This is a genomic window from Plantactinospora sp. A48 (assembly GCF_055793945.1).
Genome location: NZ_JBTIXF010000037.1, coordinates 1 through 57,671, shown reverse-complemented (window position 1 = coordinate 57,671; position 57,671 = coordinate 1). Strand labels below are relative to the sequence as shown.

Below are 57,671 nucleotides of genomic sequence, written 5' to 3'. Positions count from 1 at the left end.
AGCATCACGTAGCAGTGTCCGCCGGCCACCGCCCCGGTCGGCTTGACGTAGCCGGCCGCGTCCGGGTGGAACATGTCGTTCGTCCAGTTGGTGCCGACCACCACGGATCCCTGGGCGTTGATCCAGTCGTCGATCTCGGTCACCGAGGTGGCGAACGCGAACGCGGCCAGCCGCCCCCGGTCGCGCAACGCCAGGGCCCCGGAACGGACCGTCGACCCGTTCTCCGCGCGCGGCTCCCCGTCGATCACCTTGCACTCGTAGTACAGGGCGTGCGCGTCGGCGTTCTGGTACGTCCCGGGCACCGGCGTGGCGTCCACCCAACCCGACCAGCCGAAGCCCACGCAGTGGCCGGTGTCCCCCTGGTCGAGTTGCACCGGCAGCGCCCAGGCGGGGGCCTTGTCGCCCGCCGGCGGACCGGGCGGCGCCGGCGGGGTCGGCCCCGACTGCTTCTTCAGCCAACGCCAGAAGACCAGGTACGAACGCCAGTCGGTGAAGTAGGTGGTGTCGGTCAGCACCTGCTCGATCGTCCGCTGGCGGATCGAGTCGGGCGGCTCGGCGATGGCCAGCAGCCGCTCCAGACTCCAGTCCCGCGGATCCGGCCGGTAGATCCGGCCCAACAGCCGGGGCCCGGCCGTCTCGCTCGCGCTGCGGTCCGGCGGGTCCATCGCCAACCGCCTGTCGTTCTCCATGGTGCCTCCTTCGACCGGTGGCTGACCCGCACCGCGATGACGGCGCCGATGCCAGCCGACACCAGCCGATACCAACGGTGCGCCGCCGCCGGACCGGACGCAGTCCAATTGCCGACTTCGCCGGTCCCCCAACCCGGTGAAATCGCTGGTGGCGCGGTCACCGCGGCCGGTAGCCTCCGTCCCGTGGATCTTGCCGGAGGAAACCCCGGACCAGGCCGGACCCGGCCGGCCGGCGACCTGACGACGCTGCCCAAGGCGCACCTGCACGTCCACCTGGAGAGCGCCGTCCGCTGGGACACCCTCCGCGACCTGGCCGACGCCAACGGCGTCCCGCTGCCCGCGCACCTCGCCGGTGGACGGTACGCCTTCAGCGACTTCGCCGACTTCTTCGCCCAGAACGACCTGGTCCGCTCCTGCCTGCGTACCGGTGAGGATTTCCGGCGGGTCGCCCGGGAGTTCTGCGCCGACCAGGCCGCCGACGGGGTCCGTTACGTCGAGGTGTCGGTCACGGCGGCGGCGCACGGCGAGCGGCTGGGCGACCTGGACCTGCCGCTCAGGGGTGTCCTCGCCGGCCTCGCCGAGGGCGGGGCCACGCACGGCGTCGAGTGGCGGGTCATTCTCGACCACTCCCGGCGCCGCTCGGTGGCCCGCGCCTGGCACACGCTCGACCTGGCCACCCGGTACGCCGACGCGGGCGTCGTGGGGATCGGGCTGGCCGGCGACGAGGCGTACCCGGTCGACCCGTTCGTCGAGGTGTTCGCGGCGGCCCGACGGCGCGGCCTGCGGGTGGTTCACCACGCCGGGGAGGCAGCCGGGCCGGCGAGCATCCGGCGGGCGCTGCACCCCGGTGGTGCGGAACGGATCGGCCACGGCATCCGGGCGGTGGACGACCCCGAGCTGCTGGCCGAGCTGGCGCGGCGGCAGATCCCGCTGGAGGTCTGTCCGTCCTCGAACGTGGCGCTCGGCTTCGCCTCCTCGCTCGCCGACCATCCGCTGCCCCGGCTCAGCGCCGCCGGTGTGATGGTCACGCTGAGCACCGACATCCCCGCCATGATCGGCACCACGCTGACCGCCGAGTACGCGCGGCTGCGTGATGTCCACGGCCATTCCGACGCCGATCTGGTGGCCGTCGCCCGGGCCGGCGTGGCGGCGTCGTTCGCCCCGGCCGACGTGCGGGACCGGATCAACGCCGAACTCGACCGCTGGCCGCACGGGGTCTGAGCGGACCGGGCAGGACATCGCCGGTTGGCGGACCGCCGGGCCACCACCAGGCCGCCGGACGCCAACCAGGCGCCCGACGCCGACCAGGCGCCGGACGCCAACCACCGCAAACCACCGACTAATTGGGATTTGCCGCTTTTTCTGAAAAACGCACACCCCGGCTTTTCATACCTGGCCCAACGGAGACCCGAGGAGGCCAGTTGACCATGTACGGTCGACCGACCGGTCGGGCCCGCCGGACGACGGTCAGGGTCGGTAACCCGACGGACCGGTGTCGGCGGGCTTGCCTGTGCCCGCCATGTCTACGTACTGTGCTCGGGCCGCTTCCGACCAGCCGTTATGGACGGACGGCCCTCGTGAATGGCGGTGCTGCGGCCGTCGTTCAGGCCGGAACCGTGGCCCGAAAACCCGATTCCGGTCCAATCCCGTCGCGCGCACGCTACGCCAATCCCTTTTCGGCTGGAGGTACTACGTGAGCTTCTCCCGGCAGGTCCGGCGCACACGGTGGAAGCGGGCCGCCGTGATCGTGCCCTCGATTTCGACGTTCGCGGTGCTGCTCGGCGCACCCGCGAGCGCCGTGGTGGTCCCGCCTCCGGAAGTTGGCACACTGGCCTCGGCCAACCCGTCCAACACCACGGCACACGCCAAGGACGGCGAAGGTCGCGCGTTCGCGCAGATCGGCGACATCGTGTACGTCGGTGGCAGTTTCACCCAGGTCCGCAGCGCCTCGGTGGCGACCTGGGTGACGCAGCGCTACCTGTTCGCGTACGACCGTCGCACCGGCGATCTGGTCAGCGGCTTCTCCCCGGACCTCGACGGTGCGGTGAACGCCCTGGTCGTCAGCCCGGACGGCCGGCTGATCGTGGGCGGCGCGTTCAAGACGGTCAACGGCGTCAGCCGGAAGAACCTGGTGGAACTCGACCCGGCCACCGGGGCCACGATCGGGTCCTGGGACGCGCACTCCGACGGCGGTGTGATCCGCACCATGAAGTTGCGCGGCAACAACCTGTACCTGGGCGGTGCCTTCAACTGGCTCAACGGGGTCGAGCGACACGGCATGGCCCGGATCAACGCCACCACCGGCGCCCTGGACCCCAACTTCGTGCTGGACATCGCCGAGAGTCGGACCACGGTCGCGCCGTACGTCTGGACCCTGGACGTCACCCCAGACGGCCAGACGCTGGTGATGGGCGGCAACTTCAAGAAGGTCAACGGCCTGGACCGCAACCAGATCGCCCTGGTGGACCTCGCCAACGGCACCGCGACGGTGGCGAACTGGAGCACCCAGCGGTACGTTCCGCCGTGCGCCAACCCGACGCTGTTCGACCACTACGTCCAGGAGGTGGACTTCTCCGACGACGGCAGCTACTTCATCGTGGGTAGCAACGGCGGCGGCGGCTGGCCCACCGCGTACTGCGACGCGCTGGTCCGGTTCGAGACGGCGACCCGGGGCAGCAGCCTCGACGCCACCTGGATGGACTTCACCGGCAACGACACCGTCACCTCGGTCGAGGTGACCGACAACGTCATCTACCTCGGTGGTCACTTCCGCTGGCTGAACAACCCGAACGCCGTCGACAAGGACGGCCCGGGGGCGGTGGACCGGCTCGGCATCGCGGCGGCGGACCCGAGCAACGGCATGCCGTTGAACTGGAACCCCCGGCGCAGCGGGGCGCCCACCGGCACCACCGCCTGGGGTTCGGCCGTCCCGGTCCTGTGGCGCGGTACCGACGGTATCTACTTCGGACAGAACTCCGACGGGATGGGCGACGAGTACCACGGGCGGATCGGGATGTTCCCGCTCGCCAGCGGCCGTAGCGTGCCGGCGCTGGACGCGCCCCGCGACAGCCCCGGGTACCTGTACCTGGGGACCGCCCCCAACACGCTGACCAAGGTGCCGTTCGCCGCGGGCGTGCTGGGCGCTCCCTCGGCCACGACCCAGCCGAACCTCACCTCGGCCGGAGTCACGATGCGGGTCGGCGACAAGCTCTACTGGTCCAGCGGTACCCAGCTGGGCTTCTCGCAGTTCACCGGCACCACCGTGGGCGCGCCCTGGTACGTCGGCTACAACGACTGGTACAACCCGTCCACCCTGACCGGCGCCTTCTTCCTGAGCGGCCGGATGTACTACACCAAGCCCAACAACAACTCGCTGTTCTACCGGTACCTGGAACCCGACGGCTACACCGTGGGCGGCACCGAGTTCACGCTGCCCACCACGGGCGTGAGCTGGTCGCTGGCGCGCGGGTTGGCGTACGCCGACGGATCGGTCGTCTGGGGCGCCACCAACGGCTCGCTGCACTCGGCACCGTTCGACCCGGCCGCCACCCCGGCGGTCAACGGAGCCACGGCCACCACGATCGACACCACGGCGACCGGGCTGAGTTTCACCAGCCCCACGCTGTTCTTCTCGAACCAGTGACGCCGGACCAACCGACGCACGACGGGCCGGCCGCGGGGTTTCCGCGGCCGGCCGCACCGCCGCGCGGAGGCGTCGCCGGTGCCGCCGTACGGCTGGTGTTCGCGGCCAAGCGGCGCTGGTACCGGTTGCGCTATCCCCGGCTGCGACTCGGCCGGGACGTGCAGATCCGGGGCCGGTTGCGGCTGCGGAGGGGTGTCCGGGTGACCATCGGCGACCGTACCCGGATCAACAAGCTGGTCCGGTTCGCCGGGCCCGGCGAGGTGGTGGTGGGCCGGGACTGCCTGCTCAACGCGACCTGGGTCGGTTGCTGGTCGCAGGTGACGATCGGCGACCACTGCCTGTTGTCGGACTGCCAGGTGGTGGACAACACGTTCCACAATCTCGATCCGGTACGCCGCCATGATGCACCAGGAGCGGGCACCCGATCACCCATCGTGATGGAGGACAATGTCTGGGTTGGCGCCGGCGCGCTGGTGATGAAGGGGGTCCGGATCGGCCGGGACAGTGTTGTCGGGGCGGCCACGGTCGTCCGGTCCGATGTCCCGGCCCGGGTGGTGGTGATTGGAAACCCGCAACAGATAGTCAAGAGGTTCGATGGCTGACACGACCGACCTGACCACCGCCGGCCGGCGCGCGGTGACCCTCACCGACCTGGCCCGGATCCCGATCCGACGATGGCCGGTTGTCGCGCTCGCCGCCCTGCTCGGTCTGGTGGGCACCGCTGGATACCTCTGGCTGATCCCGGCCACCTATGAGGCCACGGCCGTGGTCGCCGTCCGGCCGGTGGTGGCCGACCCGTTCAGTTATCCCGGCCCCGGCGCCGACCGCACGGTCAACATGAACGTCGAGAACGGGCTGGCCACCGGCACCCAGGTCATCGACGCGGTGGCCGCCGCCACCAACCGACCCGCCGGTCAGGTGCGCGCCGCGCTCCAGGTCGAACTGCCGGTCGGCACCCAGGTGCTGCGCTTCGTGTACGCCGACCGGACCGCCACCGCCGCGGTCACCGGGGCCAACACCGCCGCGCAGACGTACCTCGACGCGCGCCACGGGCTGTACGACCGGCAGCGCTCGACCGTGCTCGCCTCGTACGACGAGGCGATCAGGAACGTCACCGCGCAACGGACCGCCGCCCGCAAGTCACTGCCGAACGGCGGTGGCACGAACGGCAACGCCGCGCCCGGCGTGACGGCCACCGTCGACCAGTTGCGCGCCCTCAACGAACAGCTCGCCCAGCTGACCGAGGACCGGGCCCGGGCCGCCGCGGTCGACGTCACCCCGGGGACCCTGACCCGGACCGCCGCCCCACCCGTGCCGTCCAGCCACGACTCGGCACCGGTCCTCCTGCTGGCCGGCCTGCTCGGGGGCGCCCTGCTCGGTGCCGTGGCCTCCTTCGGGCAGGAGTCCCTGAACCGCCGGATCCGGTCGTTGGCCGACGCCGAGGAACTCCTCGGTGGCCCGGCGCTGGCGCAGGTCCACCTGCCCCGCCGACCCGCCGCCGAACCCGGCGCCGACCTCCGGTACGCAGCACTGGTGCTCGCCCAGCAGCTCGCCCCCGGGGAGCACCGCGCCGTACTGCTGGTCTGCCGTCCCGACGAGCACCGGAACCTGCTGGTCACCGGCCTGCGTACCGCGCTGGCCGAGCAGGACGTCACGGTGCGGGTCGAGGAAGCCACGGCACCGTCCGGCGGCGACGCACCGACCCCGGACGACGCCCCGGACGACCAGCTGGCGACCACGCCGACGACGCCGTGGGCGACGCCACCGCGCCGGCCCCACGGAGTCCCGCCGAGCCCGGTCCCGCGCCGGCCGGACCAGTACTCCCCGACCATGGCCCCCGGCGCGCCGATCAGCCGGCTGCTGCTCGACGAGGCCGGCCCGGAATCACCCCTGACGGCCGAACCGGAACCGTCGACGGAACCATCCCGGCCCCGGGCGGCGGCCATCGGCACCGCCCGGGTCCCGGCGCCGGCCCCGCCGGCCCCACCGCCTCCGCCGCCGACCGGCACCACCATCGTGCTGGTGACCGCGCCCCCCGCCGAGAGCGACGAGGCCGGGGTCCGGGCCGCCCGCTCCGGGGTGGCCGTGCTGCTCGTCAGCCGGGACCGCACCCGGGTCCGCGACCTGCGTCGACTCGCCGAACGGCTCGACCTGACCGGCGCGCAGACCCTCGGCTTCCTCTATCTCACCGGGCATGGCTGAGGTCGCGGCCCGACCCGCTCCGGCGGTCACGGGCCCGACCGGGACGCGGTACCGGACCGCCCCACCCACCCTGCCGACCTGGCCGCTGACGGCCCTGTTCGGGCTCGTCCCGCTGTGGTGGGTCATGGGCGCGTTCTTCCTGGTGTGGCCGATGTTCGGCGCCCTGCTGCTGGCGTTGCTCATCCGCCGTGGCCGGGTGCCGCTGCCGGCGGGCACCACCTGGTGGCTGATGTTCCTCTGCCTGGCCCTGCTCAGCACCACCCGGCTGGACCGCGGCACCGCCTATCTCAGCACCGGCCTGCGCTTCGCCTTCTACGTCACGGCCGTGGTGGTCGGGGTGTACGTCTACACCGCCGCCCGGGAACTGGCCCCCTGGCACCGGCTGCTGCGCCCACTGTGCCTGTTCTGGCTCACCCTGATCGCGCTCGGCTGGGTGGGCGTGCTGCTGCCCCGGCTGTCCCTGGTCACCCCGACCGAGATCCTGCTGCCGGCCGGCATCGCGAAGGCACCGTTCATCGCCGACATGGTGCACCTGCACGCCTCCGAGTTCAGTCCCCGGGCGCTGGTCCCGACGTACCGGCCGGCGGCACCGTTCCCGTACACCAACAACTGGGGCAGCACGTACGCGCTGCTCGTGCCCTGCGTCCTGGCGTACCTGCTGTCGGTGCCCACCGGCCCGCTGCGCGTTCTGCTGATGGTCTCGCTGCCGCTGTCCATCCCACCGGCCTTCTTCACCCTCAACCGCGGCATGTTCATCAGCCTCGGCGCCGGGCTGCTGGTGCTGGCCGTCCGGGCGGTCCGCCGGGGCAACGTCCGGGTGGCCGGCTCGGTCGTGCTGCTGGCTGTCCTCGGCTGGCTGGCCACCCTGATCATCCCGGTGGGCGATCTCATCCAGCAGCGCACCAGCACCAGCGACACCACCGTGGACCGGGCCAGCCTCTACCTCGAGGTGATCAACTCGATCGCGGAATCACCGCTGCTCGGTTACGGCGGCCCGGTCACCGTCGACACCACCTCGGCCGACGCCCCGGTCGGCACCCAGGGCCAGTTCTGGCTGGTGCTGTTCAGCCACGGCATCCCGGCGACCCTGTGCTTCCTCGCCTGGTTCGTCGCCGTGGCCGTGCCGATGAGCCGGGCCCGGTCCTCGGCCGGCCAGTGGCTGTCGGTGGTGCCGCTGATCGCCCTGGTGCAGCTCCCGTTCTACGGACTCACCTTCCAGAACCTCACCGTCGCCTTCCTCGCCGTCGGGCTGGCGCTCGCCGCCGTCGACGGCCCGGTCAACCGGAAGCCAGCGATCGGCACCGGGCCCGCGCGCCGTGCCCGCCGCGCCGACCCGGCCGGGGCGGCCCCGGACCGGCCCGCCGGCCGGCGGGACCGGGTCGGCCGGGTGGACCCAGCCGGCCGGGTGGACGCGGTACGCCGAATCGGGGCGGTCCGTTGAGCGTCCCCGGCACCGCCACCACCACCGGCGCCGCCACCGAGCGGACCGAGCTGCGCCGCAGCGCCCGCAGCGGGCTCATCGGGCTGGCCGGCGCGGCCGTCAGCGGGGTGTTCGGCTTCCTGCTCGCCATCGTGATCACCCGTGGTTACGGCGCGGTCGGCGCCGGCGGCCTCTTCGCGGCCATCGGAGTGCTGACCGTGGCCACCGCGGTCTGCTGCCTCGGCGCCGACACCGGGCTGATCTGGGCACTGGCCCGCCGCCGGCTCGGCCCCGGTGGCGACGGCGCCCGGCTGCTGCCGGTGGCGCTGCTGCCGCCGCTCACCGTCGCCCTGCTGACGGCGGTCGCGGGCGTCCTGGCGGCACCGCTCATCGGTCCCGCGCTGCTCGACGACGCCGGCCGGGAAGGCACCCGGCTGATCGCCCTGACCTTCGCCGCCGTCCCGCTGACCGTGGCGATGACCATCCTGCTGTCCGCCGTCCGCGCCAGCCGGCCCATCGGGGCGTACGTGGGCATCCAGTTCCTGCTGCTGCCGGTGAGCCGCCCGGCGCTGATGGCCGCCGTACCGCTGCTCGGCGGTGGTCTGGTGGCCGGGCTGCTGGCCTGGTGGGCGCCGGTCGTCGCGGCGGTGTTCGGCTGTGTGCTGCTCGCCTGGCGCCCGCTCGGCGTGGGCGCCACCGGGTTGCGCCCGGTCGGCGCGGACTGGCGGTCGTTCTGGGGCTTCGCCCTCCCCCGGGCGCTGTCGGCGGCCATCGACAGCGGCAGCATGTGGATCGGGGTGCTGCTCACCGCCGCCCTGGCCGGGCAGCGCGACGCCGGGGTGTTCGGCGGGGTCGGTCGGTACGTGCTCGCCGGCCAGCTCGCCATGCAGGGGCTGCGGGTGGCCGTCGCGCCGCAGTTGTCCCGGCTGCTCGGCGCCGACCGCCGCGCGGACGCGCTGGCCGTACACCGGCAGACCACCGTCTGGGTGGTGCTGCTGTCCTGGCCGGTCTATCTGCTGCTGGCCGCGTTCGCCCCGGCCTTCCTGGCCCTGTTCGGCCAGGGGTTCACCGACGGCACCACCGCGCTGACCGTGCTGGCCGGCGCGATGCTGGTCAACGTCGGGCTGGGCAACGTGCAGACCCTGCTGCTGATGAGCGGGCGCAGCGGTCGGCACCTGTTCGCCGCGACGCTGGGCCTGGCGACCACCGTGCTGCTCGGGCTGCTGCTCATCCCGGCGTACGGGGTGACCGGCACCGCCTTCGGCTGGGCCGCCGGGATCGTGGTGGAGAACGTCACGGCCGCGGTGGCCGCGTCCGCGATGCTCGGCCACAGCGTCCTCGGCCGGTCGGTGCTGGTGACGGCGACGACGACGCTGGCCGCCGTGGCGGTGACGGCCGGCGCCGGGATCGTGGCCACCGGTGGGCGCGGTCCGGCGGGTCTGGCCGTGGCCGTGGGCCTGCTCTGTTGCGGTGTGGGCCTCGCGGCGACCCGGCGCCCGGTGCGGCGCCGGTTGATCGAGGCGGTCCGGACCGTGCGCGGCCGGACCTGACGGTACGGCGGTACGGCGGCGCGGCGCCGACCAGCGACCACGGCCAGGAGAGAGGGAGGGAAGCATGACAACGCTGCGGGACCGGTTCAACCAGGCCGCACCGACCGGCCTGCGGGACCGGCTCAAGGACGGGCTCGTCCGGTACGGCGAACACACCAGCGACCAGCGCCGGTTGCCGGATTTCCTGATCATCGGCACCAAGCGCGGCGGCACCACGTCACTGTGGAACTACCTGATCCGCCACCCCCTGGTGCCCCGGCTGTATCCGGCCTGGAACACCAAGACCTCGCACTACTTCGAGGAGAACTGGTACCGGGGCGAGCGCTGGTACCGGTCGCACTTCCCCACCGACCGGCGGCGGGCGGCGCTGCGCCGGCGGCACGGCGCCGAGCCCCGGGTCGGTGAGGCGGCGCCGCTGTACATGTTCCACCCGCTGGCCGCCGGCCGGGTGCACGACCTGATGCCCGAGGCACGGTTGATCGTGCTGTTGCGGGATCCGGTGGAGCGGGCGTACTCGCACTGGAAGGAACGCCGGACCGAGGGCACCGAGCCGCTCGGCTTCGCCGAGGCCCTCGCGGCCGAGCCGGAGCGGACGGCCGGGGAGCGGGACCGGTTGATCGCCGAGCCGGCGTACCACAGCAACGCCTACGACTGGTACAGCTACCGGGCCCGGGGGCGTTACCTGGAACACCTGGCGCCCTGGCTCGACCTGTTCGACCGGCGGCAGTTGCACATCCTGCCCAGCGAGACGCTCTACCGGGATCCGGCCGGCACCTACGCCGGGGTGCTGGCCTTCCTCGGCCTGCCGCCGCACGACCTGGGCCGGTACGACGTGTTCAACGACCGGCGGTCGTCCCCGATGGACCCGGCGGTCCGCGCGGAGTTGACCGAGTACTACCGTCCGCACAACGCGGCGCTGCGCGACCGGCTCGGCATGACGTTCGACTGGCCGTCGTGACCCCGACCACCAACGACCCCCGGGACCGCTCCGACGGTCTGGGCTGGGTGACCCGGGCGGTCTTCGCCGACCCCCGGCTGCGGGTGACGGTCGCGGCCCACGCCGATCCGACCGCCGCGCTGCGGTACGCGGTGGTGCCGTCGGTCGAGCGGGCCCGGTTCCTGCTGCCGCTGGCCGGGCCCCGGGTGGCCGCCGCCGCCGTGCTCGCCTACAACGCGCTGCGGCCGGCCCGGGTCCGGCTCGCCCGCACCGCGGTCGGGGCCGCGGCCCGGGTCGGCGCCGCCCGGCTGGCCCGGTTCCCGGTACTCAACGTCACCGTCCCGGCCGGGGTGGACCCGACCGAGGTGCTGCTGGTCCGGCGGCTCGCCCACGAGATCGGGGCCGGCCCGTTGCACGCGGCGATCGGCGTCCGGCCGCCGGACCCGAACCGCAAGCCCACGTTGCAGTTGTTCGACGACGCCGGCCAACCCCGTGGATACGCGAAGCTCGGCTGGAACGCCGCCACCCAGGCAATGGTCCGGGCCGAGAGCAGGGTGTTGACCGAACTGGACAGCCGACCGACGGACCCGGCGTTCCCGCTGGTGCCGGCGCTGCTCACGGCCGTCGAGTGGGCCGACCGGTCGGTGGCCGTGATCGCCCCGCTGCCCCGGGCCGTGCGCCGGCTGGCCGACCCGGACGCCGTCCGGCTGCCGGCCATCCGCGCGGTGGCCCGCAACGGCGGGCCGGCGACGGCGCCCCGACCGCTGGCCGGTTCCGCGCTGCACACCCGGTTCACCACCGAGGCGGCCGCCGTGGCCGGGACCGGTGAGACACGTTTCCGCACCGCGCTGGACGCCCTCGTCGACAGGTACGGCCGGGTGCCGCTGGAGTTCGGCCGGTGGCACGGCGACTGGGTGCCGTGGAACCTGGGCCAGGTCGGTGACCGGCTCGTCGCCTGGGACTGGGAGCACTCCGGTGCCGGCGTGCCGTTGGGCTTCGACCTGGCGCACCAGGCGTTCCAGCACGAACTGGTGGTGGCCGGCCGGCCGGTGGGCGAGGCCGCGGACGCGGTCGCGGTGGCCGTCCGGCGGCACGGCGTCGAGTTGGGACTGGACGCCGACGGTTGCGTCGCGGTGACCGAGGCGTACCTGCTGGAGATGTGGCTGCGGACCTGGCGGTTGGCCCGGGGCGGCGCCGGCTGGAACCCGGCGCTCCATCCCGGGCTGCTGACCGTGCTGGCCGAACGGCAGGGACGTTGACCGCCGTGGAATGATCTTTTTTTGCGAGATGCGAAAACGTCTCGAAAAATTGTCGGATCGGAGTACCCCGTGCGGCACATGGCGTCGGACATCCTGCATAGATGGCTCGGCGGGCAGCCAACCCGCCCGTCCGACACCTGCGGAGGATGAGTGGCACAGCTCGTTGACACGTCGTCGGACGGCGAACTCCTGCTCGTCGCCTCCAGCGGCGGGCACCTCGCCCAACTGCTCGCCCTACGGTCCTGGTACCACACCTGGCGGCGGTGCTGGGTCACCTTCGACACCCCGGACGCCTGCTCCCTGCTCGGCTCCGAGCAGGTCGTCTGGGCGCACCACCCGACGACCCGGAATCTGCGCAACCTGCTGCGCAACGCCGTCCTGGCGGCCCGGACCCTGCGCCGGCGCCGGATCGCCGCGGTGATCACCACCGGTGCCGGCGTCGCCCTGCCGTTCGTCGCCCTGGCCCGGCTCCGGGGCATCCCCACCATCTACATCGAGGTGTCCGACCGGGTGGACACCCGCACCATGACCGCCCGGCTGTGCCGACCGTTCCTGTCGGCGATGCTCGTGCAGCTGGAGGAGCAGCGCCGGCTCTACCCGGGCGCCACAGTGGTGGGAGAGCTGCTGTGAGCGGCGCGGCGGCCGGTGAGCCGACCGTCCGGTCGGCCACCGGCGGAGACACCGGCACGGCCGTCCTGGTCGTCGTCGGCACCGACAAGCACCCGTTCGACCGGCTGATGGACTGGCTCGAACGCTGGTACGCCAATCGCGACGACCGGCCAACCATCACCGTCCAGTACGGCAGCAGCCGCCAACCCCGGTTGCCGGGCGCGACGAGCTTCCTCGGTCACGACGAGCTGGGCACCGCGATGGCCGGGGCGAGGCTGGTGGTCAGCCACGGCGGCCCCGCCACCATCGCCGAGGCCCGGGCGGCCGGCCGGTTGCCCATCGTCGTGCCCCGGGACCCGACGTACGGCGAGCACGTCGACGCGCACCAGGTGCGTTACAGCGCCCGCCTGGCAGCCGCCGGTGACATCCGGCTGTGCGGGTCGGCGGCGGAGCTGGGCCGGGCCCTCGACGAAGGGCTGGCCGAGCCCGAGGCGTACCGGATCGATCCGGCGACCGACGCACACCGGGCCGCCGCGCGGGACCGGGCGGCCGCCCGGGTGGGGCGGATCGTCGAGGACCTGGTACGCGCGGCCCGGACCCGGCGGCGGTTCCGGTGAGCGTCGTCGAGCCGGCCGGTGCGCCGGCGGACCCGGTCGCCGAACCGGCGGGACCGATCACCGTCGACGCCGCCGAACCGGCGGCCCTGGCCGACCCGGTCACCGAACCGGCTGCCGGCGGTGCGCCGTCGGTGACCGCCGTGGTGCCCACCCGGGATCGGCCGGAGCTGCTGGCAGCCGCCCTGCGCGGCATCCTGGACCAGGACTACCCGGGTCGGATCGAGGTGCTGGTGGTCTACGACCAGTCCACCCCGGACCTCGGGCTGGCCAGGACCGATCCGCACCGGTCGGTGCGGGTGCTGCGCAACGGGCGGAGCCCCGGACTCGCCGGCGCGCGCAACACCGGCATCGAGGCGGCCACCGGTGACCTGGTGGCGTTCTGTGACGACGACGACGAGTGGCTGCCGGGCAAGCTCGCCGCCCAGGTGGCGATGCTGGCGGCCAGCGACGCCGAGGTGGTCTGCTGCGGCATCCGGGTCCGGTACGACGACCGGGAGGTGGATCGGACCCTGGACGCGGAGCGGATCGACCTGGCCGCGCTGCTGCGCGACCGGCTCACCGAACTGCACCCGTCGACCTTCCTGATCCGCCGCGCGGCGCTGCTGGACGGCATCGGGCCGGTGGACGAGGAGATTCCGGGCAGCTACGCGGAGGACTACGAGTTCCTGCTGCGGGCCGCCCGGCGCCGCCCGCTGGCCAACGTCCGCCAGCCCTACACGCTGGTCCGCTGGCACCGTCGCTCCTACTTCTCCCAACGCTGGACGATGATCTCGGACGCGCTGCAATGGTTGCTGGAGCGGTATCCGGAGTTCAGCACCGAACCGGCCGGCGCGGCGCGGATCGCCGGACAGATCGCGTTCGCCCAGGCCGCCTCCGGTGACGCCCGTGGCGCCCTGCGGTGGGCTCGCCGCACCCTCGGGCACAACCCCCGGGAGCCGCGCGCCTACCTGGCGCTGGCGGTGGCCAGCCGCACCGTCCGGGCCGACCAGGTGGTACGGGCGCTGCACCGGCACGGCCGGGGCATCTGAACCACCCCGGACACCGACCACGAGGTGGCCGGAACGGCGCCGGACACGATGTGGGCCGGAACGGCGCCGGACACGATGTGGGCCGGAACGGCGCCGGACACGACCTGGGCCGGAACGGCCCGCCGGGACCCTCTCCGGCGGGCCGTTCCCACGGGCCGCAGAGCCCGCCCGCCGGGTCCGCGACGCCGGACCCGGACGCGATCTCCGGGTCAGCGCCGCCAGACCCGGACGTAGTCGACCTGGAAGTCGGACGGGAACCGGGTGGCCGCGTCCGGATCACCCAACCAGCCGCCGACCTGGATGTTCAGCCGTAGGTGGAACGGCCGGCTGAACGCCTTGTCGAACCACGACGTGGTGCTCCGGTCGCGCCGGTAGACCTCCTTGCCATCGATGTACCAGCGCATCACCCCCGGCTCCCATTCCGTGGTGTACGTGTGGAAGCCGTCGGCCGGGACACCGTCCGGCAGGGCCGACCGGTTGTCCTGCTTGATCGGCGTGTAGTCGTAGAAGATGGCCTGCGTCGCCAGCTTGTAGTAGTTGGCGCCGCCGGGAAGCTCGACCACGTCGATCTCGCCCACCCCACCGTCGTCGGGACGTAGCCAGAACGCCGGCCAGATGCCGGTGGAACCGGTGGCCGTGGTCGGCGACTTGGCCCGCACCTCGAAGCGGCCGTAGGTGAACGACGCCTTGCCACGGGTGTCCAGATAGGCCGATGTGTACGCCCGGCGCTCCGAGCCGCAGCTGAACGACTCCCGGTTCGCCCGCAGGGTCAGTGTGCCGTTGCCGACGAACACGTTGTTCGGACGGTTCGTGATGCACGCCTTGTCGTAGTCCAGCAGGGTGGGCCCCTGAGCGTTCCACTTGGTGGTGTCCAGCGAGGTGCCGTTGAACTCGTCCGACCAGGACAGTCGCCAGCCGGCCGGGGCCGCACCGCTGGCCGGCGCCGTCGGGCCCCGGCTCGCCGCCGCGGCCGACTGCTTCGGGGTGGCCGACGGCCGGCTGGGCGACGGGCTGGCGCTGGCGCTGGCGGACGCGCTGGGTACGGCTGCCGACGGCACGGCGGTGTCGGACGGAACGGGCGCCGGACCGGTGCTGTCGTACGTGATCGTCAGCTCGGGTCGGATCTCGGCCCGCTTGTTCTCCCGGGACGCCCAGTAGATCCGGGTGTTGTGGTTCTCCTGCCGCAGGGTGAACGTGTAGGTGCCGTTGCCGCGTACCGCGGTCGAGACGTCCCAGGTGTTGTACCCGTTCACCACCGTGTCGTTGGCGGCCACCAGGTTCGTCAGCGACAGTTCGGGACGGCGGGTCAGCAGACCCGGCCCGGTGGCGGACCCGGCGCCGTACGCGACCACCCGGGCCGGGGCGGCGCTCCAGGCGTGCAGTCGCAGGTGTGCTCGGATATGGCCGGCGTCGGCCGGCAGGCCGCTGACCGCGAACTCCAGCACGGCGTCCCGCCATCCGCGGGGGTTGCCGTCGCAGAGCTGTGGGCAGGTGGCCAATGTGGTCTTTATCCCGTTGTCGCCGTCCTGCGCGACGGCGGTGGCGGTGGTGTCCGCCACCGCCACCACGGTGCTGCTGCCGGAATCGTCGGCCAGCAGCGGCAACGTGGTGCCGAGCAGGGCGGCGACGGCGGCGGCACCGACGACGACGTACAGGGTTCGCTTGCTGCCCATCTGGTCACTCCTCAGGCTGATGCCCGGCGACGCTACCTGGCGGAGCAACTTGATCACGTCCCGTACACCCCGATCTAACGTGTGTTTAAGCTGAACTTAAAGGCCGGTCCGGGCCCGGGACAGCCATCGTGGAAGCATGAGCCGATGCGGGCACGAAGCATGCACGATCGGACGGAACTACTGGCCATTCTGGGTCGTGACCGCATCCTGCACGCCTATCACCTGGGCGATCTGGACGACTTCTGCTGGCCGTACACCACCTGGTACGCCTGGCAGGACGCGGTGGCGCTGCTCTACCACGCCACCGAACCGGCCACCCTGCTGCTGTTCGGTCCCGCCGACGGCCCGGCCGGATCGCTGCTCACCGACATCCGGGACCTGTTGCCGGCCCGGCTGCACGCACACCTCTCCCCCGGGCTGGCACGCCTGCTCACCGGGTCGGGCCGGCGGATCACCTCGGCCGAGCCACACCTGCGGATGGCGTTCACCGACGGCCGGTGCCTCGACCGGGCCGTGCCCACCGCGCCCACCCGGCTCGTCGCGTCCGCCGGGGTCACCGCGCCCGCCGAGAGCCCGGCCGGACCGCTCGGACCAGCCGGACCGGTCGAGCCCGTCGAGCTGGTCGAGCCGGTCGGCCCCGACGATCTGCGCGAGGTGACCGACCTCTACGCGAGTGCCTACCCCGGGAACTGGTTCGACCCGCGCATGCTGGAGACCGGTCAGTACGTGGGCATCCGCCGCGCCGGACGGCTGGTGGCGATCGCCGGGGTGCACGTCTGGTCACCCACCTACCGGGTCGCCGTGCTGGGCAACGTCACCACCCATCCGGACGTACGCGGCCAGGGGCTGGCCACCGCGGCCGTCGCCGCCCTGGTCCGCCGGCTGCGGCCGGTGGTGGACCACATCGCGCTGAACGTCCACGCGGACAACGCCGCCGCCGTCACCGTGTACCGCCGCCTCGGCTTCACCATGGCGGCCCGGTTCGGCGAGTACACCCTGGAGCCGTGATCGGAGCGCGTACCCACCGGCCAGGGCCGCGCGGACCGAGCCGGACGCGCGGACCGAGCCGGCGGGTCAAGCCGGACGCGCGGACCGAGCCGGGGGGTCAAGCCGGGCCCGGCCTCGCTGGTGGCGGGGTGGCGGCGGTACGTCCGGTCACGACGCCCGAAGGTGCGCGACCACGCGACGCAGGATGAACTCCTGTCCGGCGGGGGTGGGATGCACCCCGTCTGATTCGAGCAGGCCGGCAAGGCCGTTGGCCCCCATGGCGGTGTGTATGTCCACGCTGTCCGGGACCACCTTGCGGACGACGGCGGCGACCTCGGCCACCGTCGTCGCGTCCCAGCGCAGCGGGAAGTCGGCGAAGAAGCTGGTGATCCGGTCCTGGTCGGCGGCCGGTGGCGTGATGACGGTGACCTGGGCGCCCAGATCCCGGGTGACGAGATCGAGCAGCGCCCGCAGGTTGCGTTCGGTCTCGGGTGCGGTGACCATCCGGTGGCTGCTGGTCCGGCCGTGTTCCCGGGCGTCGTTCGTGCCGAGCATCAACAGCACCCGGCTGGGCCGGGCGGCCTCCAACAGGTCGAACCGCTCCAGCACGTCGGCGGTGGTGTTGCCGCTGACGCCCAGGTTGTGCAGGGTGACGGCGGGGGCGCGGAGGAGCCTGACCGACGCGGTGAGCAGTTCGAACCAACCGAGCCGGTCCGCGGTGACCGAGTCGCCCACCGCGACGATCCGGTCGCCGGGTTGGAACGGCAGCCCGGCGATCCCGGCCCGGTAGCGGTCGTCGGCCAGCAGCCGCGCGGCGGTGGTCCGGGCCCGTTCGCCGAGGGCGTCGACGAGGGTCCGGACGTGCCCGGGTGGGCACCCCAGCATCTGTCCGAGCAGGTCGGCGTGCGTGCCGTCGGGGATCGGGAACCGGCGCAGCATCGGCCAGCCCCGGGTACGGGTGTAACGCAGCAGGTGCTGTCGTTCCTCGTCGGTGACGACCATGTCATCAGCCCTTGATCGAGCCCTGCAGCAGCGCGGCGACGAACCGGCGCTGGAAGACCAGGAAGACGGCCAGGGTGGGGGTCAGGATGAGCAACGACCCCGCGCACAGCAGCGGGATGTCGGTGCCCCATCGTCCCTGGAAGGCGCCGAGGGCACCGGCCATCGTCCGCTTGGCCGGATCGTCGACGAGGACGATGGCCAGGAGGAACTGGTTCCACGTCCACAGGAACAGCAGGATCGCCAGGGACGCGACGGCGGGGCGGGCCAGCGGCAGATGGACCCGCCAGAACAACTGCCACACCCCGGCGCCGTCGATCCGGGCCGCCTCGGACAGGTCGTCGGGCATGTTGACGAAGTGGGCCCGCATCCACAGCACGGAGAACGGCATGAACAGGCCGATGAGCGGCAGGATGATGGCCCACCGGGTGTTGAGCAGTCCCATGTCGCGGATCTGGTAGTACAGCGGGGTGACGATCCCCTCGAACGGGAGCGTGAGGCCGAGGACGAAGATCAGGAAGCCGGCCCGGTGACCGGGCATCCGCAGGTGCCCGAAGGCGAACCCGGCCATCGTCCCGAACAGCAGCGCCGCCGGGACCACCCCGAGCACGATGAGGCCGCTGGACAGCAGCAGCCTGCCCATGTTGGCCGCGCGGAACGCGTCCAGGAAGTTGCCCCAGTGCGGGTGGTCCGGCCAGGACAGACCCGAGGGGTACGTCCCGGACGGGTGCACCGCGGTGACGAACAGGCTGAGGAACGGCAGCACGGTCAGCGCCATGAGCAGGACGAGCAGGACCCGCCCGGTGAGGGTTTCGCGTCGAGCGACGATCATCGCGATCCGTCTCTGGTGAGCCGTTGGATGGGGAGGACGCAGGCGAGGACGAGCACCACCAGCGCGACCGCGAGCGCCGAGGCCATGCCGACGCGCCGTTCCGAGAACGCCAGGTAGTAGATCTCCAGTCCGGGCACCATCGTGGAGTTCCCGGGGCCGCCCTGGGTGGCGACGTAGACGATGTCGAAGCTGGCCAGGGCGGCGATCACGGTCACCGTGACGCACACCCCGATCTCCTGGCGCAGGCTCGGCAGCGTGATCGAGAAGAACTCCCGGACCGGGCCGGCACCGTCCAGCCGGGCCGCCTCGTACAGCGCCGGATCGATCTTGGTCATGCCGGCGAGCAGCAGCAACGTACACAGGCCGACCAGGACCCAGGCGCCGATCACGCCGACCGCCGGCAGCGCAGCGCCGAAGTCACCGAGCCAGGCCCGGGTCACGCGGCCGAGGCCGACCGCCGCCATCAACTCGTTGACCAGGCCGGTCGAGGACAGCAGCCAACTCCACATGATGCCCGCCGCGACGAGCGGGATGACCTGCGGCAGGAACAGCACGGTCCGCGCCACCACCGCGAGACGGCTCTGCGCGATGCCCCGGATGGTGGCCGCGACCAGCAGCCCGAGCAGCACCGGGAGCGCGCTGAAGAACAGGATCAACTCGAGGGCGTGCAGGATCGAGTCGAACATCTCCCGGTCGGTCAGCAGGCTGCGGTAGTTGTCCAGGCCGACCCACCTCGACCGGCCGATGCCGTTCCAGTCGTAGAGCGAGTACTGCACGGTGAGCAGGAGCGGTCGCAGGACGAAGGTCGCGTACATCACGATGGCGGGCGCCGCGAACAGCCAGCCGAGCCAGGCCGCGCCCCGGCGGCGCGCTCGACGAACGCGCCGCCGGGGAGTCACCGCGCGGGGCGGTGTGGGCTGGGCCGGGGTACGAACCGCCGGTGTGGTTTCTGGCCGGGCCATCTTCCGATCAGCTCCGGGTCTGGCTCTCGTAGTCCTTCTGGACCGACTTGAGCAGGCCGTCCGGGTTCTGCTGCCCGGCCACCAGCTTCTGTAGCTGCGGAGTCCAGCTCTTGGCGTAGATGGCGCCGGTCGCGTTGGCGATGAAGTCCATCGCGCCGTTGTCCTTGCCGATGGTCGCTCCGGCGGTGAGGGTACCGGCGGTGACGGTGCCCTCCTTGACCGACGGCAGGTAGGCGTCCGCGGGGCCCATCGGGTGCGAGCCGCCGACCTTGACGGCGATGTCGCGGGCCTGCTGGTTGGTGGTCACCCAGTCGAGGAAGAAGGCGGCGCAGTCGGCGTGCGGCGCCTTGGCGCTGATCCCGTACGTCAGCGGGGCGGACATCGCGGCCCGCCGGCCGCCGGCCTGCTGGGGCGGCATCAGGAAGAACCCGGCGTTGTCCGCCAGCTGCTTGTCGAGGTTGCCCGACTCCCAGTCACCGTTGAACATGAACAGGTTCTTGCCGTCGATGAAGCGGCTCATCATCTTCGCGTAGTCCAGCGAGTTGATGTCGGAGTCGAAGTAGCCTGCCTGGATCCACCGCTGGAGGTGCTGAACGGCCTGCAGGTTGCTGGGCGTGTCGATGGTCGCGCCGGACTTCTGGAAGATCCAGTCGTTGATCGGCTTGGGGTCGCCGTACGCGGCCATGAGGTCCTGCAACGGGAACGCGAGCCCGCCGGTGGCGCCGCCGTTGAACTGGCCGAACGGCGAGATGCCGGCCGCCTTGGCCCGCTGGAGCACGGCGTCGAACTCGGCGAGCGTGGCCGGCGGGTTCGACATGCCGATCCGGGTGGCGAGTTTCTTGTTGTAGAAGACGCCGGTCATGCTGAAGTTGAGGCCCATGGCGTAGAGCGGCCCCTCACCACGCTGGCCGTTGTCGCCCACCCGCAGCTGCTCGAGCTGCGAGGCCGGCCAGGTGTTCCACCCGAACGCCTGGGCGTAGCCGTCCAGGTTCTTCAGCAGGCTGTTCTTGGCCAGTTCGGACATCTGCGGCAGCCGCATCAGGTCCGGCGGGTCGTCCGCCAGGACCCGGGGCGCGTTCTGGGTGATGACCGCGAACTGGTCCTCGCGGATGTCCCACTTCACGTTCGGGAACTGCTTGGAGAACTCGTCGGCCAGGTCCTTCGGCAGCGGGAACCCGGTCTCGAAGTACCCCTTGAGGGTGACCGGCTCGGAGCCGCAGGTGGGTTTCGTCGTCGTGGCCGCGCTGCTGTCGGTGGTCGTCCCGGAGTCACTGCCGGGTGCGCTGCAGGCCGTGCCGGCCAGCATCCCGGCGAGTAGCAGCGTGGCGAGGATCGGTCGGGTCCGGCCGGCACGCGGCCGACCGTTCGGCGAGGGGAACATCATCGGGGCCTTCCTGCTGGTTCTGGCGGGAGACCGGCGTGGGTGCAACCGCCGGCGGACGAGAACAAACGGGGTGTGGACGGTGGGCAGGGACAGGTGAGGGCGGGTCGACGGGGCAGGGCGGCGGTGGGGACGGTCAGGGCGGCGTCGGACGCCGGTCGTCCGCGTGTGCTTCCCGCAGCGCGTGTACGACGTCCTGCTGCCACCTGCGGGCGGGACGCCAGGCACCGGTCAGCGCCAGGGAGCCATGGACCGCGCCGAGGTAGGCGCTGTACGACACCGGCACGCCCGCCGCGGACAACCGGTCCGCGTACGCCTCACCGTCGTCCCGCAACGGGTCGAACTGCGCGGTCATGATCCGTGCGGGCGGTAGCCCGGTGAGGTCCGTCGCGCACAGCGGTGACGCCAGTTCGTGCCGGGCGTCCCCCGGTGAACGCAGGTAGAGGTCGGCGCAGAGTTCCAACTCGGCCACGGCGATGCCGTAGCCGTCGCCGATCGGGGAGGAACGCATCCGCCGCAGCGTCAGGTCGAGGGCGGGCACCTCCAGGACCTGTAGCCGCAGCCGGGGACCCCGTCGGGCCCGGGCCAGCAGTGCCACGGCAGCGGCCAGGGTGGCGCCCGCGGACACGCCGCCGATCGAGACGTTGTCCGGGTCGCCGCCGATCTCGGCCGCATGGTCGACGGCCCACACCAGGCCGGCGTAGCAGTCCTCGACCGGTACCGGGAAGGGGTGCTCCGGAGCCAGCCGGTAGTCGACCGCCACCACGACGCATCCGGCACCCCGGCACCGGTCCCGGCACAGCGCCCCGTTGACCCGCTCGTCGATGGAGCCCAGCCAGAACCCGCCGCCGTGCAGGAAGACGTGGACCGGCAGGCCGGTCGCGTCGCTCGGGCGGTAGACCCGGACGCGCACGGTCCCGCCGGGGTGCGCCACGGCGACGTCCCGTTCGGAGTGTGCTGGAGCGGCGGGCCGGCCGAACGTCTCGAACAGGGTGTCGGACGCCGCGTGGATGAGCCTTCGGCGCTGGTCGACCGGCTGTTCGGGGCGGCCGGAGTCCGGCTTGGTGGTCAGGAACCTCCGCACCGCCTCGTCCAGCACCAGCTCCGCCTCCATGCCCACCTCCACCCGGCCCACGGCAACTTGCAACATCCACGAAACATCGTTCAACCCGACCTGTCAAGAGTTTCTATCGAAGCACTTTTACGGACAACGGCCCAGGTCATCGGCCGATGCGGCCAGGCTCAGGTGGTGGAACGCTCGACCAGTTGGACGTCGAGCAACGTGGTCGAGCGCAGCTGCGTCCCGCCGATGTGCCCGAGCAGGACGCTCAGCGCGATGCTGCCGGACTCCTCGAAGGGCTGCCGCACGGTGGTCAGGTCGGCCGCCGCCGCCGTCTCCCCGTCGTCGAAGCCCATCACCGCCAGGTCCTCCGGCACCCGCAGTCGCCGGTCACGGGCCGCGAGCAGGACGCCGACGGCCAGCACGTCGTGGTGGGCCATGATGGCGGTCGGCCGGTCGGCGGCGTCCAGCAGGCCGCCCGCGGCCGACCTCGCCGCGTCGATCGAGTTGTCGCACCCCGCAACCGTCACCCTGCCGTCACCGGCCTCGATGACCGAACGGAACCCGGCCAGCCGCCGGATCGCCTGGGACTCGTAGTCGGTGACCTGCCGCTCGAGCAGGTAGCCGACCCGGCGGTGCCCCCTGGCCCGCAGGTGCCGCCCCGCCAGCCCACCCCCCGCCGTGTCGTCGATCGCCACCCGGCTGAACAGGTCGCTGTCGGCGTCGACCGCCACGGTGGGCAGGCTCCGCTCCCGCAGCCGGTCCGCGATGCCGTCCTCGATCCGCAGCCCCATCACGATCAGACCGTCGAGCCGCCCGTGAATGGGCATGCTGGCCAACGCCGGCGACGAGGCCAGCGCGGCCGACTCGTGGTCGAAGACGACCACATCGATCTCCACCTCGGTCGCCGCGGCCAGAATCCCGGACAGCCGGCGCAGGTACGAGCCGTAGGAGGTGAACGGGGCCATCACCCCGACCCGGCCCGTTCCGCGCCGGGCCAGGCTCACCGCCTGGACCTTCGGAACGAATCCCAGGGCATCGGCGGCGGCCAGGACCCGCGCCCGGGTCTCCGGACTCACCCGCTCGGGCTTGTTCAGCACGTTGGACACGGTCGATATGCTCACCCGCGCACGGTCGGCGACCTCGTAGATCGTCACCCGGTGACCCGCCACCAACGCCGCCTCGCCTCGATCCAGGTGCACACGCCCGCCGGCCGATCGGCGCCGACGCCGTCAAAGCGCTTTACCAAGAGCAGTCTACCGGGCCGGACCAGCTGGACCGCGCCAGCCGGATCTCCCCCGGACGCCAGCCGGATCCCACCCGGACGCCGGCCGGGTGGTGTCCGGGTCAGTCCCCCGGCTGGATCAGCCCGGTCTCGTACGCCACCACCACCGCCTGGGCCCGGTCCCGCAACGCCAGCTTGGCGAAGATCCGGGCCACGTGGGTCTTGACGGTCGCCTCGCTGAGGGTCAACCGCCCGGCGATCTCCGCGTTGGAGAGCCCGCGAGCCACGTGCCGCAGCACCTCCAGCTCACGCGGGGTGAGCGCCGACAGGTCAGCGGACACCGGCGCCGCCACCCCGTCGGTACGGGCACACCGCTCGACCAACCGGCGGGTGATCGACGGGGCCAGCAGCGCGTCGCCGGTGTTCACCAGCCGCACCGCGGCGGTCAGGTGTTCCGGCGTCACGTCCTTGAGGAGGAACCCGCTCGCTCCGGCCGCCAACGCGCCGTAGACGTACTTGTCCAGGTCGAAGGTGGTCAGCATGATGACCCGGGTCCCCGGCAGGTCGGCCAGGATCCGCCGGGTCGCCTCCAGGCCGTCCAGCCGGGGCATCCGGATGTCCATCAGGATCACGTCCGGCCGCAGCGAGCGCGCCAACCGCACCGCCGCCAGGCCGTCCTCGGCCTGCCCCACGACGTCGATCCCGCCCGCGCCCAGGATCATCGCGAAGCCGGTCCGCACCAGGGCCTGGTCGTCGGCGATCAGGACCCGGGTCACAGCGGGATCCGCACGCGCACCCGGAACCCGCCGCCGAGCCGCCGCCGCGCGTCGAGATGTCCGCCGAAGGCTGCGACCCGCTCGCGCAACCCGAGCAGGCCGCGTCCCGCCACCGTCACCGGCGGCGGTGCCGGCGGCTGCCGAGCCGGCCCGGTCAGCACGCTGGGTCCGGTGTTGACGATCTCCAGCCGCAGGTGCCGGTCGGTGTACCGGACCTGCACCTGCGCCCGCGCTCCCGGCGCGTGCTTGAGCGCGTTGGTCAGGGCCTCCTGGATCACCCGGTACGCCGTGAGATCCACCCCCGGTGACAGTGGCCGGGCCGTGCCGTCGACGTGCAGCTCGACCGGCAGCCCCGAGAAGGCGACCCGGTCCACGAGTTCACCGAGTCGGCCCATTCCGGGCTGCGGGGTGAGGTCGTCCCCGCCCGATCCGTCCGGTGAGAGCACCCCGAGCAGCCTCCGCAACTCGGTCATCGCCTCCCGCCCCCCGGACTCGACCGCCAGCAGCGCCTCGGTGGCGTCCCGTGGGGCGCCCGTGACGACCTGCCGGGCCGCACCCGCCTGGATGATCATCAGGCTGACGTTGTGGCTGACGATGTCGTGCAGCTCCCGGGCGATCCGATCCCGCTCGGCCGAGACCGCGGCCGTGACAGCCGCCTCGCCCGCCTCGTCCAGCAGCCGGGCCCGCTCCCGCAGGGACCGTTCGTACCGCCGCCGGGTGCTCCAGGCGTACCCGCCGATCCCGAGCAGGAGCGCCGCGAGCGGCGCGACGCCCCAGCCGGGCAGCGTGACCCGCAGGTCGCGGCCGGCCCAACCACCCACCGCGGTGACGGCGACCGCCAGCAGCCCCGTGCCGATCCTTGACCACGGCGTGTCGACGAAGCTCACACCCCATTCTGGCAACGACGTTCCGACCGGCGCATCAGCCTGGCGAACCGGACGGGTACCACCGTGGGATGGGCTGGATACCACCGTGGGATGACCCGGCGGCCCGGTTGCATCCGCGGTGGGACGCGGCGGTGCCCACCGCCTGCCTATCGTCGCCGACATGACGCAAGCAGAGGCACTGGTGCGGCTGACCGCGGTGCACAAACGGTACGGCGAGGCGGTGGCGCTCGACGGGGTGGACCTGGTCATCCAGCAGGGTGAGTCGGTGGCCGTGATGGGACCGTCGGGCAGCGGCAAGTCCACGCTGCTCAACATCGTCGCCGGGCTCGACCGCCCCACCTCCGGCACCGTCCGGGTACACGGCGAGGAGCTGACCGCGCTGGGTGAGGGGGCGCTGGCGCGCTACCGCCGCCGCCGGATCGGCATGGTGTTCCAGTTCTTCCACCTGCTGGACGACCTGCCCGTGCTGGACAACGTCATGCTGTCGGCGCGGTTGGTCGGCACCCCGTACCGGCAGGCCCGGACCCGGGCCATGGGGCTGCTGGACGAGTTGGGCATCGCCGGTCGTCGGGACGCCTATCCGGCCCAGCTCTCCGGCGGAGAGCGCCAGCGCGTCGGGGTGGCGCGGGCGTTGATGAACCGGCCCGCCCTGCTGCTGGCCGACGAGCCGACCGGCGCGCTGGACAGCCGCAACGGCGAGCAGGTGATGGACCTGCTGCTCGACCTCAACCAGATCGGGCAGACGCTGCTGATCGTCACCCACGATCCACGGCTGGCCGAGCGCTGCGCCGGGCGGGTGGTCCACTTCGAGGACGGCCGGGTGGCCGAGCTGGACTTCGCGGACGGCCGGGCCGCCGCGACGGAACCGGCCGGGCCGCAGCCGAAGACCGGGGCCCGGTGATGGGCGCGACCTGGACCGTGGCGCGGGCCGGCGTCAGTCGGCGGCGGACCCAGACCGTGCTCATCGGCGTCATCGTCACACTCTGCACGGCGACCCTGCTCGTGGGTGTCGCCCTGCTCGCCGCGGTCAGCGGCCCGTTCGACCGTACCTTCACCCAGCTCAACGGCGCGCACGCCACGGTGCTGTTCGACGGTACGAAGGTCGACGCCGACCGGGTCGCCGCGACCGCCCGGACCGAGGGCGTCACGGAAAGCGACGGCCCGTTCCCGGTGGCGCTCACCACGCTGGGCGCCGGCGAGCGGCCCATGGCGGACGGGCCGATGCGGATCGTGGGCCGGGCCGACCCGGACGGCCCGGTCGACGAGTTGAAGGTGACCTACGGCCGGTGGGCGACCGGTCCGGGTGAGATCGTGCTCGGCACCCACCTGCGGTCGGGTCCCCGTCCGGACCGGCTCATCGGCCAGACCTTCACCGTCCCGGGAGTCGGCACCGTCACCGTCGTGGGCCTGGCCTTCTCGGTGACACAGAGCGCCGACGCCTGGGCCCGGCCCGACGACGTACGCCGGATCGGCGCGACCGGCAGCGAGATGCTCTACCGGTTCCCGCCCGGATCGGTGCGGACCGCCGAACAGCTGAAACAGCGGCTGACCGCGGTGACCGCCGGGCTGCCGGCGGACGCCGTCTCCGGCACCGGCACCTACCTCACGGTCCGGGAACGGGCCGGGCAGGACAGCCGGACGCTCAGCGCGTTCCTCACGGTCTTCGCCGGCCTCTCACTGCTGATCGCCGTGCTGGTCATCGCCAACGTCGTCAGCGGCGCGGTCATCGCCGGGTTCCGCAGCATCGGCGTCCTCAAGGCGGTCGGCTTCACCCCCGGCCAGGTGACAGCCGTCTACCTGCTGATGATGACCGGACCGGCCCTGGCCGGCGGGGTGCTCGGCGCCGTCCTGGGCAACCTGGGCGCCGCCTGGCTGCTCCGCCAGTTCAGCGTCAACGACTACGTGCTGGGCCTGGACCCGACGCCCGCGCCGATCCTGACCGTCGCGGTGCTGATCGCGATCCCGGCGTTGGTGGCGCTCACCGCGCTGGTCCCGGCGCTGCGCGCCGGCCGGCAGTCGGCCACCGTCGCGCTGGGCGGCGTCGTGTCCCGGGATGGTCGGGGTCGTAGCCTGCAGCGGGCCCTGTCCCGCTCGCGCCTGCCCCGCGCGGTCAGCCTCGGACTGTCCCTGCCCGTGGTCCGGCCGGCCCGCACCCTGCTGACCCTGCTCGCGATCGTGCTCGGCAGCACCACCATCGTCTTCTCCACCGGGCTGGTCACCTCCGCACAGCGGTGGGACGACGCGCTGCGACGCTCGGACCACGTCCAGGTCGAGGTCCTCAGCCCGCCGCCGGGCGGGCCGGCCGCGATGGCGGACGGGGAGGCCGGCCGTCGCCAACCGCAGGGTGTGATCATGACCGGTCCGCAGGTCGAGGCGTACCTGCGCGGGTTACCCGGCACCCGGTACGTCACGAGCGCCCGGTCGGCCCAGGTCGCCATCGTCGGGCTGACCGAGAACGCCGGGCTGTCCGCGTACCGTGGCGACTCGGCGCAGCTGGGCTACCGGATGCTCGCGGGCCGCTGGTTCACCGGCCCCGGAGAGGCGGTCGTCGGGACGGAACTGCTGCGGCTGACCGGCAGGTCGGTGGGCGACACGTTGACGCTGTCCGTCGCCGACCGGACGATCCCGGTGCGGATCGTCGGCGAGGCGTTCGGCATGCACAGCGAGGTCCATCTCGACCTGACCACCGTGCCGTTCCTGGAGTCCGGGACCGGACCGGAGTCCGGGGCCGGACCGGGCGGTGGTCCGGAGCGGTACCTCGTCGGTCTCGCGCCCAACGTGTCGGTCGCCGAGTTCGTCAACCGGGTGGCCACCAGCGGCAACGCCGGGCTGATCGCCGCCCCGCAGGAGGACGACGAGATCGAGATGGCGCCGCTGCTGACCGTCATCGGGACGCTGACCGCCGTGCTGCTGGTGGTGGCGGGACTGGGCGTCGCGTACACGGTGGTGCTCAACACCCGGGAACGCCGCCGGGACTTCGCGATCGTGAAGGCCGTGGGCATGACGCCGGCGCAGGCGCTGGTCATGGTGATCACCTCGATGGCGGTGCTCGGGCTCGTCGGCGGGATCCTCGGTCTGCCCAGCGGCGTCGCCGCCCAACGGACGATCATCCGGCTCATCGGTGAGTCCGAGGACACCGGCCTGCCACGGTCCATCGTGGACGTCTACGCGGCGCCCCGGCTGGCCCTGCTCCTGTTCGGCGGGGTGGTGATCGCCGTGCTCGGCGCGCTGCTCCCGGCCCGCCGGGCGGCCCGGATCGGCACGGCGGCCGCACTGCACAGCGAGTAGCCCACCGGGGAGGACGGCTCTGTCGATCGCCGTGCCCCAAACGGGCGTTGCTGGTCGACGCGGCCCGAGGACGGGCGTTAGGAAGGGCCCCGTGCTATACAAAAAGCGACAACAAGGGGCCCTTCCTTACAGTCAGGGCTTGCGGCCGACCGCGCAGTACACGGCCGCGTCCGCGTCCGCCGGCCGGGGTTCCGACTCGTCATCGGCCTGCCACCGGCCGACGGGCTGCACACCCGGTTCGATCAGCTCAAGGCCGGCGAAGAACCGGGCGAACTCGTCCCGGTCCCGGAAGGCCATCACCCCGTGCGGACCACCGCCGGCACCGGCCAGCTTCGCCTGAGCGGCCATCTCCGCCGGCCAGAAATCGGTGGTGACGTTCGAGGCGGCCAGGTAACTGCCGCTCGGCAGCGCGGCGAGCAGCCGGTCGACGATGCCGTACGGGTCGTACCGGTCCTCGACGAAGTGCAGCACGGCGATCAGCATGAGGGCGACCGGCCGGTTCAGGTCCAGGGTGCGGCGCAGTTCCGGGTGCGCCAGGATCTTCTCCGGTTCGCGCAGGTCCGCGTCCAGATAGGCGGTGGCACCCCCCGACGAACTGGTCAGCAGCGCCCGAGCGTGGGACAGCACGATCGGATCGTTGTCCACGTAGACCACCCGGGCGTGCGGAGCGTACCGCTGCGCCACCTCGTGGGTGTTGTCCGCCGTCGGGATGCCGGTCCCGATGTCCAGGAACTGATCGATCCCGGCCTCCCGGGCCAGGAAGGTCACCGCCCGGCGCAGGAACCGGCGGTTCTCCAGCGCCGTGGTGCGGACCGCCGGGAAGCCCTCCGCGATCTGGTCGCCGGAGTCCCGATCGGCCTGGAAGTTGTCCTTGCCGCCGAGCCAGTAGTTGTACCGCCGCGCCGGATGCATGACCGAGGTGTCGATCCGGTCCGAGCCCGATTGGTCCGTCGATCCCATCCGTCGCACTCTCCCCAGATCCCCGAGCGGCGACCGTCGCCGTTCCGTTCGCAGCCGTCCGCACCGGCGACCCGGGTCGCCGGCCTTCCGGTGATTGTCCACTCCGGTCAGTCGCGCCAGCGGTCGGGGCGCCCAGATCGGGCGTCCGGCGAAACCGATGGGCTCAGGCGCTGACCCGCTCGTAATCCCGCAGCACCCGCTCCAGGATCTCGGTCGTCCGCTCCGGTGGCTCGGCCTCGACACAGACCCGCTCGATCGCGGCGGCGTAGTGGTCGATGTCGTCGCGCTTGTCGAGATACAGCGCGCTGGTCAGCTGTTCGATGTAGACGACGTCCGGCAGGTCGGCGTCCGGAAACCGCAGGATGCTGAAGTTCCCGCCGGCCGCGGAGTGGCCACCGGCCGAGAACGGCATGATCTGGAGCCGCACGTTGGGCAGCTTGGTGGCCTCGAGCAGCGCCGTCAGCTGGGCGCGCATCACCTCCACGCCACCGATCGGGCGCCGCAGCGCGGCCTCGTCGATCACCGCCCACAGCCGCGGCGCGTCCGGTCTGGACAGCAGCCGCTGCCGGGTGATCCGCAGGTTCACCCGGCGGTCGATCTCGGCGGTGTCCGCCCGGTCGTGTCCGAGCAGGATGACCGCCCGCGCGTAGTCGCGGGTCTGCAACAGGCCGGGGACGAACTGCACCTCGTACGTCCGGATCAGGCTCGCCGCGGCCTCCAGCCCCAGGTACGCCTGGAACCAGGAGGGGAGCACGTCACCGTAGCGGTGCCACCAGCCCGGGTTGTTGGCCTCGCGAGCCAGCCCGAGCAGGCTCTCCCGTTCCTCGGCGTCGTCGACGCCGTAGAGCGTGAGCAGGTCGGCGACGTCGCGTTCCTTGAAGCCGACGCGGCCCAGCTCCATCCGGCTGATCTTCGACTCGGAGGCTCTGATCTCCCAGCCGGCGGCCTCCCGGGTGACGCCACGGCCCTCCCGGAGCCGGCGCAACTGCGCGCCGAGCAGCATGCGCAGCACGGTCGGGCCAGTGCCCGAACCGTTCCCGGTCTGCTCCGTCGACACCCACCGACCTCCGGCTTCGCGTACGGCCCCGGACAGTCCGGTTCCACTGCCGGGTAAGCATGCCATGAACCGACAGTGAGACGAAGCGCCCGAGCCGATCTCGTCTTCCAGCGCGTCGCCGCAACGGTGATGAGCTGCACCAATGTGGTCAGGAGGGGCCGAGTGGGCGATGCCTTGTCGGGTGATCGGGCGGTCGGGCGATCCGGTGGACATCGCCGGATATACCACCGGTCGAACCGGCGATCCTGCACGCTCCGTGACCGCCCGCCAACCCGATGGCCGTCCGTGCCCTTCTTCAACGCCGGTCGATGACCCCTCCGCCAATCGGCCACCGCCGTCGTCGCCCCGTAACCCGGCCGCCCCGGCCGTTGGTGGTTGTCCGCCTGTCTGGTGCGATCGCCACGGTCGCGTCACCCGCCGCCCGTCGGGTGACCTCGGGCCCCGCGACGTCGTTCAGGCGAGCAGGTTGTCGAAGTCGCCGTCCCGCACTCCGAGCAGGAACGCGGTGATCTCCTCGTGCGTGTAGATCAGTGCCGGCCCGTCCGGGAACCGCGAGTTGCGGACCGCGATCCCGGTGCCGTCCGGCAGGCCGGCCATCTCGACACAGTTTCCGCTGGGGTTGCTCCGACGACTCTTCTGCCACGCCATCGGTGGTAGTTCGGCCGTTGGTACGCCGTTCGGTAGCTGTTGCATTGGGGCCTCTCTTCGCCAGAACCCGCCCGAGGCGCCGCTCCCGACGAGCCGGGCGGGACCAGGGCAACGTCGTGTCTCGCGCAGATGCACGTGCATTCGCTATTGCATCTGCAATGGACGGGGAGCATGATAACCCAGTACAGCCGTACCCACTCGATCACTTTTGGTGATCATGGACCGGTCGTAAGCAGGCAAAACACCCGACTTCGGTCGACAACCGGTGACGGAGGCAGACCATGGTGGAGCCATTCACCGTGCTGGCCGCGGGGGTCGCGTTGACCGGGATGGCCGCCGCCGGACGGCTGCGCTCGCGCGCGTTGCGGGCCGAGGCGCGACTTGCCGGCCTCGCCGGCCAGTTGGAGGCGGCCCGGCACGCCGCCAGCCACGACTCGTTGACCGGCCTCTACAACCGGCGCGGTTTCCACCAACGCGGCGCGGTCCTGCTCACCGACCGCACCCAGTTCCCCCTGCTCGCCGCGGTCATCGACCTTGACGACTTCAAGCAGATCAACGACCGCTTCGGCCACGCCGCTGGCGACCGGGTGCTCACCGCCGTCGGCCGACGGCTGACCCAGTTCGCCGGCGACGGCGCGGTGGCCCGGCTGGGGGGCGACGAGTTCGCCGCACTGGTGGGCAACGTGCCGATCGACCCCGCCAGCCGGGACCAGGCCCGGCTGCGCCTCACGACCACCCTGGCCGCGCCCATCGAGATCGGCGCGGAGTCGGTCCGGGTCCACGCCTCCGTCGGCCTGGCACCGGTCACCGGCCCCGCCCGGTTGTCCGATGTGCTCTCCGACGCGGACGCCGACATGTACCGCGCCAAGAGCCTCACCTCGGCAGCCTTCTCCCTCGACAACGCCAGTACCGCGGAGGTGTGACCGTGTCTCTTCCCACGCTAGAGCCCAGCCAGCGCGATCCCGGCGCCCTGCCCCCGACGGACAGCTACCGTCCGGCGGATCGGGTCTGGATCCATCGCGGCAGCGCCTGGTGCGCTGGAGTGGTGGAGACCGCCTCGCCCCGCGCGGCGACCGTCCGGTACCGGCCCACCAGCTCGCGCGGCACGGCCGTCGACACGGTCACCGGGGTCTACCTGGCCCGGCGGGCGGAACGCGACCCGGTACTCGACGGCCGCTGAAGCGACGGGCTGACGCGCGGGCCAGCGCCATCCGGAGCGCGGGGCCCGGTCCGCCGAGCCGGGACCATCCCTGCCGGACAGGCCGGTCGGGAACGAAGCCACCACCGCCCGGCCGATGACTGGAGCCGCCAGCCCACCAGCCAACCCAGGCGCCGAGCGTTCGTCCGCCGCTTCGGCTTCTCACACCTGTATATAAACCAGTACTCCCGGGGCGCCGGCCCGGTAACGCCCCGATACCCCCCCGGGGGCACGGGCCGGCGCCTTCGGGCCATGCCGGCCGGGTCGAGCGCCGGCCTTCGGCCGCCCGGCAGGACTTGCCCAACCCTCGCCCCGGCCGGACGCCAGGCCAGAACCGCGTCGCCAGCCCCGGGCCCTGGCTCCGCTCCTGGCCCAGACCCGTACCGGTCCCGAACCCGGTCCCGGGCGCGGCGGCGTCAGCTCGCCGGCGGGGCCGTGCTCGCCCGGACCACCACCTCGCCACGAACCCGGTGGACCCGGCTGCGCCGGCCCGGATTCTCGGTCAGCGCCAACCGCATGGCCCGCTCCCCCAGCTCTTCCAGCGGCAGCGCGACAGTGGTGAGGGCCGGGGTCAGATCCCGGACGATCGGGATGTCGTCGAAGCCGGCGACCGAGACATCGTCCGGGACCGACAGGCCACGATCGCGCAGCGCCGCGAGGGCGCCGATCGCCATCACGTCGGTCACCGCGAAGACACAGGTGGCCCGCGACCCTCGGTCCAGCAGCTCGGTCATCGCCGCGTAACCGCCGGCTCGGTCGAACGAGCCAGCGCAGACCTCCAGATCGGTGCCGGACACCCCGGCCGTCGCCAACTCGTCCCGGAACCCGGCGAGCCGGTCGGTCACCGTGGTCAGCACCGGCGGCCCGGTCAGCACCGCGAAGCGCCGGTGCCCCAGCTCCAGCATCCGGCGGGCCAGCTCCGCGGCACCGAGTCGGTTCTCCGGCAGCACGCTGTCCACCCGCAGGTTCCGGTGCCGGCTCACCACGGCGAGTCGGCCACCGCCCCGCAGGTACGGTTCGACCTCCTCGGCCAGGGCCCGCTCCCAGTCACGATCCTCGAATCCCGAGCCGATCAGGAGAATCGCCGGCGCCCGCTGGGCGCGCAGCAGCGACACGTACGCGATCTCCCGGGCCGGGTCCCGGAACGTGTTGGCCAGCATCACCAGCAGGCCGTTCTCGGCGGCCACCCGCATGACGCCGCTGGCGACCGCGGCGAAGTAGGGGTCGCTCACGTCGTGGCAGACGATCCCGACGGTCCGCCGGGATCCGCCGGCCAGCGCCTGGGCATGGGCGTTCGGCGTGTACGCCAGCCGCCCGGCCGCCTCCCGGACCCGCTCGCTCAGATCCTGCCGGACGGTGGCCGTGCCGTTCAGCACCCGGGAGGCGGTGGCCAGCGACACCCCCGCGGCGCGGGCCACATCCTCCAAGGTCACGTGGGTACGTGCAGCCATGAGCTCCCCTGTCCTGACGCTTGACCGCCCGGTGTGGGCGTCGATATGGTAACTCGGAAAGCGCTTTCTGAAAGCGATCTCGCGAGCCGGGTCGCGCCTACGCCGGCTCCCAGGCAGGTCGGGCGAAAGGACACGGATGAAGCGCACCTCGATCGGTATCGCGCTGGGCGGAGTGACCGGCCGGATGGGTTACCGGCAACACCTGGTCCGGTCCCTGCTGGCCATCCGGGAGGCCGGTGGACTGCCCACCCGGGACGGCGGCCGGATCTGGCCCGAGCCGGTGCTCGTCGGCCGCGACGAGAACAAACTCGCCGCGATCGCCGAACGACACGGCCTGACCCGCTACCACACGGACCTGGCCACGGCGCTGGCGAGCGACGACGTCCAGATCTACTTCGACGCCCAGGTCACCAGCGCCCGGGAGAAGGCGATCCGGACGGCCCTGGAGGCTGGCCGGCACGTCTACACCGAGAAACCGCTCGCCGAGACGCTCGCCGGCGCCGAGGACCTGGCCCGGCTCGCCACCGAACGCGGCCTCAAGCACGGTGTCGTCCAGGACAAGCTCTTCCTGCCCGGCCTGCGCAAGCTCAAGCGGCTGATCGACGGCGGCTTCTTCGGTCGCATCCTGTCGGTACGCGGCGAGTTCGGCTACTGGGTCTTCGAGGGTGACTGGCAGCCGGCGCAGCGGCCCAGCTGGAACTACCGGACCGCCGACGGCGGCGGCATCGTGGCCGACATGTTCCCGCACTGGCACTACCTGCTGGAACAGCTCTTCGCCCCGGTCGAGGCGGTCACCGTACGCACCGCCACGCACCTGCCGGAACGGGTCGACGAGCACGGCCAGCCGTACCAGGCCACCGCCGACGACGCCGCGTACGCCATCTTCGAGCTGGCCGGCGGCATCATCGCGCAGATCAACTCCTCCTGGGCCGTCCGCGTCCACCGGGACGAACTCGTCGAGTTCCAGGTGGACGGCACGCACGGCAGCGCCGTGGCCGGGCTGCGCAACTGCCGCGTCCAGCACCGCGCCACCACCCCGGCGCCGGTCTGGAACCCGGATCTGCCGGCCACCGAACCCTTCCGGGAGCAGTGGCAGCCGGTTCCGGACAACACGGAGTTCGACAACGGCTTCAAGGTGCAGTGGGAGGCCTTCCTACGGCACGTCGTCGAGGACGCCCCGTTCCCCTGGGACTTCCACTCCGGCGTCCGGGGCGTGCGCCTAGCCGAACTCGGCCTCCGCTCCGCCCGTGAAGGCCGCCGCATCCCCCTCCAGGACCACGAATGAGCCACGAAGACGGTGCCACAACCCCACCCACGACGGGACCAAGCCCCACCCCCCACACGACGAGCGACCCAGGCGGTGCCGGGACCCCGCCCACGACGGGATCAAGCCTGACCGCCCAGAGTGGGCGGGGTCCCGGCACCGCCCCACCCACCCTGACCGCCCAGAGCGGGCGGGGTCCCGGCACCGCCCCCACCCCGACCGCCGGAAACCCCACCGTCACGCTCCCCGGCGGCGAACGCCACACCCTGCGCGGCGGTACCCCTCCGACGCCCCGGCCGTTCCGGTCCCGCATCGGGTACGCCGCCGCGCACGTGGTGGCCGACCCGCTGGCCGACAACACCCCCGGCGCCCCGGCCGTGCTGGACTGGGACGCCACCCTCGCCTTCCGGCATCACCTGTGGCGGTACGGCTTCGGCGTGGCCGAGGCGATGGACACCGCTCAGCGCGGCATGGGGCTGGACCACCCGACGACCCGGGAGTTGATCCGCCGTTCTGCGGCCGAGGCCCGCGCGGTCGGCGGGCGGATCGTGGCGGGGGTCGGCACCGACCAGCTTCCGGCCGGAGCGCCGGCCAGCCTCGACGAGGTGGTCAAGGCGTACCTGGAACAGTTGGCCGACGTGGTCGGGGCCGGTGCCGTACCGGTGCTGATGTGCAGCCGGCACCTCGCGGCGGCGGCCCGGACCGCCGACGACTACCTGGCCACGTATGCGGCGGTGCTCGACCAGGCGCCCGGTCGGGTGCTGCTGCACTGGCTCGGTGACGCCTTCGACCCGGCGCTGCGCGGCTACTGGGGCTCGACCGACCTGGACGCCGCCACCGACACCGTGCTGACCCTGCTGCGCACGCACGCCGACCGGATCGACGGGATCAAGATGTCACTGCTGGACGCCGAGCGCGAGCGCGAGCTGCGCCGCTCGCTGCCGGCGGGGGTCCGGATGTACACCGGGGACGACTTCAACTATCCGGAGCTGATCCGGGGCGACGGCGAGCACCACTCGGACGCGCTGCTCGGCATCTTCGCCGCCATCGCCCCGGTCGCCGGGCCCGCGCTGGCCGCGCTGGACGACGGGGACCTGGCGGGGTACGACCGGATGCTGGCGCCGACCGTGCCGCTGTCCCGGCACATCTTCGGCACACCCACCTACTACTACAAGACCGGCATCGTCTTCCTGGCCTGGCTGGCCGGCCACCAGGACCACTTCACCATGGTCGGCGGCCTGGCCAGCGGCCGGTCGGCCCGGCACCTCGGCCGGCTGCTGGTGCTGGCCGACGCCGCGGGGCTGCTGCCCGACGCCGACCTGGCCGCCGCCCGGGCGCGGGCCTTCTTCCACACCCAGGGCGTGCCGGGGTGACCGGCCGGTTCTCGTTCAACCAGGCCACCGCCACCGGTTGGCCGCTGCCCGACCTGGTCGCCGGGTGCCGGGCGGCCGGGGTGACCGCCGTCGGACTGTGGCGCGAGCCGGTCGCGGAGCACGGTCTGGACCGCGCCGCCGCGCTGGTCCGGGACGCCGGCATCACCGTCAGTACGCTCTGCCGGGGCGGCTTCTTCACCGGCGCCGACTGGTACGACGACAACCGCCGGGCCATCGACGAGGCGGTCACGCTCGGCGCCCCGGTGCTGGTCCTGGTCTCCGGTGGGCTGCCCGACGGCGATCGTGACGTCGACGGCGCCCGCCGGCGGGTCGCCGACGCGGTGGCGACGCTCGCCCCGCACGCCGAGGCCGCCGGGGTGACCCTGGCGATCGAACCCCTGCACCCGATGTTCGCCGCCGACCGGTGCGTGATCTCCACCCTCGGCCAGGCCCTGGACATCGCCGACCGGTTCGACCCGGCCGTGGTGGGGGTGGTGGTCGACGCGTACCACGTGTGGTGGGACGACCGGGTGTACGCGGACATCGCCCGGGCCGGCGCGCACATCGCCAGCTTCCAGGTCTGCGACTGGATCACCCCGCTGCCGGCCGGGGTGCTGCTCGGCCGGGGTCTGCCCGGCGACGGCTGCATCGAGTTGCGCCGGCTGCGCGAGGCTGTCGACGCGGCCGGATACACCGGCCCGGTCGAGGTCGAGGTGTTCAACGCCGACGTGTGGTCCCGGCCGGGGCCGGAGGTGCTGGCCGCCGCGCTGGACGGCTACCGCCGGCACGTTCGCTGACCCCACCGGCGACACCTTCGCGGACCACTGCCGGCACGTTCGCGGACCACCTGTGCTCGGCGCTGCCAGACTGGGGGCGTGAGCCCGCACGGACTGCCGGACAGGATGCCCGCCGCGTACGTGACCGAACTGGGTGGACCCGAGGTGGTCCGGGTCGGCGAGCTGCCGGTGCCGAGACCCGGGCCCACCGAGGTGCTCGTGGAGGTCGAGGCGGTCGCGGTGAACCCGGTCGACGCGCTGATCCGGTCCGGCGCGTACCCGACCCCCACGCCGTTCCCGTTCGTACTCGGGCGGGACCTCGTCGGGACCGTCCGGTTGGTCGGGGCGGGTGTTCCGGCGTACCGGCCCGGCGACCGGGTGTGGTGCAACAGCCTCGGCCACGACGGGCGGCCGGGATCGTTCGCCCGGTACGCCGTCGCGCCGGCCGAGCGGGTCTATCCGCTGCCGACGGCCGTCGACCCGGTGACCGCGGTGGCGGTGGCGCACCCCGCGGCCACCGCGTACCTGGGCTGGTTCGTCCACGCCGGACTGCGACCCGGCCAGTCGGTGTACGTGGGCGGCGCGGGCGGCAACGTCGGGTCGGCGGCCACCCGGCTGGCCGCCGCCGCGGGCGCCCGGGTGATCGCCGCCGCCCGTCCGGTGGACCACGCCCGCTGCCGGTCCATCGGCGCGGCGGCCACGGTGGACCATCGGGATCCCGACCTGGCCTCCCGGCTGGCCGCCCTGGCGCCGGACGGCGTGGACGTCTTCTGGGACACCTCCGGGCACCACGATCTCGATCTGGCGGTTCGGGCCACCGGGCCCGGCGGCACCATCCTGCTGACCGCCGCCGCCGCGCCCGCCACGACGCTTCCGGTGCGGGCCGCGTACACCCGGGACGTACGCGTCGCGGGCTTCGTGATCAGTCGGGCGTCGGCCACCGACCTTGGCCGGGCGGCGCGGATGATCAACCAGCTGCTGGTCGCCGGCGACCTCACCGCCCGGATCGCCGATGAGCTTCCGCTGGCCGAGACGGCCGAGGCGCATCGCCGGATCGAGTCCGGCGGGGTACGCGGCCGGCTGATCCTGCGGCCCTGACCGGTACCGGAGCCGGCCCACCCGCGGACCACCGGCGTCGGCAGCGACCTTCCAGACCTGCTTGAACACCGCACCGGCCACCAGACCGGCGGCCACCGGCGTCGGTCGAGACGTTCGGTGACCGAGCACGGCCCGGGGCACACGACGCGACCGGCGTGCGTCATCATCTCTGGCGTGTTTCGTCTCTATGGATTGTTGTTCTTCGTCGATCTGATCCTGATCGTCATCGCGCTGATCGACTGTCTGTCCACCGACGAGTTCGCCATTCGGAGCCTGCCGAAGGTGGCCTGGGTCTTCATCATCCTGCTCTTCCCGCCCATCGGACCGGTCGTCTGGTTCGTCGCCGGTCGCCCCCAGACGCACCGGGCCGGCCGGGGCGCGGCGTGGCGGCCGGGCAGCGGTTTCCCGGAGTACGAGCGGCCCCGACCGATCGGGCCGGATGACGACCCGGAGTTCCTGGTCAGCCGCACCCGAACCCGGCGCGACGATGAGGAGCTGTTCAGCAAGTGGGAGGCCGACCTGCGGCGGCGGGAGGCGGAGTTGCGGCGCCGGGAGAAGGAGGCCGGATCATCCTGACGCCCCGGATCGCGGGGGTCCCGGACGGCCCCCGCGATCCAGCCGTCCGGGAGACTCCCGGCGGTCTCCGGGGCGCCGGGGGCCCGGGGAGCCTCGGCGGTGTCGGCCTAGCGGTCCGGCACCGAGAGTTCCAGTCCGAGCCAGTGAGCCAGGTCGACGATCTCGCGATCCACCGCGAAGGTCAGCTCCTCGTCGAAGGGCACGTCCCGGTGGATCGTGTCGACCCGGAACACCCCGGCGCTCCGGTCAGCGGTGGCGTCGAGCTTGCCCACCAGCCGATCGCCGTACAGGATCGGTAACGCGAAGAAGCCCCAGCGGCGCTTGGCGGCGGGTTTGTACATCTCCACCTGGTAGTCGAACCCGAAAAGCTCGACCGCGCGCCTACGGTCGTAGACCAGCCGGTCGAACGGGGACAACAGCGCCGCGCGGCCCGAGAACGGCTGGCCGAGCAGGCTGGGATCGACCCGCCACGTGCCCCGGACGCCCGCCACGACGGCGGGCTCGCCGGCCTCCCCCACCTCCGCCGGCTCGACCTGCTGCGCCGCCCCGCGCGCCCGGACGATGCCCAGCGCCCGCAGCCGCCGCTCGTCGCGCAGCCGCAGCGCCTCGTCCAGCGGCACCGCCGGATCGTCGGGATAGACCCGGTCCGCCAGGTCCCACAGCCGGTCCCGGCCCCTCCGACCGGCGACCGCGACCTCGCCCCGGCTCACCATCAGGTCCAGCAGTTGGCCGACGTTGCGGTTGTCGTTCCAGCCGCTGGAGCGCCACGGCCGCACGCAGGTGTCGGGCAGGTCGCGTGCCGGCAGCGGACCCGCCACGGCGAGCCGGTCGAGGATGTCCCGGCGACACCCGTCGTTGGCCCGTACCCAGTCACGCTGATGTTCCTGCCAGTCCTTCAGTTTGCCCCGTCCGGACCATTCGGCCAGCTCCGCCCGGTACAGCGCCAGGTCCTCGGCGGGCCGGATCATCCCACGGAACTCCAGCAGCGCCCGGATCTCCAACGCCTCCTCCAGGTCCGCCGGCGAGTACGCCGAACCGAGGCGGCTCCAGGCCACCAGGTGGGCGCTCGGCGCGACGGCGGCGGTCAGGTCGATCTGGAGCAGCGTCAGGTGGCGCACCATGTCGAGCAGGCCGGTCGGCCGGGCGGCGTCCAGCAACTGGGCCCGCACGGCGACGCGGCGGGCGTCGGCCCGGGAGAGGTGATGGGTCGCCACGGGTCCGAGGCTAACCGGGAGGTCCGACAGCCCCTCCCCACCGTCCTGTGGTTCGGGCCGGCGTCCTGCCCCTTTCGCGGCATTCGGACGACCGGAGCGCAGGACAGTGGGGAGCGGCTCCCGACCTCAACTGGTGCGGATCGGCCGCTTCAGGTGATAGCGGTGCACCTCCGTGGTGCCCTGCAGGTTGTTCACGTCCTCAGCGGCGGACACCAGCTCCCAGCCTTCCGCGCCGACCCGGTTCAGGTGAGCGATCGCGGTGTCGCCGTACGCGGTCACGTCGACCCGGGAACCGTCCGGTCCGTACCAGAAGTAGTAGAGACCCCAGGCCTGGCCCTCGGCCTGCCTGCGGCGGACCAGGAGAGCGTATTCCCATTTCACCATCGGTCCATTATGGCCGGCCCGGTCGACTTACCGGCGCGTCCTCGCCGCCGACCGTCGCCGCGTCGCCGACCGTCACCGTGTCGCCGGCCGTCGCCGTGTCGCCGACCGCCGCCGCGTCGCCGGCCGTCACCGTGTCGCCGCTGCGCGGGACGTGCCGCAGCGTGGTCGTCGCGAGCACGGCCACCACACCGAGCAGCACCGCACTGACCCCGGCCACCACGTGCAGGCCCGTGGTGAACGCGCCACGGGCGGCCGACAGGAGCGCGTCGCCGAGGCGTACCGGCAGCTCGCCGGCGGCCGCGACGGCACCGGCCAGCGACTCGCGGGACCGGGCGGCGGCGTCACCCGGTACGCCGACCGGAAGATCCAACCGGGCGTGGTAGACCGCCGCGCCCAGGCTGCCCAACGCCGCGATGCCGAGGGCGAACCCGAACTCGCCGCTGGTCTCGGTCAACGCCGCCGCCGAACCGGCCCGGTCCGGCGGCGCGCTGCCGATGACCAGGTCGGTGGTCTGGGTGACGAACGGTCCGGCGCCGATGTTGATCAGGGCCCAGGCGGCGACCAGCAGCACCGGCTGGCCCTCGGGGCCGACCCGGGTGAGCAGCGCCAACCCGACCGCCGACACCGCGAAGCCGGCACCGATCAGCCGGCCCGGTGGGACCCGCCGGGCCAGCAGCGGCGCGCCGACGAAGCTCACCATCGAGGCCACCGCCGGAGCGAGCATCCACAGCCCGGTGGCCAGCGGGGACAACCCGACCACCAGTTGCAGGTACCCGGTGGAGAAGAGCATGAGCGCACCGGTCAGCAGGGTGCCGGCGAACATTCCACCGAGCGCGGCGCGCAGCGTGCGGTTGGCGAACAGGCGCAGGTCGAGCAGGGGGTCGGCCAACCCCCGCTGCCGGCGGACGAAGGCCACCCCGACGACCAGGCCGACGCCGAGGGCCAGTAGCGGCGCCGGGCGCCAGCCAGCCCGGGCAAGCTCCTTGAGCCCGTAGACGACGGGCAGGATCGCACCGAGGGACAGCGCGACGCTCACCGGGTCGAGCCGGCCGGCCCGCGCCGCGCGGTGTTCGGGCAGCACCGGACCGAGGATCAGCAGCGCCACCATCGCCGGTACGCCGAGCAGGAAGACCGAGCCCCACCAGAAGTGCTGGAGCAGCAGGCCACCGACGATCGGTCCGAGGGCGGCGCCGCCCATGAAGCAGACCAGCCAGACACCGATGGCGAGGCCCCGCTGCCGGGGATCGCGGAACATCCCGTTGATCAGCGCGAGCGCGGACGGGGCCAGCGTCGCGCCGGCCACCCCGAGCACGGCCCGCGCGGCGATCAGCAGTTCCGGGCTCGGGGCGTACGCGGCGAGCACGGAGGCCAGCCCGAACGCCGCCGCACCGGTCAGCAGCAGCCGGCGACGACCGATCCGGTCGCCCAGCGTGCCCATTGTGATCATGAAGCCGGACAGGGTGAACCCGTAGCTGTCCATCAGCCACAGCTGCTGCACACCGTCGGCGCCCAGGTCTGCGCTCATCCGTGGCAGCGCCAGCAGCATGACGAAGACGTCGATCGAGACCAGCAGGGTCGGCAGCGCGAGCACGGCCAGCGCCGCCCACTCGCGCCGGCCGGCCCGGCCCGGCACCCTCGTACCGCTCTGTGACATCGCGTTTGTCCCCTCGGTTCGGTATCGCCGGCGCCGACCGGCGCCGCCGGAGGAAGGTCGGAGCCGCGAGGCCGGTCTCGACACGGCCGGCGGCAGAATGTCGACGTGGGCCTGCTCCAGGGGATGCCGCGATGACTGGCACCGGCGCCGTCGAGGACCTGCTGCGCGAGCTGGCGCCGCAGGTCCTCGGCACGCTCGTGCGCCGGTACGGGCAGTTCGACGCGGCCGAGGACGCCGTGCAGGAGGCGCTGCTGGAGGCGGCCCTCGGTTGGCCCGAACGCGGTGTGCCGGCCAACCCGCGCGGCTGGCTCGTCACCGTCGCCGGCCGCCGGTTGACCGACCAGTTCCGCAGCGAGTCGGCCCGGCGGCGGCGGGAGGTCACGGCCGCCGCGCTCGACCCCGGCGACGCGCTCGTCGCACCCCCACCCGACGAGGAGCGCGCCACCGGCGAGGACGACACGCTGACCCTGCTGTTCCTGTGCTGCCACCCGACCCTGTCGGCCACCTCGCAGGTGGCCTTGACGCTGCGGGCCGTGGGCGGGTTGAGCACCGTCGAGATCGCCCGGGCGTTCCTGGTGCCCGAGGCCACGATGGCGCAGCGGATCAGCCGGGCCAAACAACGGATCAGGGCGGCCGGCGCCACCTTCGAGCCGGTGCCCGCCGCCGAATGGTCGGACCGGCTCCGGGTGGTGCTGCGGGTGCTGTACCTCATCTTCAACGAGGGGTACACGGCTAGCTCGGGCGAGCAGCTGCACCGGGTGGAACTGACCGGTGAGGCGATCCGACTCACCCGGCTGGTGCACCGGCTGCTGCCGGACGACGGTGAGGTCACCGGACTGCTGGCGCTGATGCTGCTCACCGACGCCCGCCGCGCCGCCCGCACCCGCCCGGACGGCGCCCTGGTGCCCCTGGCCGAGCAGGACCGGACCCGCTGGGACCAGGTCGCCATCCGGGCCGGGGTCGACCTGGTCAGCGCGGCACTGGTCCGCGGGCCGCTCGGGCCGTACCAGATCGAGGCCGCGATCGCCGCGCTGCACGCGGAGGCCCCGACCGCCGCGGCCACCGACTGGCGACAGATCCTCGGCCTGTACGACCTGCTGCGCCGGCTCGACCCCGGCCCCGTGGTGGCGTTGAACCACGCGGTCGCCACCGCGATGGTGTCCGGACCGCGCGCCGGCCTCGACCGGCTCGACGACCTGGCCGGTGACGAGCTGCTGGCCGGGCACCACCGGCTCGCGGCGGTCCGCGCGCACCTGCTGGAACTCGCCGGTGACCCGGAGGCTGCCCGGGTCGCCTACCTGACGGCGGCCGACGGCACCAGCAGCCATCCCGAGCGTCGCTACCTCAAGGAACGAGCCGAGCGGTTGTCCGGACGGTGACGAACCGGCGACACCTCCGGGTGGTATTTGTGACCGGGTGGTCACTCAGGTGACGGGTCACGACAGTATTGATCGCGAAACATATTTGCGGAAACGTGTTCCCGACACGTCCTGGCGTCGGGAGGAAACCAACCGTGACCGAAACCAGTCCGCGCATCGACCGCCTGCTGCGTGAACTACCCGCCGGTGGTGACCGGGCGGTGGACGAGTTCTGGCGGACGGTGACCGCCACCGGCACCCCGCTGGTGGAACGGGTCGAGCCGGACAGCGCGCTGGTGACGTTCCTCTGGCGCGGCTGCGCGGCCGAGACCGCCACCGGCTGGGGGCTGGACCTGCCGTTGACCCGGATCGAGGGCACGGACCTGTGGTACGGGTCCCGGCGGTTGCCCACCGATCTACGCACCCTGTACTTCCTCCGGCACGGCACCGAGGATCTGCCCGCTGACGCCAGTGGCGCCGGCAGCACCCACCTGGATCCCGTCAACCGCCACCCGTTCCGGTTCCCGGCCGACCCGGCCGATCCGTACGACCGGGAGGTCTGGGCCTCCCTGCTGGAACTGCCGGCGGCACCGGTCGACAGGTGGAGCCGGCCCAGGCCCGGGGTGCCGCGCGGCCGACTGCTGCACACCACGCTGCGGTCCCGCTCCCTCGGCGGGCGGCGGCGGATCGCCGTCTACCGGCCGCCGGGCCGGCCCCGGGGCCCGCTGCCGGTGCTGGTGGTCTTCGACGGTTACCTGTCCCGTCGGGCGCTGCGGATCCCGACGACGCTGGACAACCTCATCGCCGCCGGTCGGATACCCCCGACCCTGGCGCTGTTCGTCAGCACGCCCAACGGGGCACGCCGGTTCCGGGAACTGCGCGGCGCCGGTCCGATCCGCGCGTTCGTCATCCACGAGCTGCTGCCGTGGGCCCAGCGGCGGTGGAACCTGACCGACGACCCCGGGCGACGGGTCGTCGCCGGCTCGTCGCTGGGTGGGCTGGCCGCCGCGTACGTCGGGCTGTCCGCACCCGACCGGTTCGGCGCGGTCCTCGCCCAGTCCGGCAGCTTCTGGTGGCCGACGCCACCCGCCGACCGGGATCCGGAATGGCTGACCCGGGTGTACGCCGACCGGCCGGCCCGCCCGGTGCGCTGGTACCTCGATGTCGGCGACCAGGAGACCTTCAGCCCACGCGGCGCCGGGCTCGACCAGGTGACGGTGAACCGCCGGTTCCGGGACATGCTGGTCGAGCGGGGCTACGACGTGACGTACGCCGAGTACTCGGGCGCGCACGACTACGTCAACTGGCGGCGGACCTTCGCCGACGGGCTGTCCGTCCTGCTCGGCGAGCCGGTCGACAACCCACGCCGGACCGACCCGCGCCGGACCGACTCCCGCCATGACGACCCACGCCGGGCCGGCTCGCGCCCCGACGATTCGCGCCGGACCGACTCGCCGGCCGCCGGGCCGACGGCCCGCCCGTCCCCGGCCGACCGACCGCCGACCGGCGGGTGGCCGGCCGGCGGGCCGACGACCGGGGACGGACGGCCGACGCGGCCGGGCTCACGGACCGCGGTGCCGGCGGTGGCCGAGGTCACCGGCCCTCGATAGCCTCGGGCCATGATGTGGCAGCGCTACGTCGCCATCGGCGACAGCACGAGCGAAGGGCTCGACGATCCGGACGGGACCGGCGGCTACCGGGGTTGGGCCGACCGGTTCGCGCTCCTGGTGGCGAGTGCGCAGGGCGGGCTGGAGTACGCGAACCTGGCCATCCGGGGACGGACCGCGGGCCGGATCCGCGCCGAGCAACTGCCGGTGGCGCTGCGCCTGGCGCCGGACCTCGCCACGGTGGTCGCCGGGATGAACGACGTGCTGCGGGTGTCGTTCGACGTGAACGCGGTGGCCGCCGACGTCGGCGCGATGCAACGCGCCCTGGTCGACCAGGGCGCGACGGTGCTGACGTTCACGCTGCCCGATCCGGCTCCGGTCATGCCGGCGGCCCGTCCGCTGCGCGGCCGGGTGGTCGCCCTGAACGAGGCGCTGCGCGAGGTGACGGCCGCCTCCGGCGCGACGCTGCTGGACCTCGGCGCGTACCCGGTGGCGTCCGACCCTCGGCTCTGGAGCGATGACCGGTTGCACGCCAACAGCGCCGGTCATGAGCGCATCGCGGCGGCGCTCGCGTACACGGTCGGGCTGCCCGGTGCCGACGACACCTGGTCCCGGCCGCTGGAGCCCGCGGCCCGCCGTCGTCGGCCCGAGGCGGCCCGGGCGGAGCTGGCCTGGATCCGTCGTCACCTGCTGCCCTGGCTGCTGCGACAGCTGCCCGGACGGTCGCCCTGGGACGACCGGGTGGCCAAGCGACCGGTACCGCTCCCGGTCGAACTGCCCGATCCGGAACGGGTCGACACCGGTCCGGAGAACCGGCCAGGCATCGACGGGGTTCACCACGCCGCGTCGGAAGGCTAGCCTGGGCCGACGCCGGACCCACGCCGGACGGATGGAGGAAGCGTGCCAGAGCTCACCGTCACCCGACCGATCGCCGCCGCGCTGGACCGGATGTGGGCGGCCTGGACCGAACCGGTGCCACTGACCCGCTGGTTCTGGCCACCCCGCTTCCGGACCACGGCCGAACTCGATGTGCGACCCGGCGGGCGGTACCGGATCGCCGGGCCGGGTGGGGGCATCGCCGTCGGCGGGACGTACCGCGAGGTCGAACCGCTGGACCGGTTGGCGTTCACCTGGCGGTGGGACAGCGACCCGCTGGAGACGCTGGTGACGGTCGGGCTGCGGCAGGCCGGCGGCGGCACCGAGGTGTCGATCGCGCACGCGGGCTTCGTGGCGGAGGCGGACCGGCAGAATCACGTGGCGGGCTGGGAGGGCTGCCTCGACCGGCTGGAACGGTTCATCCCGACGTACCCCGGCTGACCCCGCATCCCGACGTACCCCGGCTGGCCCCTCACCACGGTGTGGCGGTGCCGCCCCACCTGCCGGTTGACCGGCGCCGTCGGCCGCTGGTAGTTACCAACATCACCGGCGAGGGGGCCCGAACGGGCAGGTGGCCCGCGCGGTCCGGACCGGTACGGTGGTCGCGGAAGCGCCGCCCACCGGCGGCGCCTTCGTGCGTGTTGGGCGGACCTGCCCGGCACGGCCGTCCCGACGTTCTCCGGGCCAACCGAATCGGGACGGCGGCCCCTCAACCGCCCGATCGGCACGCCGGCGGGCCAACCCGGAACGGAGCCAGCTACGCCATGAGCGAGCGCAGCGAGCGAATAATCAGGCGCAGTGCGGTGGAGCCTCATGACGGCACGCAGCGCAGCGGAGTGCCGGCATGAGCGAGCGCAGCGAGGATGCCCCCTCCCCCGCCAGCGGTCCGGAACCGGCCGCCGAGGGCAACGCCCTGGACCGGTTCTTCGAGATCACCCGCCGTGGCTCCACGGTCAAGCGGGAGATCGTGGCTGGCATCACCACCTTCGCGACGATGGCGTACATCGTGGTGCTCAACCCGCTGATCATCGGCACCGCGCCGGACAAGGCGGGCAACCTGCTCGGCATCGCCCCGGTGGCCGGGGTGACCGCGCTGGTCGCCGCCGTCATGACCATCCTGATGGGCGTGGTCGGCCGGGTGCCGTTCGCGGTGGCCACCGGGCTCGGCCTGAACGCCTTTGTCGCGTACAGCATCGCCAGCCAGATGACCTGGGCCGAGGCGATGGGCCTGGTGGTCATCGAGGGCGTGATCATCGCCGTGCTGGTGATCACCGGTTTCCGGCAGGCCGTCTTCCGGGCCATCCCCGGTGAACTCAAGGCGGCGATCGCCGCCGGCATCGGCCTGTTCATCGCGATCATCGGACTGGTCGACGGCGGTCTGGTGCGCCGCATCCCGGACGCCGCCGGTACGACGGTCCCGGTGCAACTCGGCAGCGACGGCACGCTGCGCGGCTGGACCACCGTGGTGTTCATCATCGGCCTGCTGCTCACCGCGGCGCTGGTCGCCCGCAAGGTACGCGGCGGCATCCTGCTGGGCATCCTCGCCACCACCGTCATCGCGGTGATCGTCGACCGGATCGCCAAGCCGGGACCGGCGTTCGTGAACGGCAAGCCCAATCCGACCGGCTGGCAGCTCAACGTGCCGACCCTGCCGGACCCGCTGATCAAGGCGCCGGACCTGCACCTGGTGGGCAACGTGTCGTTCACCGCCTTCGCGAACGTGGGCGTGATGACCGCGCTGCTGCTGGTGTTCACGCTGGTGCTGGCCGACTTCTTCGACGTGATGGGTACCACCGTCGGCCTGTCCCGGCAGGCCGGCCTGGCGACCCCGGCGGGCGACGTACCCCGGTTGGGGCGGGTGCTGTTCGTCGACGGCGTCGCGGCGGCGGCCGGTGGCGCGGCCAACGCCTCCTCGGCCACCACCTACGTCGAGTCGTCCGCCGGCATCGCCGAGGGCGGTCGGACCGGGCTGACCAACGTGGTCACCGGGGTGTTGTTCCTCGCGGCGCTGCTGCTCACCCCGCTGGTGTCCCTGGTGCCCAGCGAGGCGGCGGCTCCGGCGCTGGTCATCGTGGGTGCCCTGATGATCCGTCAGGTGCGGGACATCGACTTCACCGATGTCGCGGTCGCCGTTCCGGCGTTCCTCACGATGGTGCTCATGCCGTTCACGTACTCGATCACGAACGGCATCGGCGCCGGGTTCCTCAGCTGGGTGCTGATCCGGGTGGTCCAGGGGCGGGCCCGGCAGGTTCACCCGCTGATGTGGGCGGTGTCGGCCGCGTTCCTGGTCTACTTCGGCATCAACGCGATCAAGGCGATCACCGGGGTCAGCTGACCTACCCGGTCACCGGGCGGCGGGCCGGCCTCGCGAGGCCGGCCCGCCGCCGGCCTCCCCGGCCTGGTCCGGTCCGGCCCGGGTCTGGGACCGGGTGGCCCGGGTCAGCACTTCCGGGCCGGTGACCAGGGCGCGACGCCACGGGGCGACGCCCTCGATCTCGATCTGCAGGGAGAAGCTGAGGAAGGTCCGGATCAGCACGATCAGGCCCAGACCGGCGACGTTCTGCAGGGTCGGCGACACGGCGACGGTCCGGATCAGGTCGGCGGCGACCAGGATCTCCAGGCCGAGCAGCAGCACACCGCCGAAGGTCTCCCGCAGCGCCTGGTAGCCGGCCCGGCCGCCCCGGGCCCGCCAGGTCCGACCGGCGAGCAGCGCCGACCACAGCAGGCCCACGACGAGTACGCCGACGCCGACGAACTCGAACGCCTGGGCCACCCGCCCCATCACCTCGGTCACGCCCGCCTCCCTGTCAGGAGGAACTATGCCAGCCACGGGCCGAGCGGGCCGGCGGACCGGCCGGGCAACCGGACCCGACCAGGGCGCGGCCCGGTTTCTGCGGTATGGAAGGCTTTCCGGCAGCGCCACCGATTGTGACCGAAAGGATGTGCTGCACCGTGACGCACAGCGTGGAGGCCGACTGGGTCCACCGGTTCGCCGACGAGGTCATCGCTGAGGCGGAACGCCGGGCGCCGGGCAAGCCCATCGTCTGTGCCTCCGGCCTGAGCCCGTCCGGCCCGATTCACCTGGGCAACCTGCGCGAGGCGCTGACCCCGCACCTGGTCGCCGACGAGATCCGCCGACGCGGCCACGAGTGCGTCCACATCATCTCCTGGGACGACTACGACCGGTTCCGCAAGGTGCCGGTCGGCATCGATCCGGCCTGGGCCGAGCACATCGGCAAGCCGCTGTCCGAGGTTCCGGCGCCGGCCGGCAGCGCGTACCCGAACTGGGCCGAGCACTTCAAGGCGCCGTTGATCGAGGCGCTGGCCGAACTGGGTGTCGAGTACCGGGGGATCAGCCAGACCCGGCAGTACACCTCCGGGGCGTACCGGGATCAGATCCTGCTGGCCATGCGGGAGCGGGACCGGATCGACGCGGTACTGGCCCGGTACCGCACCAAGCCCAAGCCGGCCCCGCAGCCGGCCGGCGACGCCGCCGACGCGGCGGCGGCGGTCGAGGCCGCGGCCGGTTCCGGCGCGGCGACCGAGGACGACGGCAGCGCGGCGAGCGGCTACTACCCCTACAAGCCGTACTGCTCGGTCTGCGGGCGGGACACCACGGACGTCACCGGGTACGACGACGAGACGACCGAGCTGACGTACATCTGCGCCTGCGGGCACGACGAGAAGGTGCTGCTGTCCGAGCACAACCGGGGCAAGCTGGTCTGGAAGGTCGACTGGCCGATGCGCTGGGCGTACGAGGGGGTGGTCTTCGAGCCGTCCGGCGTCGACCACAGCTCGCCCGGCTCGTCGTACGTGGTGGGCAGCCAGATCGTCCGCGAGGTGTTCGGCGCCGAGCCGCCGATCGGCCCGATGTACGCCTTCGTCGGCATCAGCGGCATGGCCAAGATGAGCAGCTCCCGGGGAGGTGTGCCGACCCCGGCGGACGCCCTGGAGATCATGGAGGCACCGCTGCTGCGCTGGCTCTACACCCGGCGCCGGCCCAACCAGGCGTTCAAGATCGCCTTCGACCAGGAGATCCACCGGCTCTACGACGAGTGGGACGCGCTGGGCCGCAAGGTCGCCGAGGGCACCGCGCCGCCGGCCGACGCCATCGCGTACGACCGGGCGGTGCGGACCGCTTCCGCCGCGCTGCCCCGGACGCCCCGTCCGGTGCCGTACCGGACGCTGGCCTCGGTCGTCGACATCACCACCGGAGACCCGGTGCAGATGCTGCGCATCCTGACCGACCTGGACCCGGCGGCGCCGGTCGGCTCGCTCGACGAGGTCCGGCCCCGGTTGGACAAGGCGCGGCACTGGGTCGGCACCCAACTGCCGGCCGAGCAGCGCACCCAGGTCCGCGACGAGCCGGACCCGGAGCTGCTGACCGCACTGGACGACCGGGAGCGGGAGTCGCTGCGCCTGCTCGTCGACGGGGTGGCTGAGCACTGGTCCCTGGACGGACTCACCGCCCTGCTGTACGGCGTACCGAAGCGGATGCTCGGCCTGCCGCTGGACACCAGGCCGACCCCGGAGCTGAAGGTGGCCCAGCGGGCCTTCTTCGTGCTGGTCTACCGGCTGCTGACCGGCCGGGACACCGGTCCCCGGCTGCCCACCCTGCTGCTCGCGGTCGGCGCCGACCGGGTACGCCGGCTGCTCACCCCACCGGCCGCCTGACCCGATCCGACCCCGACTCCCACCGAGCCGATCTTGGACGGAAACCGTTCGCTGTTGACGGTTTCCGTCCAAGATTCACCCGGTCGCTCACCCGGCCCGGCGTACCCGATCATGGCTCGTTCAGCAGTTGGGCGTCGCGGCCGGCCGGCGACGGTGTGACGTCGCCCGGGAACGGCGTCAGGTTCGCCTCCCGGATCCCGACCAGATTGGCGAAGGCCGGATCGACGGCGAGCAGCGGACGGGGCCCGAACAGCGCCATCGCCCGCAGCAGGTCGGCGGTGGGCCGTTCGCTGTACCGCGGTCGGCGGCCGGGGGCCAGGTCGGTGTGTTCGCGCCGGGCACGGCGGAGCAGCCGCCGGCCGGCCCGGCCCACCTCGGGGACCTCGGACAACCGCCAGGCCGACAGCAGTGTCGCCGCGCCCGCGAAAATCAACCCGACGACCGCCGCCGGTCCACCGGCCCGGCCGTGATCGCCGGCCAGCAACCGGGCCGGCACGACCAGGGGTACGAGGTACAGCGGAACCACGGCCAGCCGGATGACCCGGAGTTGGCGGCGGCTCAACAGCCAGCCGTCACGGTGCAGCCGGGACGCCACCTGGCCGAGCGCGACCCGTACCGCCGGGTCACCGCGCAGGGCGGTCCAGGTCGCGGGTTGTCGCGCCGCCGCGTGGAGGGCTCGGATCAGCGGCGCCGACCGGGCCGGTGCCGGACCGTCGGCCACCAGCGTGGACAGCGGGGCCGCCCGGACCGCACCGGACCGCCGTAACGCGGCGATGCCGAGGTGGCAGGCCAACCCGGCGCGGTCGGTCAGGTAGGCCAGTTCCACCAGCCCCGGCCCGGGGCCGCGGGTACGGGAGCCGACCAGCCACCTGGGGACGAGCGCCACCAGCACAGCGCAGCCCACCAGGACCAGATAGTCCAGCAGAAACCGAAGGCCGTCGATCCCCCACGCCATCCGCCCATTATGGCCGCCCGGGTCAGGCCACCCCGAACAGACCGGTCAACCGGCCGCTGCCGACGGCCGCGGCGATGATCTTCTCCCGAGCCTCGTCCGGATCGGGTTCACCGCCCAGGTCGACCCGGTCCCGCAGCAGATAGACGGTGAACTGACAGTGGTGCCGCGCGCCGCGCGGCGGCGTCCAGCCGGTCGTTCCGTCGCTGTTGCGCGCCTCCCGGGCGCCGGACGGTCGAACGTTGCCGCGCACACCGCGCTGTCCAACCCTGGTACGCGACCGACGCCGTCGAACGGTGCCGCGCGCACCGTGCTGTTCCCATCTCGGACGCCCCCCGTCACGTCGACTGGACGGCCCGGTGCAGCACGCCCGGGACAACACCGGAAGCGGCTCCCGGTGGCCGGAACGGGCTGGCGGCTCCCGGTCCGACCAGCCCGCCCCGGTTCGGCGTCAGGAAGGGCCCCTTCGTATACAAAAAAGGCGATAACAAGGGGCCCTTCCTTACCTCGTGTAGCGGGTGGTCACCTCGACGGGCTGGTCGGTGAGCCGGCCGGCGGCCAGGTCGACGGCGAGCCGTACGTACTGGGCGTGGGTCCAGATCAGCGGGGTCGCCGAGCGGGTGCCCGTGCCGGGGCGGAAACCGGGCTGTCCGGACGGTGCCTGGTCGTCCCACACCTGCTCGGCGAGCATCAGGCTCGGGCTGGCCGTGCTGGCGATCGCCGACAGTTCCCGGCCGGCGACCGCCCGGTCGCCCGCCGCGAGGGCGTACTCGCCGCGTTCCCCGTTCAGCAGGGGCCAGCCGCGTCCCCGGGTGGCCCGGCTGTCCGCCGGGAAGTCGAAGTTCCAGTCCGCGCCGGTGACGGTCTCGCCGTACCCGTCGAAGGAGGCCCGGTGCCAGTACCGGCCGCCGGGGGTGGTGAAGCCGAGCTGCCGGTCGACCACGGCGAGGGTGTTCCGCACGGCCGGGTGGTCGGCGGGTTTGACGCCGAGCCGGACCAGTTCCAGGAAGCTGGGGTCGACCACGGCCCGCTGGTCCACCGCGGCCGGCCCGGAGTCACCCACCGGGTAGGTCGTCGCGGCGTCCGGGTCGCCGTCCTTGCTCAGCCGCAGGTAGTACGGCTTCGGACCGTACGGGCCGGTGCTGGTCACCGTCCAGGAGTCCACCTTGGACCGCCAGTCGTCGGCCGTGGCCAGGTACCGGTCGGCCGAGTCGGTGTCGCCGTTGGCCCGCGCGATGCCGGCGGCGCAGACCAGCCCGGCGATCTCGGCGGCGATGGTGGCCGGGGAGTAGCCGCTCTGGTTCTCCCAACGCTCCTGCGGGGTCCACGGCGCGGTGTGCCCGTCCCGGCCGAAGCCGATCAGGAAGTCCGCGGCCCGCTTGACGTGCGACCAGGTGCCGGGGTCGGTGCGGCGCAGTTGGGCGGCCAGCACGAGTGGCAGGGCCACCTCGTCGAGTTGGAGGTTGTCCCAGACGGGGGTGCCCGCCACGTCGGTGTTCTGCGGGAACGACCCGTCGGGCCGCTGCTGCACCTGGAACAGGAAGTCGAGCGCCCGGCGGGCCCCGGCGAGGTCACCGGCGGCGATCAGCGCGGTGGCGATCTGGTAGAGGTCCCGGGACCAGACCAGGTGGTACGGCCCGGACCTGGCCTCCTGGCCCCACACCCACGGCATCGTGGGTGAGGCGACGAAGGCACCCCGGTGGGTCTTGTCCTCGCTGGCGGCCAGCACCATTTCGGAGACCCGGTACAGCCGGCGCTGGTCGGTGCCACGCAGGCTGGTCGGCACCGGCGCCAGTCGGCGCAGGTAACCCGTCCAGCCCGTCGCGTAGGCGCGGGCCGCGTCGGCGAAGCCGCGCCGCAGTGCGGCGCCGGCGTCGGCCAGCGCCGCCGTCGCGGTGGAACCGAAGGCCAGAGCCAGGGTCAGGTGGCGCCGGCCGGCGGTGCCGGTCAGCGCGGTACGGGCGGTCTGCACGATGTTGCCGGGGGTCGGCGCGGTGGCGTACCGGTGGTCGAGACGCCCGTCGCGCAGGTCGGTCCAGCCGTCGCTGCTTCCGGCGTACCCGGTGGAGGTGGCGGTGAAGTCGGGGCTGGCGCTCAGGGCGCTGCCGGTGTGCCCGTCGGTCGCGGTGAGCGCGTGTGCCGTGGTGGTCCCGGTGTCGTCGCCGCCGTCGTTGGTCAGCCCCGGGTCGTACACCGTGTACAGGGCGCGGGGTCGCCGGTCCAGGCTGGTGAAGTCGACGTCGACCAGCACTGTGGAGCGGGCCGGGTCGGTGACGTACCGGGTGGTGAGCCGCCACCGGCCGGTCGCGGTGTCGGTGTGGACGAAGGTCAGGCCCGCGCTGTCGACGACGTCGGTGTGACCGTCGCCGGCCTCGCCGGCCCGGACCGCGCCGCGACCGTCGGAGACCACGAAGTCGAGGCTGCGTCCGCTGGGGGTGCCGAGGTCGGGATAGTAGACCTCGGTGAGACCGCCACGGGCGCCGACGGTGAACCAGACCTTGCTGTTCGGGGCGTCGTACGCGGTGCCGAAGCCACTCTTGTCGGCGGCTGTCCAGGTGGCGGCGGCGCCCGGGGCGCCGGGCGCAACCGCGCCGTCCGCCCGGCCGGGTGACGTGCCGATCGGTACCGTCACCAGCGTCGCGGTCAGCGCGGCGAGGGTGACCCGGGCTGCTCTCATACGTTTCTCCTGTGGTCGACGCTGACCACGGCGCGGCGGGCCGGGGCGACCCGCCGGGTGCCGCGGAGCATGGGGATCGATCACTGCTCCCTACCCCCACCGGTGGGCGACCATGCCCGGCGCGGACGCTGGATAACGTTTGGCTCTCGATCAAGCTACGGTGATGCCCAATCGTGACCAACCTGTATCGCGCTCGCATCTAGCGCCGGAACTGGTGATCGAAATACCTTGGCCACGAAACAGGAGGCACGGGCCGGGATCCACAGCGCGGTGGTCACCACCGGACCCGCAGCAACGCCATGCTCTGGTCGGCGAGCTGCCCCCCTTTGCCCTGAACGTGTGGAGGAAACAAATGCGGATCAGACAGCTCGGCGCCGTGGCCGTGGCGCTGGCCAGCGCGGCGGCGCTGGTCGCCTGCGGCAACTCCGACGACTCCTCGGGCGACGCGAGTGGCGGCGGTAGCGGGAAGGTCGGCGTGATCCTCCCGGACACCACGACCTCTCCGCGCTGGGAGGCGAACGACCGGCCGATGCTGAAGGCGGCGTTCGACGCGGCCGGCGTCGGGTCGGACATCCAGAACGCCGACGGGGACAAGGCGAAGTTCGGCACGCTCTGCGAGAGCATGATCAATGAGGGCGTCAAGGTCCTGCTGATCACCAACGTCGACTCCGAGACCGGCTCGGCGTGCCTGAAGAAGGCCCAGGCGGCCGGCGTGAAGACGATCGACTACGACCGGCTGACCCTCGGTGGCGGCGCGTCGTACTACGTGTCGTTCGACAACGTGCAGGTCGGCAAGCTCATCGGCGACGGTCTGAAGACCTGCCTGGACAAGGCCGGCAAGACCAGCGCGAACATTGTGTACATCAACGGTGACCCGACGGACAACAACGCCAAGTTGTTCAAGGAGGGCTACGTCGAGGCGCTCAAGCCGCAGATCGACGGTGGCAAGTACAAGCTCGTCGGTGACCAGACCGGCAAGTGGGACGCCAACATCGCGGGCACCGCGTTCGAGCAGCTGTTCACGCAGAACGGCGGCAAGATCGACGGGGTTGTCTCGGCCAACGACACGATGGCCGGCGGCATCATCGCCCGACTGAAGGCCAACAAGCTCAACGGCAAGGTTCCGGTGACCGGTCAGGACGCCAGCAAGGAGGGTCTGCAGCGGATCCTGGCCGGCGACCAGTGCATGACCGTGTACAAGGCCGCCAAGAAGGAGGCCGACGCCGCCGCGCAGCTGGCCGTCGCGCTGATCAAGGGGCAGGACGCCGCGGGCGTGGCCACCGCCACGGTGAAGGACACCGTCCTGAACAAGGACGTGCCGTCCTCCCTGCAGGTCCCGCAGGCCATCACCGTCGACAACGTCAAGGACGTGATCGCCGACGGCTACTGGAAGGCCACCGACATCTGCACCGGCGAGTTCGCCAAGGCGTGCACCGAGCACGGCGTCTCCTGACGTCGTACCTGCCTGGTCGTTCCACCGGCCGGTGGTCCCCTACCGGGACCGCCGGCCGGTGGTCGCGCCCGGGGAGTTCCTTCGTAACCCCTACCGCCCCTTGAGGTGAGCATGACGACTCCGGGTACCGCCGCGCCCCCCGCGGACGCCGCCCCGGCCCAGCCGGGGACGTTGCTTTCCCTGCGCGGCATCAACAAGAGCTTCGGTCCGGTCCATGTGCTGCGGGATGTCAACCTCGACGTCAGCGCCGGCCGGGTCACCGCCCTGGTCGGCGACAACGGCGCCGGTAAGAGCACCCTGATCAAGGGGCTGGCCGGGATCCACACCTTCGACTCCGGCCGCTACGTGTTCGACGGTCAGCAGGTCCACGTCACCTCGCCGAAGCAGGCCAACGCGCTGGGGATCGAGGTCGTCTACCAGGACCTGGCGCTGTGCGACAACCTCGACATCGTGCACAACATGTTCCTCGGCCGGGAGCTGAGCAGCGGTGGTGTGCTGAACGAGGCGGCCATGGAGCAGCGGGCCAGCCAGACCCTGGACAGCCTGTCGGTCCGGACCGTCGTGTCGATGCGGCAGCTGGTGGCCAGCCTCTCCGGCGGCCAGCGACAGACCGTTGCGATCGCCCGCGCCGTGCTGTGGAACTCCCGGCTGGTGATCCTCGACGAACCCACCGCCGCGCTCGGGGTGGCCCAGACCGAACAGGTGCTCCGGCTGGTCCGCCGGCTGGCCGACAACGGGCTGGCGGTCGTCCTGATCAGCCACAACCTCAACGACGTGTTCGAGGTCGCCGACGACATCGCGGTGCTGCACCTGGGCCGGATGGCCGCGCAGGTGTCGGCGAAGGACGTCACCCAGGGACAGGTGGTCGAGCTGATCACCACCGGTGCCAACGCCTCGCACGGTCCCCGCACCGACGGCACGCCGAGGACCGACGGCGAGGATCTGGGCGGAGCCGGCCACGAGCCCGCGAGCACGGGAACGGAACCGCGCGAGGACAGCCCGCGCGAACGGAAGGCGGAGCAGTGAGCGCACCCACCCTGACCGGGTCCGGCGAGTCCACCCCGGTGTCGACACCGGACAACGGATCGCAGGGAGTCCGGGCGGCCTTTGTCGACTACCTGGCGCGGCTGCGCGGCGGCGACGTCGGCGGTCTGCCCGCCGTTCTCGGCCTGGTGGTACTGGTCATCGTCTTCACGGCACTGCGGCCGAACACCTTCACCAACGCCTTCAACTTCGCCAACCTGATCAACCAGGGCGCGGCGGTCATCGTCATCGCCATGGGTCTGGTGTTCGTGCTGCTGATCGGCGAGATCGACCTGTCGGCCGGTTACACGGCCGGCACCGCCAGCTCCGTGATGTGCCTGATGCTGCGGGACCACACCGGCCTGAGCTGGTGGCTGGGCACGCTGATCTGCCTGTTCACCGGCGCGGTGATCGGCACGGTCATCGGCCTGCTGGTGGCCCGGCTGGGCATCCCGTCCTTCGTGGTCACCCTCGCGGCCTTCCTCGGCCTGCAGGGCGTGATGCTGAAGGTGATCGGTGAGGGCGGCACGATCCCGCTGCGCGACGCGACGCTGCTGCGGGTGATGAACAGCAACCTGCCGGTCTGGCTCGGCTGGGTCCTGGTGGTCCTGGTGGTGGCGGTCTACGCCCTGCTGTCGCTGCGCCGCATCCTGACCCGTCGGGCCGGCGGCCTGCACAACCACGGCATCCCGGTGTGGGCGTTGAAGGTCGTCGCCATGACCGTGCTGCTGGCCCTGCCCACCTACTACCTGAGCATCGAGCGCAGCCGCAACCCGGCCGTCACCTCCATCAAGGGGGTGCCGTGGGTGGTGCCGGTGCTGATCGTGCTGCTCGGTGGCCTGACGTTCCTGCTGTCCCGGACCCCGTTCGGTCGGCACGTCTACGCGGTGGGCGGCAACGCCGAGGCGGCCCGGCGGGCCGGCATCAACGTGCTGCTGGTCCGGCTGATCTGCTTCATCGCCTGCTCGACGCTCGCCAGTCTCGCCGGGATCCTGCTGGCCAGCCGGGACAACTCGGTCTCGCCCAGCACCGGTGGTTCCTCGACCCTGCTGTACGCGGTGGGCGCGGCCGTCATCGGCGGCACCAGCCTGTTCGGTGGGAAGGGCCGGGTGGCCGACGCGATCCTCGGCGGTCTGGTGGTGGCCATCATCGCGAACGGAATGGGTCTGCTCAACCAGCCCTCGGCGGTGGTGTACATCGTCACCGGTCTGGTCCTGCTGGTCGCGGCCAGCGTCGACGCGATCTCCCGGCGCCGGGCCGCCGCCACCGGGCGGATCTGACCCGGTACGCCGCACCACCCGTCGGCCGTCGCCGCAGGGTCGACTCAGGGTCACCTCGGGCCCGACGGTGTCGGACACCCCAATGGGGTGTCCG

The 57,671-nt window shown here is 72.6% G+C and carries 51 protein-coding genes (1 of these 51 running past the window's edge); 30 read left to right on the top strand and 21 right to left on the bottom strand.

Annotated elements, in window-relative coordinates; genetic code table 11:
- Positions 1-689, bottom strand: the 5' portion of a protein-coding gene (locus ACXN5W_RS19345) for a hypothetical protein (protein WP_473159728.1). It extends 154 nt beyond the left edge of the window; 689 of the gene's 843 nt are visible here — the first part of the coding sequence; its start codon is at positions 687-689; the stop codon falls past the left edge of the window.
- Between the two features lie 183 nt (positions 690-872).
- On the opposite strand from ACXN5W_RS19345, the gene add reads away from it, so the two are divergent.
- The 11 genes from add (at position 873) to ACXN5W_RS19290 (ending at position 13,954) form a co-directional block, all read left to right on the top strand.
- Entirely contained in the window at positions 873-1,910 is a 1,038-nt protein-coding gene (add, locus tag ACXN5W_RS19340; RefSeq protein WP_473159727.1) for an adenosine deaminase, read from the top strand.
- A 472-nt stretch (positions 1,911-2,382) separates the two neighbouring features.
- Complete coding sequence (locus ACXN5W_RS19335; RefSeq protein ID WP_473159726.1) at positions 2,383-4,332, top strand: WD40 repeat domain-containing protein; 1,950 nt, start codon at positions 2,383-2,385, stop codon at positions 4,330-4,332.
- 95 nt (positions 4,333-4,427) lie between these two features.
- Positions 4,428-4,934, top strand: a complete 507-nt coding sequence (locus ACXN5W_RS19330) for an acyltransferase (protein WP_473159737.1) — start codon at positions 4,428-4,430, stop codon at positions 4,932-4,934.
- The gene (locus ACXN5W_RS19325; RefSeq protein ID WP_473159725.1) at positions 4,927-6,534 is read left to right on the top strand and encodes a lipopolysaccharide biosynthesis protein; all 1,608 of its coding nucleotides are present in this window, start codon (positions 4,927-4,929) and stop codon (positions 6,532-6,534) included. The genes ACXN5W_RS19330 and ACXN5W_RS19325 overlap by 8 nt, the downstream gene beginning before the upstream one ends.
- A complete protein-coding gene (locus tag ACXN5W_RS19320; protein ID WP_473159724.1) occupies positions 6,527-7,975 on the top strand; it encodes an O-antigen ligase family protein in 1,449 nt (482 codons plus the stop codon). The genes ACXN5W_RS19325 and ACXN5W_RS19320 overlap by 8 nt, the downstream gene beginning before the upstream one ends.
- On the top strand, positions 7,972-9,504 hold the full coding sequence (locus ACXN5W_RS19315) for a lipopolysaccharide biosynthesis protein (RefSeq protein ID WP_473159723.1): 1,533 nt from the start codon (positions 7,972-7,974) through the stop codon (positions 9,502-9,504). Before ACXN5W_RS19320 ends, ACXN5W_RS19315 begins: the two co-directional genes overlap by 4 nt.
- Positions 9,505-9,568: 64 nt before the next feature.
- A complete protein-coding gene (locus ACXN5W_RS19310; protein ID WP_473159722.1) occupies positions 9,569-10,462 on the top strand; it encodes a sulfotransferase in 894 nt (297 codons plus the stop codon).
- Positions 10,450-11,700 (top strand): hypothetical protein, encoded by a 1,251-nt coding sequence (locus ACXN5W_RS19305; RefSeq protein WP_473159736.1) that lies wholly within the window; start codon positions 10,450-10,452, stop codon positions 11,698-11,700. Before ACXN5W_RS19310 ends, ACXN5W_RS19305 begins: the two co-directional genes overlap by 13 nt.
- A gap of 150 nt (positions 11,701-11,850) precedes the next feature.
- The gene (locus tag ACXN5W_RS19300; protein ID WP_473159721.1) at positions 11,851-12,330 is read left to right on the top strand and encodes a UDP-N-acetylglucosamine--LPS N-acetylglucosamine transferase; all 480 of its coding nucleotides are present in this window, start codon (positions 11,851-11,853) and stop codon (positions 12,328-12,330) included.
- Positions 12,327-12,926, top strand: a complete 600-nt coding sequence (locus tag ACXN5W_RS19295; protein WP_473159720.1) for a glycosyltransferase — start codon at positions 12,327-12,329, stop codon at positions 12,924-12,926. The genes ACXN5W_RS19300 and ACXN5W_RS19295 overlap by 4 nt, the downstream gene beginning before the upstream one ends.
- Before the next feature lie 86 nt (positions 12,927-13,012).
- Positions 13,013-13,954 (top strand): glycosyltransferase family 2 protein, encoded by a 942-nt coding sequence (locus ACXN5W_RS19290; RefSeq protein WP_473159735.1) that lies wholly within the window; start codon positions 13,013-13,015, stop codon positions 13,952-13,954.
- Positions 13,955-14,163: 209 nt separating this feature from the next.
- On the opposite strand, the gene ACXN5W_RS19285 is transcribed toward ACXN5W_RS19290, so the two are convergent.
- The gene (locus ACXN5W_RS19285; RefSeq protein WP_473159719.1) at positions 14,164-15,627 is read right to left on the bottom strand and encodes a family 16 glycosylhydrolase; all 1,464 of its coding nucleotides are present in this window, start codon (positions 15,625-15,627) and stop codon (positions 14,164-14,166) included.
- A 144-nt stretch (positions 15,628-15,771) separates the two neighbouring features.
- On the opposite strand from ACXN5W_RS19285, the gene ACXN5W_RS19280 reads away from it, so the two are divergent.
- Positions 15,772-16,635, top strand: a complete 864-nt coding sequence (locus tag ACXN5W_RS19280) for a GNAT family N-acetyltransferase (protein WP_473159718.1) — start codon at positions 15,772-15,774, stop codon at positions 16,633-16,635.
- 147 nt (positions 16,636-16,782) lie between these two features.
- On the opposite strand, the gene ACXN5W_RS19275 is transcribed toward ACXN5W_RS19280, so the two are convergent.
- From ACXN5W_RS19275 to ACXN5W_RS19240, 8 genes are all read right to left on the bottom strand, one after another.
- Positions 16,783-17,616 (bottom strand): SGNH/GDSL hydrolase family protein, encoded by an 834-nt coding sequence (locus tag ACXN5W_RS19275; RefSeq protein ID WP_473159717.1) that lies wholly within the window; start codon positions 17,614-17,616, stop codon positions 16,783-16,785.
- A 4-nt stretch (positions 17,617-17,620) separates the two neighbouring features.
- Positions 17,621-18,445 carry a carbohydrate ABC transporter permease gene (locus tag ACXN5W_RS19270; protein WP_473159716.1) on the bottom strand — a complete coding sequence of 275 codons (825 nt, stop codon included), beginning with the start codon at positions 18,443-18,445 and terminating at the stop codon, positions 17,621-17,623.
- Entirely contained in the window at positions 18,442-19,407 is a 966-nt protein-coding gene (locus tag ACXN5W_RS19265) for a carbohydrate ABC transporter permease (protein ID WP_473159715.1), read from the bottom strand. The genes ACXN5W_RS19270 and ACXN5W_RS19265 overlap by 4 nt, the downstream gene beginning before the upstream one ends.
- 7 nt (positions 19,408-19,414) lie before the next feature.
- Positions 19,415-20,791 (bottom strand): ABC transporter substrate-binding protein, encoded by a 1,377-nt coding sequence (locus ACXN5W_RS19260; protein ID WP_473159714.1) that lies wholly within the window; start codon positions 20,789-20,791, stop codon positions 19,415-19,417.
- 133 nt (positions 20,792-20,924) lie between these two features.
- Positions 20,925-21,938 carry an alpha/beta hydrolase gene (locus ACXN5W_RS19255; RefSeq protein WP_473159713.1) on the bottom strand — a complete coding sequence of 338 codons (1,014 nt, stop codon included), beginning with the start codon at positions 21,936-21,938 and terminating at the stop codon, positions 20,925-20,927.
- 92 nt (positions 21,939-22,030) lie between these two features.
- Positions 22,031-23,005, bottom strand: a complete 975-nt coding sequence (locus tag ACXN5W_RS19250; RefSeq protein WP_473159712.1) for a LacI family DNA-binding transcriptional regulator — start codon at positions 23,003-23,005, stop codon at positions 22,031-22,033.
- A 190-nt stretch (positions 23,006-23,195) separates the two neighbouring features.
- Positions 23,196-23,849 carry a response regulator gene (locus ACXN5W_RS19245; RefSeq protein ID WP_473159711.1) on the bottom strand — a complete coding sequence of 218 codons (654 nt, stop codon included), beginning with the start codon at positions 23,847-23,849 and terminating at the stop codon, positions 23,196-23,198.
- A complete protein-coding gene (locus ACXN5W_RS19240; protein WP_473159734.1) occupies positions 23,846-24,598 on the bottom strand; it encodes a sensor histidine kinase in 753 nt (250 codons plus the stop codon). Before ACXN5W_RS19240 ends, ACXN5W_RS19245 begins: the two co-directional genes overlap by 4 nt.
- Positions 24,599-24,896: 298 nt before the next feature.
- Here ACXN5W_RS19240 and ACXN5W_RS19235 point away from each other — a divergent pair, with 298 nt between their 5' ends.
- Both ACXN5W_RS19235 and ACXN5W_RS19230 read left to right on the top strand, forming a co-directional pair.
- On the top strand, positions 24,897-25,637 hold the full coding sequence (locus ACXN5W_RS19235) for an ABC transporter ATP-binding protein (RefSeq protein WP_473159710.1): 741 nt from the start codon (positions 24,897-24,899) through the stop codon (positions 25,635-25,637).
- Complete coding sequence (locus ACXN5W_RS19230; RefSeq protein WP_473159709.1) at positions 25,637-28,024, top strand: FtsX-like permease family protein; 2,388 nt, start codon at positions 25,637-25,639, stop codon at positions 28,022-28,024. Before ACXN5W_RS19235 ends, ACXN5W_RS19230 begins: the two co-directional genes overlap by 1 nt.
- Positions 28,025-28,156: 132 nt before the next feature.
- Here ACXN5W_RS19230 and ACXN5W_RS19225 read toward each other — a convergent pair whose 3' ends face one another.
- From ACXN5W_RS19225 to ACXN5W_RS19215, 3 genes are all read right to left on the bottom strand, one after another.
- Positions 28,157-28,984 carry an SAM-dependent methyltransferase gene (locus tag ACXN5W_RS19225; RefSeq protein ID WP_473159708.1) on the bottom strand — a complete coding sequence of 276 codons (828 nt, stop codon included), beginning with the start codon at positions 28,982-28,984 and terminating at the stop codon, positions 28,157-28,159.
- 163 nt (positions 28,985-29,147) lie between these two features.
- Positions 29,148-29,987: a helix-turn-helix domain-containing protein gene (locus ACXN5W_RS19220; protein ID WP_473159733.1), complete on the bottom strand. Its 840-nt coding sequence runs from the start codon at positions 29,985-29,987 to the stop codon at positions 29,148-29,150.
- Between the two features lie 507 nt (positions 29,988-30,494).
- Positions 30,495-30,734: a DUF397 domain-containing protein gene (locus tag ACXN5W_RS19215; RefSeq protein WP_473159707.1), complete on the bottom strand. Its 240-nt coding sequence runs from the start codon at positions 30,732-30,734 to the stop codon at positions 30,495-30,497.
- A gap of 236 nt (positions 30,735-30,970) precedes the next feature.
- Between ACXN5W_RS19215 and ACXN5W_RS19210 the strand changes: the two genes are divergently transcribed.
- Entirely contained in the window at positions 30,971-31,612 is a 642-nt protein-coding gene (locus tag ACXN5W_RS19210; protein ID WP_473159706.1) for a GGDEF domain-containing protein, read from the top strand.
- A gap of 2 nt (positions 31,613-31,614) precedes the next feature.
- A complete protein-coding gene (locus ACXN5W_RS19205) occupies positions 31,615-31,869 on the top strand; it encodes a hypothetical protein (protein ID WP_473159705.1) in 255 nt (84 codons plus the stop codon).
- 434 nt (positions 31,870-32,303) lie between these two features.
- Here ACXN5W_RS19205 and ACXN5W_RS19200 read toward each other — a convergent pair whose 3' ends face one another.
- Positions 32,304-33,338 carry a LacI family DNA-binding transcriptional regulator gene (locus ACXN5W_RS19200; RefSeq protein ID WP_473159704.1) on the bottom strand — a complete coding sequence of 345 codons (1,035 nt, stop codon included), beginning with the start codon at positions 33,336-33,338 and terminating at the stop codon, positions 32,304-32,306.
- A gap of 136 nt (positions 33,339-33,474) precedes the next feature.
- Here ACXN5W_RS19200 and ACXN5W_RS19195 point away from each other — a divergent pair, with 136 nt between their 5' ends.
- The 5 genes from ACXN5W_RS19195 (at position 33,475) to ACXN5W_RS19175 (ending at position 38,425) form a co-directional block, all read left to right on the top strand.
- Entirely contained in the window at positions 33,475-34,623 is a 1,149-nt protein-coding gene (locus ACXN5W_RS19195; protein ID WP_473159703.1) for a Gfo/Idh/MocA family protein, read from the top strand.
- Positions 34,620-35,975, top strand: a complete 1,356-nt coding sequence (locus tag ACXN5W_RS19190; protein WP_473159702.1) for a dihydrodipicolinate synthase family protein — start codon at positions 34,620-34,622, stop codon at positions 35,973-35,975. Before ACXN5W_RS19195 ends, ACXN5W_RS19190 begins: the two co-directional genes overlap by 4 nt.
- Entirely contained in the window at positions 35,972-36,772 is an 801-nt protein-coding gene (locus ACXN5W_RS19185; RefSeq protein WP_473159701.1) for a sugar phosphate isomerase/epimerase family protein, read from the top strand. The genes ACXN5W_RS19190 and ACXN5W_RS19185 overlap by 4 nt, the downstream gene beginning before the upstream one ends.
- Before the next feature lie 78 nt (positions 36,773-36,850).
- Complete coding sequence (locus tag ACXN5W_RS19180; RefSeq protein WP_473159700.1) at positions 36,851-37,849, top strand: NADPH:quinone reductase; 999 nt, start codon at positions 36,851-36,853, stop codon at positions 37,847-37,849.
- A 174-nt stretch (positions 37,850-38,023) separates the two neighbouring features.
- Positions 38,024-38,425: a PLD nuclease N-terminal domain-containing protein gene (locus ACXN5W_RS19175; protein ID WP_473159699.1), complete on the top strand. Its 402-nt coding sequence runs from the start codon at positions 38,024-38,026 to the stop codon at positions 38,423-38,425.
- Positions 38,426-38,532: 107 nt separating this feature from the next.
- Here the strand turns inward: ACXN5W_RS19175 and ACXN5W_RS19170 are convergent, their stop codons facing one another.
- The 3 genes from ACXN5W_RS19170 to ACXN5W_RS19160 form a co-directional block, all read right to left on the bottom strand.
- Positions 38,533-39,639: a DNA glycosylase AlkZ-like family protein gene (locus tag ACXN5W_RS19170; RefSeq protein ID WP_473159698.1), complete on the bottom strand. Its 1,107-nt coding sequence runs from the start codon at positions 39,637-39,639 to the stop codon at positions 38,533-38,535.
- A 126-nt stretch (positions 39,640-39,765) separates the two neighbouring features.
- A complete protein-coding gene (locus tag ACXN5W_RS19165; RefSeq protein WP_473159697.1) occupies positions 39,766-40,023 on the bottom strand; it encodes a hypothetical protein in 258 nt (85 codons plus the stop codon).
- Between the two features lie 7 nt (positions 40,024-40,030).
- Positions 40,031-41,677 (bottom strand): MFS transporter, encoded by a 1,647-nt coding sequence (locus ACXN5W_RS19160; RefSeq protein WP_473159696.1) that lies wholly within the window; start codon positions 41,675-41,677, stop codon positions 40,031-40,033.
- A gap of 131 nt (positions 41,678-41,808) precedes the next feature.
- On the opposite strand from ACXN5W_RS19160, the gene ACXN5W_RS19155 reads away from it, so the two are divergent.
- The 5 genes from ACXN5W_RS19155 to ACXN5W_RS19135 all read left to right on the top strand — a co-directional run bounded on the left by ACXN5W_RS19155 (position 41,809) and on the right by ACXN5W_RS19135 (position 47,853).
- Positions 41,809-43,056, top strand: coding sequence for an RNA polymerase sigma factor (locus tag ACXN5W_RS19155; RefSeq protein WP_473159695.1), 1,248 nt, complete (start codon positions 41,809-41,811; stop codon positions 43,054-43,056).
- A 134-nt stretch (positions 43,057-43,190) separates the two neighbouring features.
- Positions 43,191-44,645 carry an alpha/beta hydrolase-fold protein gene (locus ACXN5W_RS19150; protein WP_473159694.1) on the top strand — a complete coding sequence of 485 codons (1,455 nt, stop codon included), beginning with the start codon at positions 43,191-43,193 and terminating at the stop codon, positions 44,643-44,645.
- A 9-nt stretch (positions 44,646-44,654) separates the two neighbouring features.
- Positions 44,655-45,500, top strand: a complete 846-nt coding sequence (locus ACXN5W_RS19145) for an SGNH/GDSL hydrolase family protein (protein ID WP_473159693.1) — start codon at positions 44,655-44,657, stop codon at positions 45,498-45,500.
- A 42-nt stretch (positions 45,501-45,542) separates the two neighbouring features.
- Positions 45,543-45,959, top strand: a complete 417-nt coding sequence (locus tag ACXN5W_RS19140) for an SRPBCC family protein (protein WP_473159692.1) — start codon at positions 45,543-45,545, stop codon at positions 45,957-45,959.
- 403 nt (positions 45,960-46,362) lie between these two features.
- Positions 46,363-47,853 carry an NCS2 family permease gene (locus ACXN5W_RS19135; protein ID WP_473159691.1) on the top strand — a complete coding sequence of 497 codons (1,491 nt, stop codon included), beginning with the start codon at positions 46,363-46,365 and terminating at the stop codon, positions 47,851-47,853.
- A 9-nt stretch (positions 47,854-47,862) separates the two neighbouring features.
- Here ACXN5W_RS19135 and ACXN5W_RS19130 read toward each other — a convergent pair whose 3' ends face one another.
- Positions 47,863-48,312, bottom strand: a complete 450-nt coding sequence (locus ACXN5W_RS19130; protein WP_473159690.1) for a DUF1622 domain-containing protein — start codon at positions 48,310-48,312, stop codon at positions 47,863-47,865.
- 158 nt (positions 48,313-48,470) lie between these two features.
- Between ACXN5W_RS19130 and lysS the strand changes: the two genes are divergently transcribed.
- Positions 48,471-50,192: a lysine--tRNA ligase gene (gene lysS, locus ACXN5W_RS19125; protein WP_473159689.1), complete on the top strand. Its 1,722-nt coding sequence runs from the start codon at positions 48,471-48,473 to the stop codon at positions 50,190-50,192.
- Positions 50,193-50,301: 109 nt separating this feature from the next.
- Here lysS and ACXN5W_RS19120 read toward each other — a convergent pair whose 3' ends face one another.
- The 3 genes from ACXN5W_RS19120 to ACXN5W_RS19110 form a co-directional block, all read right to left on the bottom strand.
- Positions 50,302-51,147, bottom strand: a complete 846-nt coding sequence (locus ACXN5W_RS19120; protein ID WP_473159688.1) for a TIGR04222 domain-containing membrane protein — start codon at positions 51,145-51,147, stop codon at positions 50,302-50,304.
- A 22-nt stretch (positions 51,148-51,169) separates the two neighbouring features.
- Positions 51,170-51,397, bottom strand: a complete 228-nt coding sequence (locus tag ACXN5W_RS19115) for a YbhB/YbcL family Raf kinase inhibitor-like protein (RefSeq protein ID WP_473159687.1) — start codon at positions 51,395-51,397, stop codon at positions 51,170-51,172.
- Between the two features lie 249 nt (positions 51,398-51,646).
- Complete coding sequence (locus ACXN5W_RS19110; protein WP_473159686.1) at positions 51,647-53,821, bottom strand: glycoside hydrolase family 15 protein; 2,175 nt, start codon at positions 53,819-53,821, stop codon at positions 51,647-51,649.
- 352 nt (positions 53,822-54,173) lie between these two features.
- On the opposite strand from ACXN5W_RS19110, the gene ACXN5W_RS19105 reads away from it, so the two are divergent.
- The 3 genes from ACXN5W_RS19105 to ACXN5W_RS19095 all read left to right on the top strand — a co-directional run bounded on the left by ACXN5W_RS19105 (position 54,174) and on the right by ACXN5W_RS19095 (position 57,577).
- A complete protein-coding gene (locus tag ACXN5W_RS19105; RefSeq protein WP_473159685.1) occupies positions 54,174-55,274 on the top strand; it encodes a sugar ABC transporter substrate-binding protein in 1,101 nt (366 codons plus the stop codon).
- A gap of 111 nt (positions 55,275-55,385) precedes the next feature.
- Positions 55,386-56,300 carry an ATP-binding cassette domain-containing protein gene (locus ACXN5W_RS19100; RefSeq protein WP_473159684.1) on the top strand — a complete coding sequence of 305 codons (915 nt, stop codon included), beginning with the start codon at positions 55,386-55,388 and terminating at the stop codon, positions 56,298-56,300.
- On the top strand, positions 56,297-57,577 hold the full coding sequence (locus tag ACXN5W_RS19095; RefSeq protein ID WP_473159683.1) for a sugar ABC transporter permease: 1,281 nt from the start codon (positions 56,297-56,299) through the stop codon (positions 57,575-57,577). Before ACXN5W_RS19100 ends, ACXN5W_RS19095 begins: the two co-directional genes overlap by 4 nt.
- Positions 57,578-57,671 lie beyond the last annotated feature (94 nt).

Coding starts and splice junctions, on each gene's coding strand:
- ACXN5W_RS19165 (WP_473159697.1), bottom strand. CDS start 40,023: ATGGTGAAATGGGAATACGCTCTCCTGGTCCGCCGCAGGCAGGCCGAG.
- ACXN5W_RS19260 (WP_473159714.1), bottom strand. CDS start 20,791: ATGATGTTCCCCTCGCCGAACGGTCGGCCGCGTGCCGGCCGGACCCGA.
- ACXN5W_RS19160 (WP_473159696.1), bottom strand. CDS start 41,677: ATGTCACAGAGCGGTACGAGGGTGCCGGGCCGGGCCGGCCGGCGCGAG.
- ACXN5W_RS19220 (WP_473159733.1), bottom strand. CDS start 29,987: ATGCTGCTCGGCGCGCAGTTGCGCCGGCTCCGGGAGGGCCGTGGCGTC.
- ACXN5W_RS19270 (WP_473159716.1), bottom strand. CDS start 18,445: ATGATCGTCGCTCGACGCGAAACCCTCACCGGGCGGGTCCTGCTCGTC.
- ACXN5W_RS19100 (WP_473159684.1), top strand. CDS start 55,386: ATGACGACTCCGGGTACCGCCGCGCCCCCCGCGGACGCCGCCCCGGCC.
- ACXN5W_RS19265 (WP_473159715.1), bottom strand. CDS start 19,407: ATGGCCCGGCCAGAAACCACACCGGCGGTTCGTACCCCGGCCCAGCCC.
- ACXN5W_RS19255 (WP_473159713.1), bottom strand. CDS start 21,938: ATGTTGCAAGTTGCCGTGGGCCGGGTGGAGGTGGGCATGGAGGCGGAG.
- ACXN5W_RS19110 (WP_473159686.1), bottom strand. CDS start 53,821: ATGAGAGCAGCCCGGGTCACCCTCGCCGCGCTGACCGCGACGCTGGTG.
- ACXN5W_RS19235 (WP_473159710.1), top strand. CDS start 24,897: ATGACGCAAGCAGAGGCACTGGTGCGGCTGACCGCGGTGCACAAACGG.
- ACXN5W_RS19105 (WP_473159685.1), top strand. CDS start 54,174: ATGCGGATCAGACAGCTCGGCGCCGTGGCCGTGGCGCTGGCCAGCGCG.
- ACXN5W_RS19320 (WP_473159724.1), top strand. CDS start 6,527: ATGGCTGAGGTCGCGGCCCGACCCGCTCCGGCGGTCACGGGCCCGACC.
- ACXN5W_RS19325 (WP_473159725.1), top strand. CDS start 4,927: ATGGCTGACACGACCGACCTGACCACCGCCGGCCGGCGCGCGGTGACC.
- ACXN5W_RS19120 (WP_473159688.1), bottom strand. CDS start 51,147: ATGGCGTGGGGGATCGACGGCCTTCGGTTTCTGCTGGACTATCTGGTC.
- ACXN5W_RS19285 (WP_473159719.1), bottom strand. CDS start 15,627: ATGGGCAGCAAGCGAACCCTGTACGTCGTCGTCGGTGCCGCCGCCGTC.
- ACXN5W_RS19200 (WP_473159704.1), bottom strand. CDS start 33,338: ATGGCTGCACGTACCCACGTGACCTTGGAGGATGTGGCCCGCGCCGCG.
- ACXN5W_RS19210 (WP_473159706.1), top strand. CDS start 30,971: ATGGTGGAGCCATTCACCGTGCTGGCCGCGGGGGTCGCGTTGACCGGG.
- ACXN5W_RS19310 (WP_473159722.1), top strand. CDS start 9,569: ATGACAACGCTGCGGGACCGGTTCAACCAGGCCGCACCGACCGGCCTG.
- ACXN5W_RS19135 (WP_473159691.1), top strand. CDS start 46,363: ATGAGCGAGCGCAGCGAGGATGCCCCCTCCCCCGCCAGCGGTCCGGAA.
- ACXN5W_RS19190 (WP_473159702.1), top strand. CDS start 34,620: ATGAGCCACGAAGACGGTGCCACAACCCCACCCACGACGGGACCAAGC.
- ACXN5W_RS19215 (WP_473159707.1), bottom strand. CDS start 30,734: ATGCAACAGCTACCGAACGGCGTACCAACGGCCGAACTACCACCGATG.
- ACXN5W_RS19275 (WP_473159717.1), bottom strand. CDS start 17,616: ATGGTCGTCACCGACGAGGAACGACAGCACCTGCTGCGTTACACCCGT.
- ACXN5W_RS19230 (WP_473159709.1), top strand. CDS start 25,637: ATGGGCGCGACCTGGACCGTGGCGCGGGCCGGCGTCAGTCGGCGGCGG.
- ACXN5W_RS19195 (WP_473159703.1), top strand. CDS start 33,475: ATGAAGCGCACCTCGATCGGTATCGCGCTGGGCGGAGTGACCGGCCGG.
- ACXN5W_RS19155 (WP_473159695.1), top strand. CDS start 41,809: ATGACTGGCACCGGCGCCGTCGAGGACCTGCTGCGCGAGCTGGCGCCG.
- ACXN5W_RS19225 (WP_473159708.1), bottom strand. CDS start 28,984: ATGGGATCGACGGACCAATCGGGCTCGGACCGGATCGACACCTCGGTC.
- ACXN5W_RS19145 (WP_473159693.1), top strand. CDS start 44,655: ATGATGTGGCAGCGCTACGTCGCCATCGGCGACAGCACGAGCGAAGGG.
- ACXN5W_RS19280 (WP_473159718.1), top strand. CDS start 15,772: ATGCGGGCACGAAGCATGCACGATCGGACGGAACTACTGGCCATTCTG.